The following is a 57,671-nucleotide window of genomic DNA, read 5'->3' on the forward strand; positions in this document are numbered from 1 at the left end:
CTTAGTCATGCTTACATTTTACAATGAAAGCTGTAAATACAACAAGTATTTTGCATAGGCAGTCTTTCAGACTGCGAGCTATCCATCCCCGAACTAGAAGTACGGGGCTTTCCGCTCAATTTGGTAATTTATCTAAAGTTACATTCACTCGGAGCTACCCATCTTATGAAAAAAAACTCAGTAGGAATGTTGGAAACCTCTTCAAATAAAGTTATTTGTACGCTCAGAGCCTGTTCATGGACTTGAACAGAATTGATCTGTTCAAGATGAATACCCCAATAATCTCCCAGGCTCTCTTGTAGATGATATATGTGAAAAGAGGCTGAAACTTGACTTTCAATAACCTTTACAATCAAGAATAAAGCATTTTGCATTGACCTAACTAAGAGAGCACCTTCAATTTCTAAGGACTGCCCCTTTAAAGAAAGAGTTACTAACAGTAATGAAAAAATTAATCGAATCAGTATTCTTTTTAGAAAAGGTACCTGAGCAATTAGTAGTTGCAGAAAACAAAAAAACATTTCAATCTAATCCAAAGAGCTGAGCAAACCCAAGATTCAAGATCGGGGATAATTTTTAACTTATAATGGTCACGTTTTTCATATAGGCAAATATCTTATTAAATCTATAAAGGTTTTTTTAATAACTTAAACTCGGGTGTACATAGCTAACACATATGAGTCGTAGCTCCGTCAAGCGCAATTAACTGCTTTCGAGCCAATGGATTTACGAGTTACAACGCAGTAGCTAAAGTCGAGACATATAGCGGTTAAACCTTGCTGGCACTATCATGTTGCCAGTGGTGTCCAGTTCGTATCAGGCTCAGGTCAGGAGTATACGATCTTGCCAATTCAAATAAAGAAAATCATTCTCTAAAAAAAGTTTCTGGTTTACAAATGAGTTCCCGCATAACTTTCCTTAGCCCCATTATTTACACCGTGCCGGGAACAACACTCTTCTCTCTATCCGTAAGTCAGCCGTCTGGAATATCAAGATAGAACTTCTGGTGAGGAAAGCTTCCTGTCATGTGAGCAGTGGCTCCTTCTTTAAGCCTTTTATAAACTATTTCAGGTATATTTTTAACCGTAATTGCTTTAATTATCTAACCTCTGAAAATGTTACAGAGATTTCATTGCGGCTGCAAAATGCAATCCATTTAAGTAATCTTGCACCTAACAAGCCTTTAATTCGCGTGCGGGGCAGTCGCTGAAGGCGAAGATGTGTGCTGCATTAATCTCTACAATATGGACACATTCCAGCGCCATATTGTGCCCATTCAATCAGGCATGAGGTACAGAAATAATGTATGTCACAGCTGGCAGGCGAAACTGCCCCTGGAATCATGGCTTCACGGCAAATAGCACATTCTCCAAGAAAATAACCTTCAAAAAAGAAATCAGTGATTGCGAAGAACATTATATGTTCACACTGCTTCAAAATTAATTCCATGAGATATCGAAACCACCCTTCAGCCTGAACAGCTAATTTTTCAGCCTGAACAGCTAATTTTTGTATAAGTTCATAGACTAAAGTTTTATTTGAAAATGAATAGCGGCTATTTTTTAGTTGTAAAGTATGAGTTTGAGTGTCACATATAACGTAAGAAAAGATATCAGATTCTCTTTGTTGTACTTTTACTACAACAAACATTTCATTAACTGAAAAGTCAACTCCTTTGACTCTTTTAAAATCACTTATTGATTTCGCAAAACCATAGTTCCCATCTAATAAAAAGACTAACTCATTGATCACTTCTTCTGACAGTATACTTAGTGGGATTGAGGAATAATGATTACAATGACTATTTTCATTACAGCAAAGTTCAACCCAATGATAACGATCGGAATCTAATGTCGGGAATGAAATATCAAAGAACACTTCCTCAAGTTTGCCCATCTTTGTTAACCCTATTAAAAGATGCATTTTATTATCTACTTCAGAAGAGGTAAATTTAATATTGCTAACACCAAGATTATGTAATGGTTTTGATATATTGTATAAAGCACTGTTTTCTAACAGGCCTGAAAGCCTTAAATCAAAAGAAGTCAACCCCACTGTCTTAGATATTTTTATTTCTTTCATATTGCTATTACTTAAGGTACTTGAGGCTGTTCTATCTTCTAAAATGTCATAAATAAAATTTACAGGTATTAATGCTAGCGCAACGATCAAAAGACAAGTGTCTATTTTATCACCAACTCTACGATGCAAATAAAATTCGTAGTAGTTTCTATACCCAAGTGCAAGTATTGATACCAAACGAAAAACGCCTCTTGAGCCTACGTAATAATCTATTGGCATATAGATGTAGTTGCATAGTGACTCCTTAACAACGTCATACCAAATCGATTGACCTCCTATAGTCACTTGACTCTCATCAGGCTCTTGATAATCTGAAAAGCAAAATCCTGATAAACAAAAGATTGTTAAGGATAGGACCATTAGCTTTTTACAGAACTCAAATCTTTTCTTCAATTACAAACCTGCTTTCAAACGGATTGAATCAAAAACGTAGACGCACGCAACAAAAAAATCCAGCAGACTGCCATCGTAAACTGTTGGGTTTGGCACTATGAACCTAAATGTAAGCTTCTGAAAAAGCGTCTATACTGACCTGTTCACCATCAACTACTGACATGGTAAATGACGAATGTATAAATCACTTCGAATTTTAGTGATCTTCTTTTTGTTCACAGGTTTATCCGTAACTTGCTATTCAAGCATTGATAAGTTAGCGAATAATAAATTTCGTATCATCAATAGTGAAGGGAAAGTCAAGGATGTCGAGATAGATGGAGTATCTGGATTTATTGACTATTTTGCCGAGGTCTATCATACCAGTCAGAACTGTTCTGGGTGCACCTCCTATTTGTACAGTATTGCGGGAGATAGTTACTATCTTTACTATGAACGTCACTTGCCGCATGCAGATTTGGTGTCAAAATTTCTCAGCTCATATTCACAGATCAGCAATCCACCATCTCTTGGTGTCGTTCTGTTTGAGCCTGGATTGGCATCCAGCGACTCTATTACCATGGCAGCCATTGGAAATGTAAAAATGGATCAGCCACAACAACCTCGCACAATGGTCAGTAGCAGAGTTATTGCTTTAGAGAGAATTTCTGATCAAGATTTACATTTTGAACTGCACTCTGACGGAAGCTCAACTTTAAGTCAGATATCAGGAGATTATACTATTGTAGATCAAGCCTCCTTCAAAGATTAATCGCAACCTTCAACTAGCACCACATAACCAATCACCGACGCCGTCAACGTCGGCAAGGTTTGAAATGGCATATTGCCTATGATTTATTCCATATCCATCTTACTACGTAGAAAGGTCATAAAATCATTAACTCTTTCTGCCATCTGACGTCTAATCCCTGGTTGCTCATGCTGAGGATATGTTGATATTCCAGACTCCAGAATAATGGCTGTTTTAGAGTTTAATACTCGTTGCAATGCTACTGTTTCTTCATATGAGTATACTGCTTGTAAAACAAGATCCCCTGAATCAATCAATGATTGAACTCTTGCCACTGTAATTTCGAGAACCTCAAGCAGGCTATCAACCCTGACTACCCACTCTGGCTTGTCAACTAATTGTTGAAGTATATTTTCACCTCCCGCAGCAGACCTGAACACAGCAGCAGATGAAGAAGCTTGCAGGTTTACCTGCTCTTCTTCTGTTAAATAAGGAAACATGACTTGCAACAAAGTTTGAGCAAATAACACTGCCACAACATTAAGGCTGTCATTAGCATAGGTCATTTGGTTACCAATGATACCCATGTTGCAAAGTAACAGAGAGAGAGAAAAGCAGATTTCTAACAGTTTTCATTAAGCAAACACTCTGATTTAAAAGCTAACAGTATAGACATAGCTTTGCCTTCTGGTTGTTAAATCAGTACAGATTTTTGCAATGAGACTTACAGAAAAAACTTTAATCTGGTGATGTTTTTCTTGGTAGTGACGGTGTTGAAAAGTTGTATTGGGCTCCTTAAGAAAAAGCTACTATTCCCGTTCACATTCTAAAAAAATTGCGAAGTCTATCGAAAATGAGTTAATCCGATAAGGGTCAGGAAATTTTGGATGGTATTAAAAAAATAAAAGCTTTTAAACCCGCTAAACAATAAGTTTCTACGAGAGTCATTGAGAGAAAATAATAGAGGTATTGAGTCAAATCCCGGAAATTCTTAAAGCTAAAAGGTTTGGTGGTGTGAGTGACTTGTCATCTCACACCTCCACGTTCGACAGCTATATCAGAGCAAGCAGGCCAACAGGGTGATACCGACAACGGCAAGCACAATACCTAAAAAAATCTTCAGTTTGCGACCTTTTTTAGCCGACTTTTTCGCTGAATCCAGAGACTCCACGGCTTCTTCAACATTATCTCTGCTTTGAGTGATATGATCTTCAATCCGGCTCACGTCCTGACCTTGTTCATGAACGATACCTTGCAGGTTATGCATTATTTCATGGACATCAGCAACATCCCGCTCAATTTTCATTATTTGGTCATTTCGCTGACGCAACTGGCTCAACTCATCGAAACGAACGTCTAGCAGCACCTTCTGAAGGTAGTCAGCAGCCTCATGGACGTGGTTTTCATCTTCAGATGAAGTTTCCAGCAAATTGACCGCAACATTCAGCTTTTCAAGCACTTTGCCAGCCTCAGGATGATTCTGAAGCTTTGTTTTGGCATCGTCCAGGAGACCTGTGGTTTTCTGTTTCATCGTCACCAGATCCTGCTTAGTATGCGCCCGAGAGCAATCAATTTTGAGACTCTCAAGTCTGGCTGCCAGATTGTTGTCATTCTGGCTCTCCGGCTGGCCTGGTTTTGAAACCGGTCTGGTAATACCTCGTTCTGAAGGTGGTCTGGCAATCGCTCGTTCTGAAACCTGTTTGGCACTGCCCGAGCTCCTTGAACTTTGGTCGGAGTAGTGGGTGTGAGAGAAGTCGCCAGCAGTCTTCATATAACCACAGACGTTATTGAATGCCCTGACCGTACTGCGCCTGAAGCTGGAGGCAAGGTTTCCAAGCTTTTCCAACTTATCAGTAATAGCATTCTTATCAAAGGGTACTGAGCCTGTTTGCAGAAAATTTATCATACTACTCCCTCCATCAATCCTTGTTGTGTTCTTTGTTGTGTTTTTTGTTGTTTGACAAGAATGCTATCAATGGCTGACAAGATCACTAACAGCACTGTCAGTTAGGCTGACATAAAACACTTGGCTGATCAGGAAGGGCAGAGAGAGGAAAAGAAACTTCTCTGCACAGGTCTCCAACCCGTGCAGAGAACGAGACCATCAGACGTGCTTAACCTCATCGATCTCATATTCAACATTGCCGGAAGGTGTATTCACTACCACCACTTCACCTTCTTCTTTACCAACCAGGGCACGGGCAATCGGTGAGTTCACAGAGATCTTGTTGTATTTGATGTCTGCTTCATCATCACCCACGATCTTGTACTCGACTTCATCGTCCGTATCCAGATTAACCATTAAAACCGTGGTACCAAAGATAACCTTACCGGTTTTTTTGATCGTAGTGATATCGATGACCTGAGCGTTGGATAACTTGGCCTCAATATCGTTGATACGACCTTCAGTAAAGCTCTGCTGTTCACGGGCTGCGTGATATTCAGCGTTCTCTTTCAAGTCTCCCAGTTCCCGGGCTTCAGCAATCGCCTGAGAAATGCGCGGTCTTTCCACGGTTTTCAGTTGAGTCAACTCTTCACGGAGGGCTTTTTCACCCTCCACGGTCATTGGATATCGATTCATCCAGTCCTACCTTCGTGCAAATCCTGAAGTCTTCTGACTGTTTTTTCCGAGCCAAAGGCAATGGCCCGGGCAATGGCTTCCGCACCTGCCATGGTGGTGGTGTAGAGAACCTTATTGGTCAGCGAAGATCGGCGGATTTTATAGGAGTCTGCAATGGCCTGACGACCTTCGGTGGTATTGACAACAAAGGCTATATCACCATTGACGATACTGTCCACCATATTTGGTCGACCTTCCATCACCTTTTTAACCCGGGTCACGGGCAGGCCGGCATCTTCGATCACCTGGGCAGTTCCACTGGTAGCCATCAGCTCAAAGCCGGTATCCATCAGCAGGCGCGCAATACCAGGCACCATTGGTTTGTCCTGATCACGGACACTGATGATGACACGGCCACCTTCTGGCAGTGCCATGTTTTCAGCCAGCTGGGCCTTATAATAGGCTTCCGGGAAAGATGCACCAACACCCATCACCTCACCGGTAGATTTCATTTCCGGGCCAAGAATCGGATCCACACCCGGGAACTTGTTGAATGGGAAGATCGCTTCTTTTACGCAGTAGTAGGGAGGTACAATCTCTCTGGTAAAATCCAGCTCTTTCAGAGTTTTACCCATCATGACACGAGCGGCAATCTTGGCCAGAGAGTGACCAATGCACTTGGACACAAAGGGCACTGTACGGGACGCACGCGGATTAACCTCGATCACATAGAGTTCACCGTCTTGCAGCGCCATCTGAACATTCATCAGACCAACAACACCCAGCTCCATAGCCATGGCTTTCACCTGCTCACGAATCTTGTCCTGGATGCGGGGACTGAGACTGTAGGGAGGCAGAGAACAACCGGAATCACCGGAGTGAATACCTGCCTGCTCAATGTGCTGCATGATGGCACCAATAACCACACGCTCGCCGTCGCATACTGCATCGACATCCACTTCTACGGCACGATTCAGGAACAGGTCCAGCAACACCGGACTATCATTGGAAACTTGAACCGCTTCTTTCATGTACTTTTGCAGTTCATCTTCGCCCGCCACGATTTCCATGGCACGACCACCCAGAACGTAGGAAGGGCGCACAACCAATGGATAGCCAATTTCCTTGGCTTTAGCAACAGCTTCTTCAGCACTGCGCACCGTGGCATTCGCAGGCTGTAACAGGTCCAGCTTTTGGATCATGCCCTGAAAACGCTCTCGGTCTTCGGCACGGTCAATCGCATCCGGACTGGTACCGATAATCGGCACACCTTCAGCTTCCAGAGCACGAGCCAGTTTCAGAGGTGTCTGACCACCGTAGTGAACAATCACACCTTTGGGTTTTTCGACATCAATAATGGCGAGGACGTCTTCCAGAGTGACCGGCTCAAAGTACAGTCGGTCAGAAGTGTCGTAGTCGGTAGAAACCGTTTCGGGGTTGCAGTTAACCATGATGGTTTCGTAACCGTCTTCGCGGGCAGCCATAGCCGCATGAACACAACAATAATCAAATTCGATACCCTGACCGATACGGTTAGGACCACCACCGATAACCATGATCTTTTCGTTATCAGTTGGCACAGCTTCACACTCTTCTTCATAGGTGGAGTACATGTAAGCTGTCGTAGAGGCAAACTCGGCCGCACAGGTATCTACACGCTTGAAGACCGGCTTGATCTTCAGCTGACGACGATGGTTACGCACTTCTGTTTCAGAGATCGCCATCACCTCTGCCAGACGCGCATCACTGAAACCCTTACGCTTGAGGCTGAACAAAGTGGTGGCATCCAGCGCAGACAAGTCTTTGCCGACCAGATTCTGCTCTTCTTTAACAATGTCTTCGATCTGGACGAGGAACCAATGATCGATCATGCAGCTGTTAAAAACTTCCTCACGAGTCATACCGGCCCGAAAAGCGTCTGCCACGTAGTATGGACGATCCGCCTTTGGAACAACCAGCTCTGCCTTGATCTTGTCGATAGCACCTTCAGCAGAAACATCCAGCATGGGATTGAAGCCAGTGGCTCCGGTTTCCAGACCACGAAGGGCTTTCTGCATAGACTCCTGAAAAGTACGACCAATAGCCATGACCTCACCCACAGATTTCATTTGGGTGGTGAGACGATCGTCGGCCTGAGGAAATTTTTCAAAGGCAAAACGAGGAATCTTGGTGACGACGTAATCGATGGTTGGCTCGAAAGAAGCCGGTACCACACCTCCGGTAATTTCGTTGCGCAGTTCATCCAGGGTGTAGCCCACGGCCAACTTGGCTGCCACTTTGGCAATCGGAAAGCCAGTCGCTTTGGAAGCCAGGGCAGAGGAACGGGATACCCGGGGGTTCATCTCAATCACGACCATACGACCAGTGTCCGGGCAAATACCGAACTGAACATTGGAACCGCCGGTTTCAACGCCAATCTCACGCAGAACAGCCACAGAGGCATTACGCATGATCTGATATTCTTTATCAGTCAGCGTCTGGGAAGGTGCGACCGTGATCGAGTCACCGGTGTGAACTCCCATCGGGTCAAAGTTCTCGATAGAGCAGACAATGATGCAGTTGTCGTTGCGGTCGCGCACCACTTCCATCTCGTACTCTTTCCAGCCAATCAGGGATTCATCGATCAGCAGCTCATTGGTGGGAGAAAGATCCAGACCCCGCTTACAGATCTCTTCAAACTCATCCTTGTTGTAGGCAATACCTCCACCGGAACCACCCATGGTGAAAGAAGGACGGATGATACAGGGAAAGCCTACCTGATCCAGCACAGCCTGAGCTTCTTCCATGGTATGCGCAATACCGGATCGGGGTGTTTCCAGACCAATGTTCTTCATTGCTGTGTCGAACATTTCACGGTCTTCAGCCTTATCGATAGCATCCCGGCTGGCACCGATCATCTGGACGTTATATTTTTCCAGAACTCCCTTATGGAACAAATCCAAAGCACAGTTCAGAGCGGTCTGACCACCCATAGTAGGCAGTACTGCATCCGGACGTTCTTTCTCAATGATCTTGGCGACTGTTTCCCAACGAATAGGCTCAATGTAGGTCGCGTCTGCCATGCTGGGGTCGGTCATGATGGTGGCCGGGTTAGAGTTCACCAGTATGACACGATAGCCCTCTTCTTTAAGGGCTTTACAGGCTTGGGCTCCGGAATAATCAAATTCACAGGCCTGACCAATGATGATAGGACCCGCACCCAGGATCAGGATGCTTTCAATATCTGTACGTTTCGGCATCGTTGCTCTCGTAACTTGTCTCAGGCTTGCGGAGCTCTTTGCTCACGAAAGCCTGTTGTCTGTACTGTAAGTCTCTTTTTCAAGCGACCTGATCAGGATTGGGAAGCGGCTGTATGCTCTTCCAGCAGGCTGATAAACCGGTCAAACAGCACCGCCACATCGTGTGGCCCCGGGCTGGCTTCAGGATGCCCCTGGAAACTGAAAGCGGGCCGGTCGGTCAGCTCAATCCCCTGAAGACTGCCATCAAACAAGGATTTGTGAGTGACCCGGATATGCTCAGGCAGTTTCTCTTCAGACACGGCAAAACCGTGATTTTGACTGGTAATCATCACCACACCGGAATCCAGATCCTGCACCGGATGGTTGGCTCCGTGGTGACCAAACTTCATCTTCATGGTGCTTGCACCACTGGCCAGACCCAGCAGCTGATGACCCAAACAGATACCAAAGACCGGGATACGGGTTTCCAGAATATCCTGAATGGCCCTGATGGCATAATCACATGGCTCCGGATCGCCAGGACCGTTGGACAGGAAAACACCGTCCGGATTCATGGCCAGAACCTCTTCGGCAGAAGTCACTGCGGGCACTACCGTCAAACGGCAGCCACGCTGGGCCAGCATTCTGAGAATGTTGCGCTTCACACCAAAGTCATAAGCCACGACATGGAAAGGCTGCTCGTCAACAGACTGGTGATCATCAGACTCCAGAGCCCAGACGCCTTCTTTCCACTCGTAAGGTTCGGAAACCGTGACCTCCTTAGCCAGGTCCATACCTTTTAGGCCAGGGAATGCACGAGCCTTTTCCAGAGCTGCCGCTTCATCAATATGACCGTTCTCATCGGCCACCAGGATACAACCGTTCTGGGCACCCTTTTCTCGCAGGATGCGGGTCAGGCGACGGGTATCAATATCAGCGATGGCTACGATGTGATTAGTACGAAGATACTCATCAAGAGGCATTGTGTTTCGCCAGTTGCTTGCGAGAAGAGGAAGATCACGAATAACAAGGCCGGCTGCGTGAATTTCAGTAGACTCTTCGTCTACGGGAGTAATACCTGTATTACCAATATGTGGATAGGTGAGAGTGACGATTTGACGGGAATAAGAAGGATCGGTGAGTATTTCCTGATAGCCTGTCATGGCTGTATTGAAAACGACCTCACCACTGGTTTCTCCGTCGGATCCAATGGCAATGCCCCGAAAAAGACTTCCGTCTTCCAGAGCCAGTACGGCTGACTTAGTCAATGATTCCTCCCACATTCACCTCATGAAAATCATCTCATTCATGGGCAAAATGATTTTCTATACGCTCAAGGCTGTTCCACCTGCTCCCTTAAAGAGCACGCTCAAAAAAAGCGAGAGGTAAATTGAATCACCGTCTCGCTTTCTTATCCGACTTTTATCAGGGATTTCAGGGGCACGCTAACTGCCTCAATAAATCTAATGCAAATTTTTCGCATTTGAACACAATATTCGTAAAAAGACAAGATTTTCTTCTACCAGGAAACACTTGAATTCAGTGCACTCGTAAACAGGCATTTATGCATTTCGATCAGTCAAAAATCAGAATCATGTAGCAGAAAAACAATGTTAGATGAGTCACCCCCTGGAAAAGGTTACTTTTACCTGATGCGAAGTTCACCATGGAAACCAGCAACGTCAGAACCAACAATAATGCGTCGACATTATTCAAACCCAGAACAATGGTTTTGGATGTCAGAATTCCAATCAGCAACACAGCGGGAATAGTCATACCAATGGTGGCCAAGGCCGATCCCAGACAGATATTGATAGAGCGCTGAAGATTATTGGCTATTGCCGCCCTGATAGCCGCCATGCCTTCCGGAGACAGAACCAGAATCGCCACAATCATACCACCCAGATCCGAAGGCGCCCCCAGTTCATAAATCCCATAATCCACAATCACTGCCAGCTTTTTGGACAGCAATACAATGGGAACCATGTAGCAGAGCAAAAGCAGGGTATGCGACGAGACAGACAACTTCTTTTCACTCTTGCGATTATAACCCTCATTATCGCCCACAAAATAGTGCCGGTGCCTCATAGCCTGCATGCCCAGGAAAGCCAGATAGAGGACGACATTCATGACAACGAGAAAGACGATTTGCTCAAGGGAGAAAGTACCTATGGACGTTGACTCAGTAAAATTAGGCAGAATCAAACCCAACACAGAGAGAGGAATAAGAATCCCGAGAAAAGAGTTAGCGCCCTGTAAATTAAACGTCTGCTCAACATGCCTGACCCCTCCCAGAAGCAGCGACAATCCGACCAGCCCATTGAGTACAATCATCAGGACAGAAAACATCACATCCCGACCGAGTGTCGGATTATGACTCCCCGTCAGCATTACGGCTGAAATCACAATAACTTCGATACTGATCACTGACAGGGTCAGTATCAGAGTGCCGTACGGCTCTCCCAGCTGTTCGGCCAAACCATCGGCATGGCGAACCACACCAAAGGAAGACCAAAGCATGACAACAAACAAAAGCAGAAACAGTCCGGCACTGACCCAGTTAGAAGAACCTGTCGTCAAAAAGTGGTTGCACAACGAATAGAACAGTATTGATGCTGCAATACCTGAACAAAGCCCAGGTTCGGATTTCAACACCAAAGGTAGTTTTATCACTGCTCAAGCTACCCGTAAAAAATATGTTTTGAAGGCTATTGATATGAGGAAAGTAGTCACTTAGCCGCATGTGAACAAATAATAGATGAGCTGAGAAAATCTCCCTAATCTTTCCCGGCTTCTTTGCCTGAAAGTCTTCTAAATTCTCCTGATGGAACTAATCACTCTCCCGAGACTCTAATATCCAGTGGACTATTAAATCCGGCAGTAAAGGAGTACACCAATGAACATTATAAACCATGCCATCAAGCTGATGGCTGCATTACCCGTAACTACGAGTTTGTGCGTCAACGCTGATAGTACAAAACAAGAAAAAGAATGCTCCCTGAACGCTACGCCGACCGATTATGATATTGGGCGCCTCATTAAGACAGGAACCACGACAGAAGCAGTCTTTCTTTTTGCTCAAAAAGCCTCAATGATCAGTCCGTATGAGATTCACCGTTTTACCCAGCTTAACATTACTCCGGAATTCGTTGCATCGTTTCATCCTGGAGCGGCTGGTGAACCAGCTTTCATAAATGAAATTCTACAGGCAGTGTTAAGCCCCCAAACGGCGAATGGGTTCGGAGGTACATTATGATTAATAGTCACTTTCCAGCTCAGTCCGGACTTACCAATGAACTGTTAACACAAGAAAAAACCATTAAAGCAGAAAAAGGCGAACAAAATATTACTGATACCTTTGCCAGTCAGGCAAACCATAATATAAACAGAACCTTTAAGAATGATATTTGTGCAACTTCTGTCATAAACCAAGTACACACACCGGAAAGTACCCTGGAAAAACCTTTTCCTGCCCCCCCAACTAAACTAGAGCATTATTATGTTTCAACTCATGAAGGAATTACATGGCATAACAAAAAAAGAAAAGCTTATGAAAGTTCGTCCACAGAGGCACTTCCAGAAAAGTTAAAAAGCAGTAAAGAGTCTTCTATTATCGAAAGTAGTGCTCTCCTGCAAGCTGGTTGTTTGATACCAAAGGACAAGCAATGGATATCTTTTCTTCAGGATTTTTTCAGGCAGATACCGATTCATGCATCATCTATGAATAGAATTACCTCTTTACAAAGTAAAGCTGGAAAAATTAAAGAAATCGTTTTTCTGGTAGAAGCTATCCACGGTCGGGGTTATGGAAATTTAAACCTGTATATAGAATTCTTAAGGAATTTTGTCAGACTTTCTCCTGGCACTTTACATCTGGTTCGCTTTTCTGGCTATGAACCTACTCTTAGCAACAAATTACCAAATCTTCTTTCTGGTTTACCTGCACGTGACATTGATGAATTTATCATTTATGGGGAACACAAATTATCGTCACCAGAAATAAGACCGGATAAGCTATTTGGTATTCCATACATCGTAGAAGAGACAATACCAACCCATCTTTTATCAAAAAACACACTACAAATTTACACCGTTTGGGACTCGTATAAAACATCAACAAAAGCTCCATTATTTCAAATAACTAACTATAGGTGGTTCCCTGAATCTACAAGGGAAATGCCCCTGAAAAACCTAGAAAATCATCTGCCCATTTATCCATATGAGATCAATAAAGATACGTCAACACCAGAGTTAATGAAAAGGGATATAGCTAACAGCTTAGAAAATCCAGTCACACAAGGTTATGATACTGAAAAACTAGCTCAATTTTTTACCGAATTATTGCAATCGGCCAAAGAAAATAAAATATATCTAGCCCTTTCCTATCATGCTTCGGGGATGTTAAAACATGAGTATTACAATTACACAAATGCCGCTAAAGCGTGTTTTGGCGATAAGCCTATCATTATTATTGCACCACACAGCGAGAAGATCGACCTGTCTGAAAAAGAAAAAAAAGAACTCAGTGATACTGGTAATATAGAGTTTTCAACTAATTACTGCCTGGACTTTACTGCTGAGAAATCACTTAAAGATAAGGTCACCGTATTTGAATTTACTTTTTTACCGAAGCGACTGTTTGAGTTGATTTGTTATTTTTCCAACATCCCCATTTATGCACCGGGAGCCAGCACCGCTAATATTGCACAATGCTTAAATAAACCCTACCTTGGACTGAGCAGATGTGGTCATGAAATACCAACAACAGGCAACCCAAAACTCTTAGGCCGCTGGAAAGTAGCTAATAGTGCATTTCATTTTAATCCATTCCTTATGCAAGAGGTTAAATCAGCTCTGTTAACAATGAGCAAAGAGCAAATAGAGTTATGTGACAGAAAAATCAAACATGATCTTTGGTATACCCCTGAGAATGCCCATTTAGAACTCAATAAAATATGTAGAGTAATCACAGACGAAATCCTGAGATATACTGGGCTAATCTCAACGTTAATTCCGCACTTTTTTAATGGAACGGATACCTCAAAAATCCATGAATATACTCATCTCTCAGCTGATGATCGGCAAAGTTACTTTACCCGGTTATTAGACGAAGGTAGATTACCCGAGTTTTGCCAGTACGTCTGTGATAAATCAAATGAAATAGTGCTTGATTATATGTCTCAAACAACTAAGCCAGGAGATAGTTTTTATGAACTGGCCAGAGCATTACAACAAAAGGCATTGCATCCTGACAACAACATGATGTTGGAAGTATTAGAAAGAAATCTTCCGGATAACTGAAATCCGGCTCAGCCAAAAATACCTTGTTCAGGGGGCTTTGAATAAATCCCCTCCTTCGCACAACTTCCAGCATCTGTACCTGGCCAATGGCTTCGATAAAAACATCCAGCTTTCTGCGGTTCCGGTCAGCTGCACAGAACGAACCCATTCAGAGACAAAACTATATTTCCCTCCCAGGGGAACTAATATCTCTCCCGAAACTCTAATACCAATAGTGCTTTCTAACTTTCGTGATGAGCATGGATATTTGAGCTTTAAAACAAGGCGGCATAAGGAGTCATAGCCTTAGCTATGGTGACGATCGCCAACGCAGGATTAAGGCTCGACTCTTCAGCGCAATAGGGAGTTAGAAAGTTCGATTGGTATGAAAGGACTATTGAACCCGGCACTAAAGGAGTACGCCAATGTGCATTCCAAATTCCATCAAGCTGATATCTGCATTACTCATAACGATGAGTTTTTGTGTCAACGCTGATATTACAGAACAAGAAGAACATTGCCTGAACGACGCACTGGCCGGTTATGATATTGAGCGCCTCACAGAGGTGGGAACCACAGCAGAAGAAGTCTTTCTTTTTTCTCAAAAAGCCCCAATGGTCAGCCCGTATGACATTCACAGATTTACCCAGCGTAACATGACTCCGGAAGTCGTTGCATCGTTTCATCCCAGTGTGGCTGGTGAACCTGCTTTTATAGATAAAATTCTACAGGCAGGGTTAAGTCCCCAAAAGGCGAATAGCTACCTCGAAGCCGGCGTTGATCAGGCCAACATTTTGACCAGTTACTTCAAAAATGGAATTCCTCCTGATCTTGCAAGCGCCTTATACAAAAATGGCTACTATTTCTACGCTGACTCTGACTATTCGAAGGTTTGGCTTCAAGAAACAATGGAAAAGGGGCTAACCATAGAAGATCTGCCCAGATACAAGGGACTCGCCTCAACAACCAATGAATTAAAAGAACTCTACGTTTCAAAAGTGCCTACTGATTTTCTTCATAAAGTCCTGAGTATGGATGTAACCCTGAACCTGCAAGATGCAAAATCTCTTTACTTTCGTGGCATTGACCTGGACACCTACCCATCTCTAATCTCTGACGAACGGACCTGCACTGTATATCCCACAACCCGTCTTGAGTTTGAACACCTTGGTAATCTTGCGGGCTACCAGAGCAAAAAAGAGCCTGTTCCTCTACCAAAAGCTTTATTTTTCCGGCTTAACACAGTATTTTCTGGCAGAGATATTTCGCAAGAATTTATGCGACATTTTTCAACCGACGATCAGGAAGAGATTTTCAAGTACGTTGAAGACATAGCCAAACGTGTAAAAAACCCAACGATTTATAATTTGCTCTACCTGACAGCGGAGATTGTTTCAGAAAAGCTTCACTACGAATCAGTGGATGAAGGAGAACTGGAGCTGACTTTCCCGATAGATTGTTCAGTAGCTGAATATTGGCGAAGGGGCATTGGCGACTGTGATAAATACTCGGCATTGGGGACGGTTGTTTTTGCTCAACTGAAACAAATGTTTCCTGACGTACTGGCAAACGTTTACCTCATCAACGAAATGTTTTCGACATTAAAAAAACATTCCTGGAATACCGTCGTCATTGCAGAAGAAGATCGCCTGATATTCAGCTACATTGACATAACACAGTACGACCCCGGTAATGCCTATTTTCAACACCTTATTATTCGGTTTCTTCTACAACTGCATGATGCCATTCAGAATCTGAATGAGGCATCTGGCTGCCTCCCAAACCCATTCAGAAACAAAAACGAAGCCCTGGGAACGATGTACTCAAAATACTTCAATTTGCGATACTTTCTTACCGAATACGAGAAATATTTCTGTCCACACGATCAAAGCAATCCGGACATAACAACTGCTCCAGACACATGAATAATAGATGAGCTGAAAAAATCTCCCCAATCTTTTCCGGCTTCTTTACCTGTAACGCTCATATATTTCCCTCCCGGAGGAACCAAACACTTTCCCGGGACTCTAAAGTCATATTGACAATTGAACCCGAGTGTAAAGGATTACATCAATGAACATTAGAAATCATGCCATCAAGCCGATTGCTGTATTACTCATAACGATGAGTTTCTGTGTCAACGCTGATGTTACAGAACAAGAAGAACGTTGCATGAACGACACGCTGGCCGGTTATGATATTGAACGCCTCACAGAGGTGGGAACCACAGCAGAAGAAGTCTTTCTTTTTTCTCAGAAAGCCCCAATGGTCAGTCCGTATGAAATTCACCGTTTTACCCAGCGTAACATTACTCCGGAAGTAGTCGCATCGTTTCATCCTAAAGTGGCTAATGACCCAGCTTTTATAGATGAAATTCTAGAGGCACGGTTAAGCCCCCAAACAGCGAATAGCTACCTCGAAGTCGGCATTAATGGGGCCTTCTTTATCATCAAGTACGCCAAAAATAGAATACCCCCTGATCTTGCAGGTTCCTTATACAAAAACCTCTTCTTCGTATTCAGTGACTCTGATCAGGTCTATCTTCAAGATGCATTTAAACAGAGGCTAAAGACAGAAGACCTGTCCAGATACAAAGGACTCACCTACTCGTTCATTGAATTAAAAACTCTCTACATTTCTAAAGTGCCTGTTGACTTTATTCATGAAGCCAAGATGAAAGACATAGATCTATTCGATGCGATTTCTCTCTACTTTCGAGGCATTGACCTGGACACCTACTCGTCTTTAATCTCTGACCAACAGACCTGCACTGTATACCCCACCACTCAGCTTCATTTTGAGCACCTTGGTAACCTTGCGGGCTACCAGAGTAAAAAAGAGCCTATTGCCTTACCTAAGGCTTTGTTTTCCAAGCTTAATTCCATATTTATCCAATACGACATGTACCACTTTTCACTGGACGATCACGCGGAAATTTTCAAGTACGTTGAAAAGGCTGCCAAGGATGTAAAAAAACCAACGATCTATAATTTGCTCCACCTGACAGCAAAGATTGTTTCAGAAAAGCTTCACTACGAACTTGTGGATGACGGAGAGCTGGCACTTACCTTCCCTGAAGGTTGTTCAATTGCTGAATATTGGCGAAGGGGTATGGGTGACTGTGATAAATATATGGCATTGGGGGTGGTTGTTTTTGCTCAACTTAAACAACTGTTTCCTGACGTATTGGCAAATGTTTATCTAACCAAGGAATTGTTTTCGAAATACCCGGGGCATACATGGAATACCGTCGTCATCGCTGAAGAAGACCGCCTGATTTTCACCCACATTGACATAACAGACTCCGACCCCGACAATGCCTATTTTCTACACCTTATTCTTCGGTTTCTTCTACAACTGCATGATGCCATTCAGAATCTGAATGAGGCATCTGGCTGCCTCCCAAACCCATTCAGAAACAAAAACGAAGCCCTGGGAGCGATGTACTCAAAATACTTCAATTTGCGATACTTTCTTACCGAATACGAGAAATATTTCTGTGCGCCGTATTGAAGAAGACTGGACAAAAAAGCCGCGCTAAAGCCACTTTTTTGTCCAGTCTGGCTTTCATCTCAGGGAACTAATCACTCTTCCGAAACTCTAACATTCAGTGAGTCATGAAACCTGATTGAAAAGGAGTGCGCTCGTGAACATTTTAAACCATACCATCAAGCTGTTAACTGCATTAATCATAACGACGAGTTTCTGCGTCAAAGCTGATATCACAGAACAAGAAAAAGAGCCCTACTTGAGCGCCGGGCTGGTCGACTATGATATTAAGTACCTCATAGAAGTGGGAACCACACCAGAAGAAGTCCTACTTTTTGCTCAAGAAGCCCCAATGGTCAGCCCATATGATATTCACCGTTTTACCCAACGCAACATCACTTCGGATATAGTTGCATCGTTTCATCCCAGGGTAGCGGGTGACGAGATTTTTATAGAAAAGATTCTCAAGGCGGGATTAACACCCCAAACGGCCAATCGCTACGTCGAGGCCGATATTGATTCAGCCACCCGTATTATCGCTTACGCTAAATATGGAATACCTTCTGATCTCGCGGGCAGCTTAAATAAAAACGGCATCTCTGTCTTGACTGACTTTGCGCATACTAACCTTCAGGAAGCGTTCGAACACGGGCTAACGACAGAAGATTTGCCCAGATACAAGGGACTCACCGGATCAGCCTATGATTTAAAAAAACTCTATTTTTCAAAAGTGCCTGCTGATTTTCTTCATGAAGCCGTGAGTAAAAACATAAGACTGGAAGATGCGACTTCTCTCTACTTCCGCGGCATTGACCTGGACACCTACCCATCTCTAATCTCTGACCAACAGACTTGTGCTGCCTACCCCACAACCCACCTTGAGTTTGAGTACTTGGGTAATCTTGTAGACTACCACAGTAAAAAAGAGCCTATTCCACTTCCAAAAGCTCTATTTTTCCGGCTTAACACACTATTTACATACGATACCATGGACTATTTTTCAACGAACGATCAGGAGGAGATTTTCAAGTACGTTGAAGACATAGTCAAACAGACAACAAAAAAACCAACGATTTATAGTTTGCTCTACCTGACAGCACTGATTGTCACACAAAAGCTTCACTACGCAAAAGTAGATGAAGGCGAGCTGAAGCTGACTTTCTCAAAAGAACGTCCGATAGTTGAATTTTGGCGGAGAGGGATTGGCGACTGTGATAAATACACGGTATTGGGGATGGTTGTTTTTAATCAACTGAAACAACTGTTTCCTGACGTACTGGCAAATGTTTACCTGACCGATAAGTTGTTTTCAACATGTAAAAACCATGCTTGGAACACCGTCGTCATTGCCGAAGAAGATCGCCTGATTTTCACATACATTGACATAACAAGGTTCGATAGTGATATCGATAGTCCAAAGGTTGGTTTTTGGGAGTTTCTAATAGTGAAGCAAATGCTAAAGAACCCGTTCAGAAACAAAAACGAAGGACTGGGAGCCATGATCACAGAGCTCTTTGACCATCAATACTTTCTTGGCGAATACGAGAAATATTTCTGTACGCCATAGATGAAAAAGGCTACACAAAAAAAGTGGCGCTAATGCCACTTTTTTATTTTCAATCTGGCAAACTGATCAGGACGACATATCGTCAAAGAACTTCTTAACCCCTTCAAAGAAGGACGTTTTCTTGGGAGACTGGCGATGTTCACCTTCTGCGACAAAGGTTTCCTTCAACTCTTGCATCAGCTCTTTCTGGCGTTCGGTCAGATGCACGGGTGTTTCTACCACCACACGACACATCAGGTCACCGCGACTGCCGCCACGAACTGGCGTGACACCTTTATCGCGCAGACGGAACAACTTGCCAGTCTGGGTTTCTTTTGGAATCTTGAGTTTTACCCGGCCGTCGAGGGTCGGAACTTCCAGCTCGCCACCCAGGGCGGCATCAACAAAGGTAATGGGCACTTCACAGTATAGGTGTTTGCCATCACGCTGGAAGATCGGATGGTCTACCACGCTGACCTGAACATAGAGATCTCCGGCTGGACCACCATTGACGCCTGCTTCACCTTCACCCGCCAGACGAATACGATCACCGGTATCGACACCGGCAGGAATCTTAACAGACAGCGTCTTATATTCCTGAACCCGACCTTCACCATGACACTCACGACAAGGGTCTTTAATCATCTTGCCAGTACCGTGACAGTCAGGACAGGTCTGCTGAACAGAGAAAAAGCCCTGTTGCATACGCACCTGACCCACACCACCACAAGTGCTACAAGTCACAGGAGAAGTCCCTTTTTTGGCACCTGTACCATCACAGGACTTACAACCGACCAGAGAAGGAATCTTGATTTTCTTGGTAGTACCCTTAACCGCCTCTTCCAGACTCAGTTCCAGTTGATAGCGCAGATCAGCACCGCGCTGAACGGAGCTTCGGGAATGACCACCACCGCCAAAGATATCACCAAAAACATCACCGAAGACGTCACCAAAGCCGCCAGCGCCACCAAAGCCACCAGTACCACCCATACCGCCCATGTTAGGATCGACACCGGCATGACCGTACTGGTCGTAGGCGGCACGCTTCTGATCGTCAGAGAGGATTTCAAAAGCCTCGTTGACTTCCTTGAAATTCTCTTCCGCTTCTTTGTCATCGGGGTTACGGTCAGGGTGGAACTTCATAGCCATACGGCGATAGGCCTTCTTGATCTCCTTGTCAGAGGCCCCCTTTTCTACGCCCAGTACTTCGTAAAAATCACGTTTTGCCATTAGTAACACCCTGTGGTCAGGTTCCGTCAGATCACCTGACCGAAATAATCCAAATCGCTTTCATACATCGGGAACGATCCCGATTTATTGAATCAGAGACTGTTTGGAAAATCGGCGAAACCTTTCAGACAGTCTCTTAAACACAACAGCGCGGGAGAAAGCTCCCGCGCCGCCAAATCAACTCATACCGCAGCGCGGAATGGGCTTACTTCTTGTCATCTTTCACTTCTTCGAACTCGGCGTCTACGGCGTCATCCGCAGCGGAAGAAGATTCAGCCTCCTGTGCACCTTCAGCGCCGGGTTGCTGAGCTTCTGCATACATCTTCTGAACCAGACCAGCAGAAGCTTCAGAGAGAGCCTTGGATTTCTCTTCGATGAGATCCTTGTCGTCCCCCTTCAGAGCCTCTTCCAGAGCAGTCAAAGCTTCGTTGATCGCACTCTTCTCTTCTTCCGTTGCCTTATCACCGGCTTCTTCCAGAGTCTTGCGCGTCGCATGTACCAGACCATCACCCGTGTTACGGACAGCCGCCAGTTCTTCGAACTTCTTGTCTTCAGCCGCGTTTGCTTCAGCGTCCTGAACCATTTGATCGATTTCATCGTCAGACAGGCCGGAAGACGCTTTGATCACGATAGACTGCTCTTTACCAGTAGCCTTGTCTTTGGCAGAAACGTTGAGGATACCGTTAGCATCCAGGTCAAAGCTGACCTCAATCTGAGGCATGCCACGTGGAGCCGGTGGAATGTCAGACAGGTCAAAACGCCCCAGTGACTTGTTGGCAGATGCCTGTTTGCGCTCACCCTGGCAGACATGAATGGTTACAGCACTCTGGTTGTCATCAGCAGTAGAGAACACCTGCGACTTCTTGGTCGGAATCGTGGTGTTCTTTTCGATCAGTGCCGTCATAACGCCACCCATGGTTTCGATACCCAGAGTCAGCGGAGTGACGTCCAGCAACAGTACGTCTTTAACGTCGCCAGCCAACACCGCACCCTGGATGGAAGCACCCATAGCAACCGCCTCGTCAGGGTTCACGTCTTTACGAGGCTCCTTGCCGAAGAACTCAGCCACCTTTTCCTGAACCATTGGCATACGGGTCTGACCGCCTACCAGAATGACTTCGTCGATATCAGACAGATCCAGATCAGAATCCTTTACCGCCAGTCGGCATGGCTCCAGAGAGCGCTGAACCAGATCTTCTACCAAGGACTCCAGCTTGGAACGGGTTACTTTAACGTTCAGGTGCTTAGGACCAGTTGCATCGGCAGTGATGTAAGGCAGGTTAACATCCGTCTGCTGAGCAGAAGACAGCTCGATCTTGGCTTTTTCAGCGGCTTCTTTCAGACGCTGCATGGCCAGAGGATCACCTTTGAGGTCGATGCCCTGATCTTTTTTGAACTCTTCAGCCAGGTAGTCGATCATACGCATGTCGAAGTCTTCACCACCCAGGAAAGTGTCACCGTTGGTGGCCAGTACTTCGAACTGGTGCTCGCCGTCGACATCAGCAATCTCGATAATAGAGATATCAAAAGTACCACCACCCAGGTCGTATACGGCAATGGTCTGATCACCTTGCTTCTTGTCCATGCCATAGGCCAGGGCAGCAGCAGTGGGCTCGTTAATGATACGTTTAACGTCCAGACCGGCGATACGACCAGCATCTTTGGTCGCCTGACGCTGTGCATCGTTGAAGTAAGCGGGTACGGTAACCACCGCTTCAGTAACAGATTCGCCCAGATAGTCTTCAGCGGTCTTCTTCATTTTCTTCAGGATTTCAGCAGAAATCTGAGGTGGTGCTTTTTTGTCACCTTTAACTTCAACCCATGCGTCGCCGTTGTCAGCTTCAACAATCTTGTAAGGAACCATCTGAATGTCTTTCTGGACCACATCGTCTTTGAAACGGCGACCGATCAGGCGCTTGATGGCAAACAGGGTATTATCAGGGTTGGTAACGGCCTGACGCTTGGCTGGCTGCCCTACCAGAGTCTCACCATCGTCTGTGAAGGCGATGATGGAAGGCGTGGTACGACCGCCTTCAGCATTTTCTAAAACCTTGGCTTTTTCACCATCCAGAATGGATACACAAGAGTTGGTGGTTCCCAGATCAATACCGATTATTTTACCCATTGTTCAATCTCTCCATTGCCCTGCTTGCAGAGCGAAATTCTTTAGTTCAATTCTGTAATTCAATTCTTCAGCTGAGGGCCGCTTGCCAATAAGTGGTGAGCGGCTGTTTTTGGCCTTTGAAATCAATATGGGATCAATTGATTTGATTTCAAGGCTGTTGAAACATTCTTTTTTTGAATATTCCTCAACAAAATCACCTATTTGGAAACGACGACCATGGCTGGACGAATCAGACGGCCATTCAGCTTGTAACCTTTCTGAAAGACATCAATCACGGTGTTGGCTTCAACATCGGGATTCGGAACCATGGACATAGCCTGATGGAAATTCGGGTCAAAAGGCTGTCCGTTCGGATCTTCCTGCTCCACCCCAAAGCGCCCCAGTGCATCCAGAAACTGCTTCAGTGTTAGCTTCATGCCTTCTATAAGAGCTTCGTGGGCTCCTTCTGCCTGTTCAGCGCTTTCTATTCCTTTTTCCAGGCTATCAACCACTGGAATCAGCGCATCAACAAATTTTTCCAAGGCAAACTTATGAGCCTTTTCAACATCCTGCTCAGCGCGACGCTTGATGTTCTGCATCTCAGCAGCAGCGCGCAGAGTCTGATCTTTCGCTTTGGCCAGCTCTTCGTTCAGCGCTTCCAGCTGACTCTCAAGGCCGTCGGTCAGATCACCTTCACTGTCCAGCTCAACACCACCTTCTTCGTTCAGCAAGTTTTCTTCTGCCTGCTGTTCGGTGGCTTCTTCCATTTCCTGCTCATCAGGTTTGCTGTTTTCTACTGTCATTCCAGAATCTCCGACCGGGAGTCAAATCGTTTGATGAAACGTATATTGGGTCACGAAATCTGGATTCAAGACCTGCAAACAGTTTTTTTAACGCAACCGATCATTTCGCAAAACACTGATCTGCAGAACAAAATCACAACATGCTCTGGTCTCAATCTGGTCGTAATCAGAGTATTTTTTTTAGCTCCAACTTTACGAATGTCTCACATCAGGTTACTGTATATATAAACAGTCACGCTACACTAGCGGGTATTCATCATGCTGACCCAATTGTCCATCAGCAACTTTGCCATCGTTGACCAGCTGGATCTGGACATCCAATCCGGAATGACTGTGATTACCGGCGAGACCGGTGCTGGCAAGTCCATCATGCTGGATGCACTGGGTCTGGCCACGGGTGACAGAACCGACAGTCATTGCGTTCGTCAAGGCACGGACAAAGCTGAAATACAGGCTTCTTTTGATATCAGTCATTGCTCTGCGGCCAAAGCGTGGCTCCGGGAAAAAGATCTGACCAGTGATGATGAGTGCATCCTCCGCAGAGTCATTACCAAAGAAGGACGGTCCCGTGCCTATATCAATGGAACACTCTCTCCCCTTGCCGATCTTCGGGGCATTGGTGAGCGGTTAATTGATATTCACGGCCAGCATGAAAGCCAGTCGTTACTGAAAAAAAACAGCCATCGACTGCTACTGGATGATTATGCCGGTCTACAAAAACTAGCCTCCGAAGTGGCTTGCATTGCTCATCAGTTCAACCAGACGCATCATGAGCTGAATACACTGGCCCATAACCGCAAAGAACAGAATGAAAGAGTTCAACTGCTCAGCTATCAACTTCAGGAACTTGAACAATTGTCACTTCAGGAAGGAGAACTGGAACAGCTTGAGCTAGAACTCAGACAGTTATCCCATGCTGAAAGCACTCTTTCGGTTTGTCATGAGATCAACACTATTTGCTCCGACAATGAGACCGGCAACATTCTCCAGCAACTGTCTGTCTGTCTGCAGCGTCTGGGCGATCTGGACATGGATCACCCAGCCATCAGCAACACATTGGAGATGATGTCCTCTGCCCAGATTCAGGTCGAGGAAGCGGTAGGGGAAATCAATCACTTCATTGATCATTTTGATGCTGATCCGGCCAGAATGCAGGATGTGGATGAACGTCTCAGCGCTATATACGACCTTGCGAGAAAGCACAGGGTTCAGCCCGAAGCGTTATTGGAAAAACAAAACACCCTCAGCTCTGAGCTGGAGAGCATCCAGTTCGGCGATGAACGAGTTGAAGCGTTACAACAAAAACTGATCGAATTGAAATCCGAGTTTCAGAACCAAAGCGAAAAACTATCCGGAAAACGTCAATCTGCAGCCAGACAGCTTGAGAAAAAAGTCACCATGCGTATGGCCTTGCTGGGCTTGCCCCACGGACAGTTCGTCATTGCCCTGACACCGGTAGAGAGCAGCACTCTCTCACCCAATGGTGCTGAAGACATCGAATTCCTGGTAACGACCAACCCGGGTCAGCCACCCAGAGCATTAACCAAAGTAGCTTCTGGTGGTGAACTGTCCAGAATCAGTCTGGCCATTCAAGTGATAACCGCTCAAACCTCTCATATCCCCAGTATGATCTTTGACGAAGTGGATGTCGGCATTGGCGGTGGAACTGCGGAAATCGTCGGAGCCATGCTCAGGGAGCTGGGGGAAAGAAGTCAGGTAATTTGTGTCACCCATCAGCCTCAGGTGGCGTCACAGGGGCATCAGCATTTGCACGTTAGCAAGAAGGTCCGCAATGCCAAAACCTCCACCGAGATTGTCGGCCTGAATGGCGATCGTCGTGTTAAAGAGGTCGCTCGAATGCTGGGTGGAGTCGAAATGACCGAGTCCACGCTCAACCACGCAAAAGAGATGCTTAGCCTGACCCATTCAAGGTCCGCAGCCTGAAATCACCTCTGCAGTTCCTTGATGAGTAATCCCATTCCTTTGGCCAGTTCCCTTATGGCTTTGGGTGCATATTCTATTTCAACCCAACGCTCATCCTTATCGGGGTACAAAATCCAGCAACGCTGCTCAATGCTGGAACAGTCTGATTCCAAAGTATGACCAACGCCGTATACTACCAGGGTATTATTGTTTCTGACCAGTCCCTGCTCCAGTTGCTGATAGCGAGTCACCACCAACTCACCTTCCCGGTTGGCCTTTACAGAATATTTTATGGATGATTTTCTGGCCCCATCTTTGATAGCGTTTGCCTTGAGCAGGCTGTTCAAATAGGACTCCAGCACAAGATCGGCCACGGCCGGATCAAAATTCTGCTGCATCTGCTCAACAAATGATTGAGGTGCTTCGGCTGGTTGCAGTTCCATTACCTTCTGCGCCTGAACCGCAAAAGGAAATAAAAGCAAGCTTGTAAGGGTAAGTATTTTCATTATTATTCGACTGTTCCACTGTCACTTAAGATATTAATATCGAATAGTCAGTGGGAGACTTCAAGCATTTCCTTCAGTAGCTGAGAGCCAGTCAGTGCTGCTGGTCTGGCGTCACCCTCATTACTTCTTCGATGGTTGTTAATCCTGTTGCGACTTTCTGAGCTCCGGAAAGACGAAGACTGTACATACCTTCCTTAATAGATTGGCGACGAAGACTCTCTATATCGGCATTCTCTGCCAGCATATCCTTCAAAGGTTGAGACATAGGCATTAACTCATAAACACCCGCTCGCCCCCTGTAGCCGGTATCCCGACATTCCACACAACCCACAGGTTGAAAGATCTGCGCTGGTGCAGGAACTGACCAGGGGCGAGTGAGGGATTTCCAACCGGATTTGTCGAATTTTACTGACTGTTTGCAGGAAGGACACAAAACTCTGACTAGCCTCTGAGCCATAACACCCAGAACCGTAGCTTTGATGAGATAGTGGGGAACACCAATCTCCAGCAGACGGGTTATTGCGGACGGTGCGTCATTAGTGTGCAGAGTGGAAAGCACCAGATGACCGGTCAGTGCCGCCTGAATCGCCATTTCAGCGGTTTCAAGATCCCGAATCTCCCCCACCATAATAATATCCGGGTCCTGACGTAGAAGTGCACGCAGACCGCTGGCAAACGTCAGATCAATGTTATGCTGGACCTGCATCTGGTTGAAGCTGGATTCCACCATTTCAATAGGATCTTCAATGGTACAGACATTCACCTGATCGGTGGCCAAAGTTTTCAGAGTCGAATAGAGCGTGGTGGTTTTACCTGAGCCGGTAGGGCCTGTGACCAAAACAATCCCATTGGGCTGCGCAGTCATATGAGTCCAGCGACGTTCGTCTTCTCTGGAAAAGCCCAGTTCTCGAAATCCTTTGACCAGAACATCCGGATCAAAGATCCGCATCACCAGTTTTTCCCCGAACGCAGTCGGCAAGGTTGAAAGCCGCAGTTCGACTTCATTGCCATCCGGGTTGCGGGTTTTGAGCCGACCATCCTGAGGCTTTCTTTTCTCTGCCACATTCATTCGACCGAGAATCTTCAGACGACTGGTCACGGCAGTAGCCACTTTGGCCGGCATCTGATAGATAAGGTGCAACACCCCATCAATTCGAAAACGCAGATGAGTCTGCTCTCGCCTGGGTTCAACATGGATATCACTGGCCCGCTGCTCAAAGGCGTACTGGAGCAGCCAATCCACAATATTGACAATGTGCTGGTCATTGGCGTCCGGAGCTTTCATATTGCCCAGCTCAAGCATCTGCTCAAAGCTGTTCAGCTGAGTGGACTGAACGCCATTCTGTTCATTAGCGCCCAGAACAGAACGTGCCAGTCGATAAAACTCCGAGGTGTATCTTCGGATATCAGTCGGACTGGCAACAACTCGCCGGATTTCCTTGCGGTTAGTATGCCTGAGATTATCCTCCCAACCGCTGTGCCAGGGTTGCGCTGAAGCGATAACAATCTCATCAGCCGTGACTTCTACCGCCAGAATTTGGTGTCGTAAAGCATAAGCGTGAGACATGACCGGAGTAATGGCCGTGGCATCGATTTTCAATGGGTCAATATGAAAATATTCCTGACCTGACAGATTCGCCAGCCAGAGCATCAACGTATCGAGATCGAGAGAGCCGCCTTTGCGGGCATCTTTCAGCGCCTGTGAGGCAATGTACTCCAGAGGGTGAAGCTTAAGTTGATCAGCATTGCGATGACGAGCCAATATTTCATCAGCTGCAGGTGGCCTGAGCCGACCCGTCTGAACCAGATCAGAGACCACCGTCTGCAGATCCAGAAGGAGTTCTCTGTTCTTGAGTGAAGCCCTGAATTTATTGGCGTTTGACTTCGGCTCCCGGACACTGGGCACTGTTGTTTCCTTCTTACCTTGAAAAATTTTCCATCTATGTATTCTCCACTAAACCGTCCGCTTATGCCTATAGTAAAATTCAGGCTTAAAGCAATCGTTCAATTAAGTATATCGCCAGAATCCCCCCCGACTGATGCCCTGCATAAACAGCATGCTGGATACGGGGTGACCCTCTCCCCTCTATACTCCCTTTTAATCAATACCATTATCTAAAGAAACTTCGTTGTGGACCTATTAATACTGCATAGCTTTTTGTTCATACTTTCACTGATAGCCGTCGTTCTGGTACTCATTGGTCGTTTCAAGTTTTCGCCATTCATCGTTCTGCTTATTTGCGCCTATGCGGCAGGTTTTTTTTCAGGCATACCGATCTCTGAACTGACTCCCCTGGTATCTCATGATATGGGGAAGACATTTGGCGATGTCGCTCTCCTGATCATTTTTGGTGTATTGCTGGGCAATATTCTGGAGCAATCGGGGGGAGCCTTTCTTTTGGCAGAGAAGCTGATTTTTTCTATCGCCAATCGTTTCCCTGCGTTGGCTATGGGGATTGCCGGATACATTATTTCGATTCCTGTTTACTGTGACTCTGGATTCATCCTGCTCAACAGTATCAGGCAGTCTGTTGCCCGGAGAGTAAAGTGTAACCCGATCTCTCTCAGCGTCGCTCTTGGGGGAGGCCTGTTTGCAACCCATTCTCTGGTCCCTCCCACACCCGGCCCTGCAGCGGCAACCCTGATTTTGGGAATATCTCCCAGTCTGGTGATTCCCTGGGCGCTGGGAGTAGCTCTCTTATCCACTTTTGTAGCCATATTGTGGGGCAACTGGGTCACCCGCTGGCTGAATGAGCCAGCTTCTGATTATGAGGGCCAAATGGTTGGTACTCCCCCTCAATCAGACCTTCCCCATCACAAAAACGTCTGGGCAGCTACTATCCCTATCTTTTTACCTTTGCTACTGATGTCCCTGGCTAACTTTCAAGCAGGCAATAAAGAGCAGAGCTGGGCTACTTTCCTTTCACAACCTGCCAATGCGCTGTTTCTGGGTTTGCTGGCCAGCCTGCCATTGATTCGCCAATGCAAGAACGGGTTCACTGAGATTTTCAGTGAGAGTATTCACTCATGCGCAATGATTATTTTGATCATTACAGCCGGTGGCGCACTTGCGGGAATACTGGCTCAGACTGGACACATTGCCAGAATTGCTGAAGGGCTGCCAGAGAGTCTTGGGCTGATTTTGCCATTTCTCATAGCAGCACTGTTCAAAACCGCGCAGGGCTCTTCCACTGTAGCTTTAATCAGTGCCGCGTCGATGCTTGATCCCTTACTGCCTGGCTTGGGCCTGGACTCCGACAATGGTCGACTGTTGGCCTTTTTGTCGGCAGGATGCGGCTCCATGCTGGTTACCCATGCCAATGACAGTTATTTCTGGGTAGTGACCCAGTTTTCCGGAATCAGTCCGGCCACGGGGTTTAAGTCGTTCACCCTGGCCACGCTGCTTCAGGCTCTGTCAGGGCTGGCAACCGTTCTGGTACTGGCCAGCTTCATAAGTATCTGAGCGAAGAGACCTCAGCTTCGCTGAAGCAATTCAAACCCTCTCTCTGCTTTGCTCTTGTCTGTCGGCTTCAAATCAATGGCTTTTGCCAGTTGATCAGCAATCGTTTGAAGCGCATTTTCATCACCTGTCACCAGCTCCAGCTCCAACTCACAGATGACACTGCTTTCATCACCTGAGCAAATATGACCGTAATCCAAAGCAACCTCAACTCTGGCTGTCGGCTCAGACCACTCTACCCGCCAGCAGGTTCGCTCAAAATCGGTTGAGAAGAGCGGTATCAGGTCCTTTGAAGTCAAGGCTCCCAATGCTTCTGGCCAAACCTTTTGTAAACCCGCAATATCCAGTTCCGGGCGTTCTATTGACCACTCCCACTCTCCCCGGCGAGTCAGCCCGTTAATACTCTCGCCTCTGGTTTTCAGCGTCTGAAAAAATTGACCATTTTTCTCTCTGATACGCAAAGCAACCCGTGCCTGATTCAGTGTCAGAGAAGCCGTATCAAAGTAGGTATTGCCCAAATGAAACGTTTCAGGTGCCGAGCTGGTGAACTTTTTCCAGAAAGGTAGTGTCTTAAGGACAGGTATCTGCTCCTGTGGCAGCGACAACTTTAACTCTGTTTCAGTACTCATGGGTTAGCTGACCGACGACTTGAAAAGGTTCATTTTAACTCTAAGCAGAAAAGTTTGTTATGAGAAACGAGCGCGTGAATGGTCGAAATACTTGAGATGCAATAGGCATTACAGTATACAAATTTTAGTCAGCTCCTATAATTTTTGATCAGCTATCCTGTTCCAGTGGACAGGATAGGAAGCGAGTTCTGTAAGTCGTTCGCCATAGACGACGGGCAATATGCCCATCATAAATTCAACCCAAAAGGTCTGCGACTATGCCAACCAGCAACCTACTATCAAGTGTATTTGGCCGCTCTCCTATTGGCCCGATACAAAAACATATAGCCAAAGCGCACGAATGCGCCATACAGCTGGAACCGTTTTTCAAAGCAGCATTTGAAGGCGACTGGCAGGAAGTTGAAAGTATTCAGCAAACCATCGTAGAACTGGAGCACGAGGCTGATGTCATCAAAAAGAATGTTCGCCTCTCCCTGCCCAAAAGCCTGTTTCTGCCAGTGCCCAGAAATGATCTTCTGGAGATCGTGACAGTGCAGGATAAAGTAGCGAACAGGACCAAGGATATTGCAGGCATTGTGCTGGGCAGACAAATGATGATACCCCAGGAAATGAGAGAGGCTTTTCTTGACTACCTGAAGCGCTCCATCGCCACTTCTGCTCAGGCAGTCAGAGCCATGGATGAACTTGATGAGCTGCTTGAGACCGGCTTCAGGGGAAGGGAAGTCAGTCTGGTCGAAGAACTCATTGAAGAGCTGGACCAAATAGAAAGCGATACCGACAAACATCAGATTGAAGTCAGAAAAATTCTATTCAAACTGGAAAAAGACCTCCCACCTGTGGATGTCATTTTCCTCTACAAAATTATTGACTGGGTCGGTGACCTGGCAGATCGAGCATCAAGAGTTGGCAGTTATCTTCAATTGCTGCTTGCCCGTTAACTCTATTGACTGGAATAACATCCATGAGCATTATCGCTGAGTATGGAACGATACTGCTGGTTCTGGCCTGTCTGTTTGGTTTCTTCATGGCATGGGGCGTGGGGGCTAACGATGTCGCCAATGCCATGGGAACCTCGGTCGGTTCCCAGGCTCTGACCATCAGGCAGGCCATTATCATTGCCATCTGCCTCGAGTTTCTGGGCGCCTATCTGGCCGGAGGATCGGTTACTGATACCATCAGAAAAGGGATCATTGATCCCGACATGCCAGCACTACTGGAGAATCCACAGCTGCTGGTTTACGGCATGATGGCAGCCCTGCTGGCTGCGGGAACCTGGCTACTGGTTGCCACCCATTACGGCTGGCCGGTATCGACTACACACTCCATTGTTGGTGCCATCGTCGGCTTTGCGGCTGTCAGCATCTCGGTAGATGCCGTGAACTGGGGAAAAGTCAGCTCAATCGTTGCCAGCTGGGTTGTCTCCCCGATCATGTCTGGCTTTATTTCCTTCATGATTTTCATGAGCGTCCAGAAACTCATACTGGATACAGACAACCCTTTCCGAAATGCCAAACGTTATGTACCAATCTATATGTTTCTGGTTGGTTTTATGATGGCCATGGTGACCCTGACTAAAGGGCTCAAGCATATTGGTCTGCCTCTGGATTATCAGGAAAGCAGCCTGCTCTCGCTATTGATTGGTCTGCTGGTCATGCTGGCCGGAAAAATGGCACTTTCCAAAATCAAGGAAGATGCACAAGCCGACAAAGCTTTCCACTTTTCCAGTGTCGAGAGAGTCTTCGGCGTAATGATGATATTCACCGCCTGCTCCATGGCTTTTGCCCACGGCTCCAACGATGTCGCTAATGCGGTAGGCCCTCTGGCTGCTGTGGCCAGTATTGTTATTAGTGGCGGTGAAATCACCGGTAAAGCGGCCATGCCAAGCTGGGCACTGCTTCTGGGGGCTGGAGGTATTGTGGTGGGTCTGGCCACCTATGGATATAGAGTCATGGCGACCATAGGTACAGCAATCACTGAGCTAACCCCCAGCAGAGGTTTTGCAGCAGAACTGGCAGCAGCAACCACCGTGGTGCTGGCTTCAGGCACTGGACTACCCATTTCCACCACTCATACTCTGGTGGGTGCCGTGTTAGGTGTTGGTCTTGCCAGAGGAATTGGTGCTCTTAACTTGAGAGTGATTGGCACTATTTTTATGTCCTGGTTAATCACGCTGCCCGCCGGGGCCTTCCTTGCTATTGTCTTCTTCCATATCTTGAAATTTATTTTTGGTTAACGAGAGGGCTCTTCTGCGAGCCCTTTGCAGTATTTGAGCCCGAGGCCTAATCTCACGTACCTATCCATAAGAAGGGCTGTTATCATGCTGAAAAGGCTGTTGATTTCAGTATCAGGAGTCTGACAGTCAGATGATCTGGCATATTTGTTTTTTCTGTCCAATTTTCCAACATTTAGAATCAAGGGCCTGATAATGACTGGAATCCAGCAACCTGATCTGAAAGCAGTCCTGTCGCGGTTGATAAAGATTCCCTCTGTCAGTTCCACACAGCCTGAGCTGGATATGAGCAATATGCCAGTGATTCATGAACTGGCTAGCTGGCTCGAAGCCATGGGGTTTTGCTGTGAGATCATGCCCATTCCGGAAACACCGCTGAAAGCCAATCTGATTGCCACCCTGGGTTCAGGTCCCGGTGGGCTGGTGTTAGCCGGGCATACCGATACCGTGCCATACGATGAAAATCTCTGGCAGTTCGATCCTTTCTCACTCAACGAATCCGATAACCGGTTTTATGGTCTGGGGATCTGCGACATGAAGGGATTCTTTGGTCTCGTCATGGAGGCAGTGAAAGACTATCTTAAAGCCCCCCTTAAGGCTCCCTTGATTATTCTGGCAACAGCGGACGAAGAATCCTCAATGAACGGTGCCAGAGCCCTGTCAGCTGCTGGCAAACCCAAGGGCCGTTACGCTGTAGTGGGTGAGCCTACAGGTATGCAACCTGTTTACATGCATAAAGGTATCATGATGGAACGCATCCGGATTCTCGGGCAGTCCGGTCATTCCAGCAACCCGGCACTTGGCAGGAATGCTATGGAAACAGCCCATAAAGTGATTACTGAAATCATGACGTTCCGGGAAGAACTGGCCCATAAATACAATAATCCCGGATTTGCTGTGCCTACGCCTACCATCAATCTTGGTTGCATTCATGGTGGCGACAATCCTAACAGGATCTGTGGCCACTGCGATCTGGATTTCGACGTGCGTCTCTTGCCCGGCATGGACAGCCGGGAGCTGCGAGAGACTCTGAAACAGCGTCTTCTCCCCATCGCCAGAGCCGACAATGTAAAATTTTCTCTGGCGGCTATTCACGACAGTATTGAGCCATTTGAGGGCGCTGTTGACTCTCCCCTGATCAAAGCCTGCGAAAGTTTAACAGGCTATTCAGCAAAATCCGTTGCTTTCACTACGGAAGCGCCCTTCTTCAGCCGGATGGGAATGGATACAGTGGTGCTGGGGCCGGGTGATATTGATCAGGCCCACCAACCTGATGAGTACCTTTCCATGGACAGAATTCATCCAACCATTGAGCTACTGAGATCTCTGATACGACGATTCTGCCTCTGATTAACGCCAGGATGAAGATAAAAACAGTCATGAATTTGAATAAGAGCTACGTAAAATTTTTCCGGCAGAGTTCACCTTACATCCATGCCCACCATGGCAAAACATTTGTCATTACTCTGTGCGGTGAAGCTCTGGCAAGCCCTAATCTGAACAATATCATCAACGATATTGCCTTGCTGAGCAGTCTGGGCATTCGACTGGTTCTTGTCCACGGCGCGCGACCTCAGATAGAGGAACGCCTGAGTGCCAGGAACCTTGAGTCCAAATTTCATAATGAAATACGGGTTACGGATCGTCAGTGTCTTGAATGCGTCATGGATGCTGTGGGTAATCTTCGTGCACGAATTGAATCCAAGCTTTCACTCGGCCTGGTTAACTCTCCTATGCATGGGGCCAGCATTCGGGTTATCAGTGGCAATTTCGTGACTGCAAAACCTCTGGGTGTGATCGATGGACAGAATTTTCTCCACACCGGTGCGATTCGCAAAATAGATAAAGAAGCTATCCAGCAGCAACTAGACAGTGGCTACATAGTGCTTCTCTCCTGCCTCGGTCATTCACCGACAGGCGAGCTGTTCAACATGGCGGTGGAAGAAGTCGCCACCCATACGGCCATCCACCTTGAAGCCGAAAAATTGCTTTTGTACTCACAATTTGATGGCGTCCAGAACCGGCATGGTCAACAGATCAGTCGTCTTTCCCCCCAGGAAGCTGAAAAATTACTCCAGAATCTTGATGGTGAGGACAGGAGACTGCTTTCCTCAGCCATCACTGCCTGTCACGGTGGAGTGGAGCGCGCACAGCTGATCAGCTATGAGCAGGACGGTTCACTGCTACTGGAGCTCTTTACCCGTAACGGCTCTGGCACAATGGTTTCGCGTGACCGTTATGAAGAAATTCGTGCTGCCAGTATTGAGGATGTGGGGGGGATTCTTGAGCTCATCAGGCCTCTGGAACAAAAAGGCATTCTCAGAAGACGTTCCAGAAAAGAGCTGGAACGCGAAATTCGGCTGTTCCGGGTCATTTCTCTGGACGGTATGATTATTGGCTGTGCGGCTATCCATTTGTTTTCGGGAGAAAAAGCTGCAGAGCTGGCCTGTCTGGTGATCCACCCTGACTACCGGGAGAAAAATCGTGGTGACCTTCTCCTGAGTGCTATAGAGGAACAGGCTGCCCAGCAGGGTATGGATACCCTGTTTGTATTGACGACTCAGACCAGCCATTGGTTTGTTGAACGAGGTTTTTCTGAATCCACCCAAAAGTCTCTGCCTGAGGAGAAGCGCAACCAATACAATGAGGAGAGACAATCCAGAATTCTGCTCAAGAAACTCTGAGGCACAAGATAAAGGTTTACGGAAGTTCTATAACAGTTAAATCGAAGTCTGGGGAGGAATAAGGTGGCTCATTTGCTGATCCCAGAACGCGGTTTTGGTCATGACACTTTCATAGTATTTACCAATAGCCCCCACCATCATTTCAGAAATAATTTGGTGATGATATTGGCGTCGGAGAATTAACACAGCCGCCTCCCGATCATCCATATGGTCAAACATGGGCGAGTTGGGGTTGACCTGGGCCAGTTGCTCCTGGAGCCTGACTTCTTTCATAACATCTTTATGGGATTCATGCAGTTTCAGAATACGATCAACAAAATCTTCCAGCTGATCTTTAGCCAGCCTTCTCATGGTGCCCATTTCTTCCCGCCCGGTTCTAGCCTCCTGACCCTGCCAATCCCAGACTACACTTTTGCCTGTCTTCTTTCCGATAATACGTTCAAATCGTTCTTTATTAATAGCCTCGTTATAACGGTTAACAAAAAGATCTGCCAGAAAGAAAAAACCAAAGATAATTAATCCATCCACCGTGGGCCTGGGCAGATAAGGTGAAATTTCCAATTTTGGCACACTTTCGGAAGCATGCCAGACCACTTTAAAGCCGTGTAGCATGGTTGATTTAATGGCTCCCTTCAACCAGACGTTCAAATAACTTCTAACGCCATTCTCAGCCAGTATCAGGGCATTTGCCACCCTGTTGGCATGAGTGTTAAAACGACTCCTTTCTTCTTCAGTGAGCTCCAGATCGGGCATTTCCTCTTTCAACACCCGCTCCAGCTCTTCCACAGCCTCTTTGGAAGAAATAGAGCCATCACTGGTTAAATCATCAGTCATTTTAGGGAAGACTTTTTGCAACCACCCCGTCTGTTTGGTCTTGAAGTGGTAAGACTTACCGATCACTCGAGGATCATTCGCCGCATCACTGAACAAGCGTTCTCTTTTCTCAGGATCCATGTTTTTGAATTTACAGTTCCACAGCTGATCCAGAACCGGCTCCCACTCTTGATCCATTCTTTCAACGTCACTGACTGCGGCTGTGTACAAACGTTTATAGAGTTTGAAAGCATCTTGCAGGTTGCGTCTGCGGTACAGGTATCGGGCTTTGCCCTCTTCCAGACGAATCACGGCTTCAAGATTGCTCTCATCTTTTTCTCTTTCCATCTCCAGTCTCAACTGAGCGTCTTTCTCCAGCGCAGAATAGGCATTGAAGATGCGGGTTAAGGTCTCATGACTGCAAATGTATCTCAGGCTTTTCAGGAACACGCGAAACTTCTTGTCATCCATCTCTGACAGAACACCCAGGTCATTCATTTCCAGCTTGTAATCAGCAGATGCTTCAGCCCTCTGTAATGCCCTAATGGCCTTGGTCATCCGAATCAGCTCAGTACCACCACTCCATGCACCGTACCAGGCAATATAGCTGAATAGAGCCGCCGCAGCGGCAATCCCTCCCGACACCAGACCTATTAGCACGGTACTAACTACTATGGCAGCGGAGTTAAGACTAAAGTACCTCTTGTTCCTGAGAAAATGACGTTTGATCCTGTCACGAGTATCCGTATTCTTGAGCTTGATACCACCACCTTTATCCACAACATTCTGAATATGAGTCCTGTCGACTTCATCCAGGTGATAACGTGTAGCTTTGGGTCTATCAAGTCCGGGAGGGGTTGCGGCAGGATTAGAAGCATCAAAACCACTGACAGGATCTCTTCCTTTTCTGGCCATTACCTGTTTGACCGGTATATGAGTCTCCGGTGCAAACCGCCAGCGCAACGCATTCTTGATTTCAAGGATGCGTTCAAAAGTGATATCCGTATCGTCAAGAAGCCCTGCATCTTGTGCCAGTTTGGCAACCGTGGCTTCGGCTGTGACAGCATCTACATTGAAGTCTTTCGCTGTGCTCTGAATTAAATCCGGTAACAGAGCCCTTTTCAAAAAGCCAACTGGCAGTGCTCGATCTTCTGCAAGGTATTTATAAGTCAGCTCGACGGTGGAAGAGGAAACGGTTTTTCTGACTTCATTGAGAACCTGTTCACTGATTTTTTCTCTGCCTCCTGACAACACCAGTTTCATTTCCTCACCTTTCTTCTCTTCACCTAGCACACACACATCGTGATATGCCATGGCACAGGCGATATGGTAGTCACGAAGGCTGCGCTGGATAGGGGAAGAGAATTCTGCGTGAGCAGCATAACGGAAAGAATCGTAAACCCTGAGAGCCTTTGCTGATGAGGAACCTCCACCAAAAAGACGCTTGATAAAACCGCCAATGCCCGAGAAAACAGAGACCATACGACCGCGCCATCGACCGTAATCAATCTGACCCAGGCTGGAAGCTTCTGACGCTGTGGCGATCTTTTTTCGCTCTGTAGCAGAGAGAGAAGAACCTCTCTGGTTCTGAATCCCTGGTGGCATGCCTCTCAATCCCTGAGAAAAAGATGTTAAACAAAAAAATGTTCGTTTTTTTGGATAAGATTATGAGAAATCAAACTTAAATTTTTGATTCGAATAAAAAAATAAGAAAACAACAATATTTAAACTATAGCTGCCTCAGGCGCTGCTGTGATTTTGTATTGCGCTCAATGCTGCCGAAGACAGTACATACAGGGCAAAGCGAGGAAAACGGAGTTACTCTTCACTAGAGGACAAGGGCCAGTTTGGCTGGCCCAAAAAGGCAAGTGTGGAGAAACCTCAGACAGGCTTGCGATCAAGTACCTGATAGCTGAACTCCAGAGCCTGTTCATCTTCTGAGACCTGATCTTCCCGGGCGATAATATCCCACTCACTATCATCAATTTCTGGAAAAAAAGCGTCGCCATCAAACGACCTGAAGACTTTGGTGAGATAAAGCCTTTCGGCCCTGTCCAGGGCTTGACGATAAATTTGCTCACCACCAATCACCATAATTTCTTCATTACCATTGATCATGGCTACTTCTTCCGCCAAAGAAATGGCGTCTTCAAGACTGTGCACCACCTTAACCCCTTCATGACACCAGTTTTTGTCACGGGTAATAACAATATTGGCTCGACCCGGCAGAGGCTTGCGCAGTGAATCAAACGTCTTTCGTCCCATAATAATGGGCTTGCCCATGGTGACAGCCTTAAAATAACGAAGATCTCCAGGCAAGTACCAGGGCATTTTATTATTGATGCCAATGGCGTGGTTTTGGGCAACAGCGGCAATCATCGCAATTTTCATAATCTTATCGGTTACTCTTTGCCTGGGTTGTAAACGCCGACATTCTCATACCCTTCGTCACGAAGGTGCATGGCGTGCAACTGACTCATCACCCCTTTTTCGCAATACAGCAGGTAGTGCTTATCTTTGTTTAGTTCAGCAAATTTTGTCCTGAGCTGATAGAAGGGAATCGTCAGGACTTCACGGTCAGCAAGGCCGAAGGGCTTGATCTCTTCTTCATCCGGATGACGAATATCAATAACAATGTCGTTTTGTTTCGTGGTCTCAACTACCTCGACTTCTTCACGAGTCAAGTCATCGGCAATGATATCAGAAACGGAAACTTTACGACGATCGGCAACCGCTGCATCCAGAATGGAAAAATCAAAACGGGTCTCTTCCGCTGCAATTTTTTCCGGCCTGGCTCTGGTGGTTGGATTTTTTGAGATCACCGCACAGTACTCAGGAATATTTTTTACCAACTCCTCTGTACCGATCCTGACTGAGATATCAATGATGTCCTGCTTGTCCATGGCAATAAGCGGACGCAACACAAGATGGTCTGTAGCAGAATCAATAACTGCCAGATTGGTGAGTGTCTGGCTGGAAACCTGAGCGACAGCTTCTCCAGTCACTACGGCTTCAACGTACATCTCTTTTGCAACCTGGCTTGCGGCTCTCAACATCATTCGCTTGAGAATAACCCCCATTTGGGAGTTATCTACTTTGGTCAGAATCTCCTCGACGACCCCTTCAAAAGGAACCGTAACAAAGTTGACGCTATGGGAAGAGCCAAAGCGGCTCCAGAGATAATAAGCCACTTCTTTAACTGCCAGTTCATGAGCATGACCACCCAGATTAAAGAAACAGAAATGGGTTCTGATACCTCGCTTCATGGTCAGGAAACTGGAAACCGTCGAGTCAAAACCACCCGAGATCAACGATAACACTGGCTCCATAGAACCCAGTGGGTAACCACCCAACCCATTACCACGGTTCGTGACCAGGAAATAACGATCTCCCTTGATCTCAACTTTTACGACAACGTCCGGATTCTTAAGCTTGACACCAGCCGCTTCAGTTCGAGTATTCAGTCCACCGCCAACATATCGTTCAACATCGATGGACTGAAAGTCATGTTTACCTGTGCGCTGACAGGTGACCCGGAAGGTTTTCCCGGCCAGCAGTTCACGATTGACGTGCAAAGCATTATCCAGAATGTCATCCAAATCTGTCAGCGGATACTCAACCACCTTTTGCCAGTACGCGATGCCAGGAATGTGGCTCAACAGATCGGAGACCTGAGCCACCAGCTGGGGATCATCATGACTGGTTGCCAGCTCGATGAAATCCCAGGTGCCAGCCACCTCGACGTATTCATCGACCCGTTTGAGAACGTTACGAATATTCTTGCGCAGCTGCTTAATAAAACGCTTTCTCACCGGAGGCGTTTTAATCGTGATTTCAGGAAACAGCTTGATGATGAACTTCATAAAATTGTATGCCCGGCCCCCGCCATCAGAAAAGTGTCAGCACAGAAAAGCGCCGCCACAAGCCACGAAGAGAACCGGTCCAGATGCCAGTTAGGAAAATAAGAAACCAATCCACCCGATTATACAGAAGACTCCCAGACACCGGTAACCCCGGCTAACAGTAGACAATCAGCTTAAACACTCCGTAAAGACCACAAGGTTATTAGTAGTCTCTGCAGATTCACGCTACACTGGGCCCCGCTTGGGAATGGTTCTATGGATAAGCAACGGGCAAGCGCACCAAACCGAGACATTAAAGAAACTACGCGCACTTTTTTTGTGCATCTATTGAATTTAATGAGGTTCTTTTCGGTGCGACTACCCACATTCGGCTTATGCTCAGGCATGGCCACGTTATAGAACGCAGAAAAATCAACCGGTTTTCGATACTGGCACAGCAATTGCTGAGACGGTGTCGGAACAGCCGCCAATGCGGCACGATACTAGTAAATGTTGGTAAACCGCCATACCGATTGACAAGGCTCTGGCCTCACGATCGACCTGCGGTGCTCAACGAGAGCTATAAGTCCTTTGGAGGAATAATAAATGTCCAAGACCCTGAACTTGATCAAGGATCACGATGTAAAATGGGTTGACCTTCGTTTTACTGATACCCGTGGTAAAGAGCAGCACGTTTCCCTGCCGGTCAGCGAAGTCGATGCCGAATTCTTCGAGCTGGGTAAAATGTTCGACGGTTCCTCCATTGCCGGCTGGAAAGGCATCAACGAATCCGACATGATCCTGATGCCTGATGACAGCAGCTCCGTCATCGATCCTTTTACTGACGAAACCACCCTGAACATTCGTTGCGATATCATCGAGCCTTCTACCATGCAGGGCTATGAGCGTGATCCACGCTCAGTTGCCAAGCGCGCTGAAGAGTACCTGAAGTCAACCGGTATTGCTGACACTGCTTTCTTTGGTCCGGAACCAGAGTTCTTCGTATTTGACGATGTTAAGTGGAATGTCGACATTTCCGGCGCTTCTTACGAAATCAACTCTGAAGAAGCGGCCTGGTCTTCACACAAGTCTTTCGAAGGTGGCAACACCGGCCACCGGCCAAAAGTTAAAGGCGGTTACTTCCCGGTTCCACCCGTCGACTCCCTGCACGACATCCGTGCTGCCATGTGCACAGCAATGGAAGCTCAGGGTTTGGGTGTTGAAGTACATCACCACGAAGTAGGTACCGCGGGCCAGTGTGAAATCGGTGTTAAATTCAACACCATGGTAGCCAAGGCTGACGAAGTTCAGATCCTGAAATATGCCGTACACAATGTTGCCCACGCATACGGAAAAACTGCGACCTTTATGCCCAAGCCTCTGGTAGGCGATAACGGCAGCGGTATGCACGTTCACATGTCCCTGAGCAAAGACGGTGAAAACCTGTTTGCTGGCGACGGCTATGCCGGTCTGAGCGAAAACGCTCTGTACTACATTGGCGGTGTTATTAAACATGCAAAAGCGATTAATGCCTTTGCCAACGCTTCCACCAACTCATACAAGCGTCTGATCCCGGGCTTTGAAGCACCTGTTATGCTGGCTTACTCCGCCCGCAATCGCTCTGCTTCCATCCGTATTCCTTACGTAAACAGCCCTAAAGCCCGCCGCGTGGAAGTTCGCTTCCCTGACCCAACGGCTAACCCATACCTGGCGTTTGCTGCCCTGCTGATGGCTGGTCTGGATGGAATCAAAAACAAGATCCACCCAGGCGATGCTGCTGACAAGGATCTCTATGACCTGCCTGCAGAAGAAGCGGCTGAGATCCCAACCGTTGCAGAAAGCTTCGAAGAAGCTCTGGCTGCTCTCGATGCCGACCGTGAGTTCCTGACTGCTGGCGGTGTATTCACCGACGACATGATCGACGCTTACATCGAACTGAAGAAAGAAGAGTGCGTACAGGTCAGCCAGACCACTCACCCAGCTGAGTTCGATCTCTACTACAGCGTGTAAGCAAGCAAGGCAGGAACGACACCTGTCATCAACACTTCAACAGCCCAAAAGCCGGAGTGTCTGTCCCCATGGACAGCACTCCGGTTGTTATTTAGACCTTTCTATTTTTCGCACCCCAAATTAGCAAGCCTTTCAGCAAACCCGAAATAAACTTCTTTCATCACCCTTTCTTCACTGAACGGATGCAAACAAGCCTGCTCTAAAGTAACCTAGGAAAATCCGGAATCAGTCGCAGACCATCATGAAAAGAATAATAGTTATCTTATTGCTGGCCCTACCCCTGCCTGGACAGACCTCTGAGATTTATAGAACAGTCGATAAGAATGGCAATGTCACATTCACTGACAGCCCTGGTGCCAATAAAAAGGCCGAACCTGTGCAGCTCACCCCCATTACCAGCATACCTCCGACCCAGACAACGGGTCATTCGACCATCAAGGTGTTGGATGACCATAAAGAAGACATTTATCCAGTCTTCACGATTACCAGGCCTGCCAATGATTCGACCGTCAGAGATAATGGCAACTTCACAGTTGAAGTCAGTCTGGAACCGAGGCTGGCCTCAGGTCATAGTCTGTCCTTGTCAATCGATGGTGTTCAGCAGGGCAAACCACAGAGAAAAACTCAGTTCAAACTAAAAAATGTCGATCGGGGTACTCACCAGTTATCAGTGGCTATTCTTGACCGAAACGGCAAGACCTTAAAAACCGCCAACAGCACTGTGCACGTACAGAGAACAGTTTTCAGACCTCCCGTACCGGTACCAGCGCCAGCCCTTTGAAGACTGTTGTCGCACTATTTTGGTGCACTCAAACAAACTGACTTATAATTCCAGTTCTCCCAATTTTTTTCAGAAGTGCAACCTGATGCAAAAAGGTCACGTACTGAAAGAGATTGGCAACAGTTGGTTCAATTCTTGCGTTATGTTTTATCAGACAACGAAATAACAACCACCACTTATCCGGGTGTCAGTCGGTGATCAATGAATTTGTACTGGAAAATCTAAACACGGCCATTATCGCTCTGGATCAAGAGCTTCGTGTCGCTTTCATGAACCATGCTGCTGAAGCACTCCTGGATATCAGCGAAAAAAGTGGCCTGCAATTGCCACCATCGCAGTCGCTTGACCATGGCTCTATGATGAAAGATCTGCAGCGTGCCCTGGAACAGAACCAGCAGTTTACCCGCAGAGAATCAGAAATCGTCATTCATGGAACCTCGGTACTGGTTGATTACACCATTACCCCCATAGAAAACCAGCACGCCTGCCTGTTAGTGGAGATTCACCCAAGAGACAGGTTGCAGCGCATCACTCGTGAAGAATCCCTGATCGCCAAACAGGAAACCTCTCGTATTCTTGCCCGTGGACTCGCCCATGAAATCAAAAATCCTCTTGGAGGTATAAGGGGCGCAGCCCAGCTGCTGGACAAACAACTGGATGACAAAGAACTCAGCGAGTTCACACAGATCATTATTGAGGAAGCGGACAGGCTCAGAGATCTCGTTGACCAGATGCTCGGCCCCATCAAGCCTCCCAATATGAACAGTTTGAATATTCATGAAGTGCTGGAAAGGGTTATCCAGTTAATACATGCAGAGACCGGCGGCCAGCTGTCTGTTGTCAAAGATTATGATCCCAGTATTCCTGATCTTCCTGCAGACAGAGAGCGGTTGATTCAAGCTATCCTCAACCTGGTGCGAAACGCCATGCAGGCCATAGAGCAACATATGCCTCTGAGTGATGGTCAAATAACCATTCAAAGCCGTATATCCAGACAGTTCACAATTGGCAATCAACGCCGGAAGCTTGTTTGTCATCTGTCCATCATTGACAATGGTCCCGGCATTCCCGAACACCTCAAGGAAAATATTTTTTATCCCATGATCAGCGGCAGAGCGGAAGGAACCGGCCTGGGGCTACCAATGGCTCAGTACATTATCAGCCAGCATCAGGGGTTAATTGAATGTGACAGTAAACCGGGGCAGACCTGCTTTCACGTCTATCTCCCGCTAACGGTGAATGAGCCTACATCCCAACCTTCTTACCTCAGGCAGTCTTGAGCGGATAAACAACAGGAGTAATTAATGAGTACGGATTCTAAAGTCTGGATTATTGATGATGATCGTTCTATCCGCTGGGTGCTGGAAAAAGCACTGGCCGGAGAACAGATCGAAGCCGATGTCTTTGATTCTGCCGATAAGGCTCTGCGGGAGCTGCAATACTCTCAGCCTGAAGCTATTATCAGCGATGTCAGAATGCCTGGTACCAATGGGCTGGAATTTCTCAAGGAAGTTCACGAAACCTACCCGGACCTGCCTGTCATCATTATGACTGCCCATTCTGATCTTGAAAGTGCTGTCTCTTCCTATCAGGGTGGCGCTTTTGAATACCTTCCCAAACCCTTTGATATAGACGACGCCGTTTCGTTGGCCAAACGCGCCATTGAGCACAGTTGTCAGAAAAAGACAGAACAGGTGATCGAGGCGGTTGATAACGGCACTGAGATTATCGGTGAAGCACCCGCCATGCAGGAAGTCTTCCGTGCCATTGGCAGGTTATCGCAATCGAATATTACCGTACTCATCAATGGTGAATCCGGTACAGGTAAAGAACTGGTTGCCCACGCACTGCACAAGCATAGCCCCAGAGCCAGCAATCCTTTTATTGCCCTCAATATGGCAGCCATACCCAGAGATTTGATTGAATCAGAACTCTTTGGTCATGAAAAAGGGGCGTTTACTGGTGCCGGAGCCATGCGCAAGGGACGCTTTGAACAGTCCCAGAATGGCACACTGTTTCTTGATGAAATAGGGGACATGCCCGCAGAAACACAAACCCGATTGCTTCGGGTACTTGCTGATGGTGAGTTCTATCGAGTGGGTGGCCATACCCCGGTTAGAGTCGATGTCCGTATTATTGCAGCCACTCACCAGAATCTCGAAAAGCTGGTTGAGGAAGGCACATTTCGTGAGGACTTATTCCATCGACTCAATGTTATTCGGATTCACCTGCCGAGACTGAGAGAGCGTTCAGAAGATATCCCTGTTCTGGCCAGACATTTTCTGGACAGGGCCGCCAAGGAGCTGAACGTTGAACCCAAAGTACTGACCCAGGAAACGGCGAAATTTATTGCCAGTCTGGAATGGCCCGGCAATGTCAGACAGCTGGAGAACACTTGTCGTTGGTTGACGGTAATGGCTTCAGGCCGGGAAGTACTGATCTCTGACCTTCCACCTGAACTGTTAAGCCAGCCCGACAGTGGCCCAGTGACGCTCCAGCCAGGCAACTGGGAGCAACAGCTTCGTCTCTGGGCAGACAGAGAGCTTGCGGCCGGTCACAGCAGCATTCTGGACAAAGCGATCCCCGCTTTTGAAAAGATCATGATTGAATCAGCTCTGCAACATACGGGAGGTCGAAAAAGAGATGCTTCCGAGCTCTTAGGCTGGGGAAGAAACACCCTGACCCGTAAAATGAAAGAGCTGAAAATGTCTGACAAAGCTTTGACAGAATAACGTTTGTGACAACCAGGGAGAGCCGTTTCTGACGTTATTCTCCCTCTGAGCACATCAACACGCCCGAATATCTTGCTCTGCCACCCGTTAAACTGTCCTGCCAATCAAGTTTCTGAGAATTTCTATACTCGACTTAAGTAACACCAGACAGGAAGTAGGTGTAATATGAAACTCTCAGCAATGGTCTGCAGAGGCTTAGTTGCCTCGTTGTTTATTCTAATCACGTCTTCGACTTATTCTGCACAGCAAGGCAGCATTGGAAAAACCTCCACAGGTTCTTTCGGTATTCGCCTGGTCATAAAGCCTAACTTGCAAGCCTCCATAGCAACCCCGTCCATATCTCAAACGGATGACGCTGATTCAAACGCTCCCAACCTCAATGATGCGACTTCAACCGTTGCCACATTCAATGAAGTGGAGCCTATTTGCATCAGGGGCACAGGGATTAATCAGTATTCTGTTGTCACAGAAGGTTCAGGAGCGGGTGGCTCCTATGCTCTGAGAAATGATCAAAGATCCTATAACTATGAAGTCGACCTGTGGCCTTCTAATCAGGAAGCCCAGGCCCTTAACAGCGGTCAGAACAGCAACCCGATCAATGCACTATCAGGCAACTCAGACTGCGATAGCAGTCGAACGGGTTTTATGGTGAAGCTACCTCAAGACGTCGCTCAGCAGCCCCTCAAAGGTGAACTGAACTTGATTATCAATGCCGAATAAGATGGTTTACCACAGGCAATAGTGCCCGTAAAATGGAACCCCAAGACTATTGCCTGATATTCATAGTGATGATGAAAAAGAGATCACTTGAGTGACTGGACCAGATTACAGAAACACAAGGGCCCAACAGATGCGGTCATGGCTTAAACTTCCTCGCTTACCTCAATTATTAGCTATGGCATCTCTGGCTATGGTATCTCTGGCTATGTCCCTCAATACCTATGGTGCCATGTCTCTGGATAAAATGATCGTTTATTTCGAGCCGGACAAATCCCCTCGTCAGGACATAGTCGTTACCAATCCGGATAAGGAAAATCTGTATCTGCAGACTGAGGTCTACAAAGTCGTTAACCCCGGAACTGATCAGGAAGAAAGGGTTCGTATTACCGACCCCTCCGAGCTGAAATTACTCAGCACGCCACAGAAAACCATTGTCGCCCCCAACAGCCGAAAAACAGTTCGACTGGTCAGCCTTGAAACACCAAAAAAAGTAGAGTCGGTCTACAGGGTGACCTTCAAACCCGTCGTCGGTGACCTGGAAGCCACTCAGAACGCTATTAAACTGCTGATTGCATACCAGGCGCTGGTCTTTGTTCGCCCGGAAAATCCGGAATACAAAGTGACAGCCAAGCGAGAGAGAGACTCAATCACTTTTACCAACAGTGGCAACATTAATGTGGTATTACGAAATGGGCAATTCTGCTCAGGCCAGAAAGGCAAGCGTCAGTGCACTGACATTGATGATATTAAACGGCTCTATGCCGGGCAGAGCTGGACATTGAAAATCCCCAGCAGCAACACTGAAGTCGAATACGGTTTGTTCAACGGCAGCACTGAGGAAAGAAAGACGTTCTGATTTAATGAACTGATACTGTCACCGTTACCGTATCTTTGTAGATGCCGGGTTCGAGCCCGGATACTTCTGATGAAGGTACGGTAATTTCAAAATTCATATTGGAGCCACCGCCACAATACTGCAGAGTAGAACCTTTCCAGGGCTGCCCATCCACTCCCGGCACCAGAGTTTCCATGGAGCCCCCTTGCCCAACTCTTAACTGATAACCCACCCGACCTGATAAAAGAAAAGCACCCGTCAACCCAGTGGCTCTGACAGTGAAGTCAGATCCGCTTTGAGTGTATACACAAAAATCCATATTACCCTGAAGATTCTTGTCACTAAGCGCCATGTCTTTAAGGCCACTGATCTGGATGCGATCAGGAATTTTCAGCTCAAAGATAAGGTCAGTGTTATCGGTATAAGGAATAAAACCACCACTCTCCATGCCTTTGAGCTTTAATACCGCCTGATAATTTCCGGGTTGACGCCCTTCTAACTCGATAGCATTCACCTTGACCGATACTTGCCCTCCAACCTGTCTCCAAGTCCCCGGAGCCAGGAATGTCGAACTCGTATCCGGAATATTGCTACCATCTTTTAGCAACAATGAATTTACCCCCTGCTCAAAGACCACCCGGGACATTTCTATAGCAGGAGCACTCCCTGAAGAGATGAAATCAAAACCAGAAGCTTCAATGGTGTAATCTTCAGATTGTCGAAACCAGCCACAGCGAGGAAAGCGCGACCCAAGACCGGTGCCATTGCACGACTGCAACTGCAAAGGTAGGTCGATGTCAACATCCCCACCGGCCCAGGTAACAAGCGGCGCAGTATACTGAGGCTGACCAAAAACGAAAAAGCCCGAAGCTGTGTTAGCTAATGTCAGTGCAATTAGCGCAAGTACTCCTCTGAGAAACATCATAAGAAAACAACATCTGCTTTATTTTGACCGGACCCCAACTTTAACCATCGAAGTATCGCTGTACAACCGAGTATCATTAATACTCAGGAGCCTTACCGTTCGCCATTGGTCAACTGGCCTTGAAGATCGGGACCACAATCATACTCGGAAAGATCCAGGGTTCCCATTCTTAGTATGTACTGCTTGTCATCCGGTACGACGGGCACAGTGCATTGCCAACCATTCTCGAGTTCAATCCTCAACTCATGAGTATCTGAGCGGGCTTCTATCTGGAACATGCCAATATCGTCCGAACTGGCAGGATAAAGTCCTCCAATAATCCGAGCTCCGTCCAGAGGCTTACCCTTCATCAACAAGCGACCAAAAAGCAGTCTCAGGGGTATAGCCTCATAGTCCAGCGTCACGACGTTGCCGGGATACAGGGTGACACGTCGCTCCCGCTCATCAAAACTGTAGAGCGTATCCCCTGAAGGCGACAGGGTTACGGTATATTGTTCAAAAGGTGCCAGCGGGATCACCGACGGTCTGTCTGCCACGGCATAACCTCTTCTGTGACCGTCAATGGTTACATCAAACACGTCGCCTTCACGACCCTTCAGATTGACCACCAGAGCACTCTCTGCCACTCGCTCTCCACCCATAGCCACAACATTGCCATCGGTCAGAAAGCTGGTACTGAAACTGCCGTTATAGTTAGTAACCCGATTGGCCTCTGTTGAACGATGGTTAACCGTCAATGCTGCTTTGCCAAAACGGTCACCGTATTGCAAGACACCATCAAGTCTTCGTTCGCCACTTCCCGCTTCTGCAGAGACAGTAGAAATCAGCTGACCATCATAAAGGTCACCATCATCCCAGGAGGCTGACAGCCTCATTTTTTCTGTTCTGTCTTCCAGGCCGTTAGTGTCTTGAACCTCAGCCCGGGGGTTAACCCGGAAAGTCCATCGATCCTGACGAAATCGCCACTCCAGACTCAACAATGCTACTGAGTTACCTTCTGACTCACTGAAACTGAAAGTAACATTCGTATCGTAATCCAGCGTTCTGAAAACGGTAGCGGTATAACTCACTCCGTGGGTTTCTGTTCTGCCATCGTTATTATTTCTATTACTGCTGAATCGGTAATTGGCAGCGCCTCTCCAGAGGGGTACTGCAATAGAAAAACTGCTTTGCTCAAAAGCATCACCGATCAATGCCGGGCGATCGGAATTTTCCACTTCACTATCGTCCCTCCAGAGTCGTCGATAACTGCCATTCAAAGAGGCGTTGCCCAGCCAGGTTCTGGCTATGAGAGTCATACCATAGCTGCCATTATCTGCCAGCATCACCGAGGGTGATAACTCATAACGATAGCCCAACTTGAATAGCCCCAGCTCAAGCAATGAAGTATCTAAAGTAGCGGCAGCAGACAAAGTCCCTGCCACCGTCTCAAAAATTCTCCGACTCACACCGGCCCGGGTCAACCACTGTTGAGTACTATCAGGCAGAACCCCATCAAAAACCGATGTCATCACACGCCCGGTCTCAGCAAAAAACAGCCATTCACCTTCAGGCGGTAGTTGAAACTGCTTGGCAAAGAAACGGGTTTCCTCAGACTGAAGGTTACCCTGCTCATCCAGAATCCGGATGTCTATATCGTAGGCACCCGTGGGAAAAGTAGTGGTATTCAGAGCCTGAAGACCCGCTTCAAGAAAATAAGACGCAATCAGTCGTCCATCTCGTCTGACTTCAACCCTGCCCCTGAGCGGCATAAAGATATCGATCGGCATACCGCCACTGAAATCGGTATCTTCTCTGGTGTTATCAGAAGTCCGAAACCGGGCTCCGACAAGGGGCTGATCAGACGTAAAATTGAGGCCAAACCCCCGACTTGAAAGCAGGCCAACATCGTACTCAAAGCCTTCAAAATCCCTCTGACCGTATAGCTGATTGACCGAGAAGTCTTGAGACTTTGAATAGTCCCAGCTCCACAACACACTATTTTCATGATAAGAGAGCAGCGTCAGGCCGTACAAAGTATAGTCACTGCCATTGGCATCTTCAGATATACCGGTTACTGCTGCCGAAAAGTTTTGCATCATGGCAAAGCCTGAGTCAGAAGGCGGCAGGTATTTTCTGACATCGGCAGCTCGGGTTAACAGGAAGCGGGGATTAACAAACACATCGACCCTGAAGCGGGATTCATCAAAAATCACACCGGCAACGGGAGGGTTAAGAACACCACAATCTTTGGTGACACCGGGCGGACAAATAGCCTCAGTATGGGTATTCAACTCGCCGGATAAAGCCGAAGCCAAAAAAACAGGATCGTTCACCGAACCGATAAGGCGAACCACATCATTAACATTGGAAAGGGTAATTTCACCGGGTTGGAAGGTAGCCAGCTGGGAGGTTAAATAGCGGTTGCCATAATAAATATCCACCAGCGATCGCTGAGGCTGACTAAGGGTCTCAAAACCTTTGGGAGCTTTATTCTGGGCAAGAAAAAGCGCCTGATTGGCCATAGTTTTCGAGCAAACAAAAACCATGAGCAACGCAACACATAAAATGTCAACGCATTTCCATTTTGTCATGGCCCGAAACAATCATTTTCGTTACTGCTCTGATACTTAATTACCTGACAGAGGTACTTTACACCGAGGGCCGACTCAGGGCTGTTACTCAGCGCCGCTTTCATATTTTTTGGAAAGCCAGTGACCAGACCAGAGTCAACTTTACCGGCCATTAGGGATTAAATAGCTGTGACTACGACTGTGACAGTGTCTGAATATACGCCTACACTTTTACCTTTATAGTCCGCTTCTTTAATGTCTACAGTAATTTTAGAGTCCAGAGCAGCATCACAAGTGTTACCTCCAATAGGGCCATCTCTTTTAAAATCACCTGCCACAGCACCCGACACCAACTGACCCGCTCCCCAGACCTGATCCGCCGCACCACCTTTCTGAGAATAGGTCAACAAATAAGGGATTTCGTCTGCAGGACCTGCTCCTGATGGTTCCAATGTAAAATTATGGTCGCTTGCCAGACTGACTTCGTATCGTTCAACATTTGAATCAACACAGGAAGGAGTGAAACCAGTGAGATCACCGGTAGTGGCAGAGGTGGTATTGAAAGTTACGTCCATCAGAGCAAAGAGCCTCATTTGAACCTCGTTTCTAAGAAAGATATCAAACTTGCCGGTAGATGAGTCTGCAGTCGGTCCTGTTGGGTTTTCAGCTGCCTGAAGCCCGAAAGAGAAAAGCCCTGCCGATAGCGCCACACTTTTAACTACTTCTTTAATTGCATCTCTTTCTCCTTTACCTAAGCTGTTTTTAATGCGTTTTGTTTCTGCGCCCCAAGTACTTTAAGACACCCTGAGTTCAATGCCTCTTTTCAAACTTTGATTGCAACAGTGTAGCAGACGTATGGAGTCATACCTGAACTCAATCGATACACCTATTAATCAGTCTTTATCGTTTATCTAGATAATTTACATTTGTCGTATTACTCGTGGATTTATGAACTACCCGGAACAAAAAACTACATTGCTTGTTTATATCGTGGACTGGCTCGGGACTCTTACTCACAGCCGTTTCATATTTTTCGTACAGCCAGCATAGAGGCTGGTGCCAACTCCACTGACTATCAAGAATTAAATTGATGAGACGATCACTGTAACCGTGTCTGAATAAACGCCTTCAGGCTTACCGGTGTAATCCGCTTCTTTAATGTCCACAGTGATTTTAGAGTCCAGAGCAGGGTCGCAAGTCTTACTGTCAATGGGACCGTCTATTGCAAAATTGCCCGCTGTAACGCCAGGCCCGAGGTTGCCAGCTCCCCATACCTGGTCTTTTGCACCTTTTTTCTGAGAATAGGTCAATAAATAAGGGATCTTGTCCGATCCCGGGCCCAGGCCTGCAGTCAAATTAAAATCATTTCTGCTGTCCAGACTGACTTCGTAGCGTTCAATGTTCGAGTCAACACAAGAAGGGGTTGAACCTTCGAGATCTCCTTTAGAAGCAGCGGATTTATCGAATGTTATGTCCTCCAGACCAAAGAGCTGTATCTGAACCTTTCTTCTGTAAGTAATTTCAAAGTTGCCAGAAGACAAGTCCGCAGTCGGCTCTGTTGGGTTTACAGCAGCCTGGAGCCATGACGAGGCCAATCCTGAAGATAAAGCAACAGCTACAACTACTTCTTTAACTCCATTGCTTTCCCCTTTATCCAACCAGTTCGTAATCCGCTTTGCTTCTGTATTTCAGATGCCAAACGGGATCCTGAACCTGAAGACTCTCTCCAAGCGTCATTGGAACAGTGTAGCAGACATAAAGAAGCTCACGGCCTCAATAGATTTAACGAATAATATAACTTTGTCGTTTATATTTATTGTTGATTCATTCTGTAATGCGTAATGGAAAAATCTTATGAAGCCAAAGAGTCAGTATTTTTATATTAAAGATTAAACGACTGTATTCCAGAAAGAGCTGAACATTGAAAATTCTCAGTAGCAACACCGAGGTTGAGTACGGATTATTCAATCGCAGCACAGAAGAGAGAAAGACATTCCAGTCTGTCTTTATTGGGCCCTTATGGTAACTGTCATGGTATCGCTATAAACACCCGAGTCAATATTATCAAGATCATTGCCTTTGATCCTGACCCGCAACGTCATGTTGTCCTGACCACCGCAATCCTGCTGAGCACTGGCAGTCCAGCCCCTGTTAGGTCGTTGCCCCTGCCTGCGATAAGTGGCCCAGCTTTCACTGGGGGTTCTGACCCTCATGCGATAATTAACACAATCCGATGCATTCACACACTGACCCTGTTTACTGAGCATAAAGTCATCCCCTGGATTACTGCTGCTATCAAAGTCTATAGAGACTTCACCCGTATTACTGAACACACAGACACCAAAGTCAGCATCAAGATTATTTCCGGACAAGTCATTAGCATCCAGAGCCACATCTTCCAAGCCAGATATTTGTACAAACTCAGGTACCACGATCGGAATGGTTACCAGAATGCTATCCAGATGGCGCGTATTGTACATATCTTCACCGGCTATATAGAAGCTGAAGTCGTATGTACCAGCCTCAAGCTGTAGCAGTCGATTCTGATTGAAGGTAAATGTAAACGAGCCCGTTACCGTCCCATTGGTAGTGGTCTGATAAAATGAGGAAGAGCTATCAGAGTGCGTCCATTCTCCGGGTACTAAACTTCCCTGATTTCCATTCTGACTGTATTGGGCACTGATCAAAAACTCTGACAATTCATCCGCCTGATAGCTGTCAGGAACATTACTTGAAGGGCTCTGGCTGCCGGGATCTGAATCTGAAAGAGCCAGACGATAATCCTGACCTTCACAGCCCGAATCACAATATGCCCTGAAGGACACCGTGAAATTGTAGGTGGGGTTTGCATTTCCTGAGGTCACGTTAAGTGGGTCGGCGACATAACCAGAGAATTCAAAGAAAGCCCATGCCTCTGTCGAAAAGAGTATCAGTGCCGAAAAAAACACTTTGATAAAATACTTCAATGTCAACAACCCCGGGCCTTTGAACAAACGGCCTTCTTGTAATCAATGACCCTGAACACGGCAGGACTCCATTATTGTTATATCCATTACTTCCTGAAAATGCATCCTGCTCAGGAATCGTCCCGTTTGCCGATGGCCAACTGACCTTCCAGCTCGGGAACACAATCAGACTCGGATAGTTCCAGAGTTCCCATTCTTAGTATGTATTGCTCGTCATCCGGTTCAACGGGGACAGTGCATTGCCAACCATTCTCCAGCTCAATCCTCAACTCATTAATATCTGAGCGGGCTTCTATCTGGAACATGCCAATATCATCTGAGCTGGAGGGATAAAGTCCACCGGTAATCCGGGCTCTGCCCAGAGGTTCACCGTTCACCAACAAACGACCAAAGAGCAGTTGCAGGGGTATAGCCTCATAGTCGAGTGTCACGACGTTTCCGGGATACAGAGTGAAACGACGCTCCCGCTCATCAAAACTATACAGGGTATCCCCTGAAGGCGACAAGGTAACGGTATATTGTTCAAAAGGTGTCAGCGGAATCACCGACGGTCTGCCCGCTACAGCATAACCTCTTCTCTGACCATCAATTTTTACATCAAAAACGTCGCCTTCACGTCCATCAAGATTGACCACCAGAGCACTCTCTGCTCTTTGCTCGCCTCCCATGGCCACAACACTGCCATCAGTCAGGAAGCTGGTACTGAAACTGCCGTTATAGTTAGTAATCTGGCCAGCCTCTGTTGAGCTATGGTTAACCGATAATGCTGCCCTGCCAAACCGGTTACCGTACTGCAAAGTGCCGTCGAGCCTGCGTTCGCCACTGCCCGCCTCTGCGGAGACACTGGACGTCAGTTGACCATCATAAAGATCACCATCATCCCAGGAGGCTGACAGCCTCATTTTTTCTGTTCTGTCTCTGACGCCGTTATTGTTTTGAATCTCTGCCCGGGGGTTAACCCGGAAATTCCATCGGTCCTGACGGAATCGCCACTCAAAACTCAGCAGTGCAACGGTGTTACCTTCGGACTCACTCAAACTGAATGTCGCGCTGGTATCGTAATCCAGTGTTCTGAAAACGGTAGCGGTATAACTCACTCCGTGAGTTTCTGTTCTGCCATCGGTATTATTTCTGTTGCTGCTGAACCGGTAATTGGCACTGCCCCTCCAGACAGGTGCAGAAACAGAAAAACTGCCTTGCTCAAAGGCATCACCGATCAGTGCCGGGCGATCTGTGTTTTCTTCTTCACTGTCATCTCTCCAGAGTCGGCGATAACTGCCATTCAAAGAGACGCTACCCAGCCAGGTTCTGCCTGTCAGGGTCATACCATAGCTGCCGTTATCGGCTACCATCACTGACGGTGATAACTCATAACGATACCCCAGGTTAAACAGACCCAGCTCGAGCAATGAAGTATCTAAAGTCGCGGCAGCAGAGAGAGTTCCTGCCATAGTATCGAAAATTCTTCGACTCACACCGGCCCGGGTCAGCCACTGCTCGGTACCTTGAGGCAGAGCGCCATCAAAAACCGATGTCATCACACGCCCTGTCTCAGCAAAAAGCAGCCATTCACCTTCGGGGGGGATTTGATACTGTTTGGAAAAGAAACGAGTTTCCTGAGACTGCAAGTTACCCTGCTCATCCAGAATCCTGATTTCTATGTCGTAGGCGCCGCTGGGAAAGTTAGTGGTATCCAGAGCCTGAAGACCGGCTTCATGGAAATAAGACGCTATCAGTCGCCCATCTTTTCTGATTTCAACCCTGCCCCTGAGGGGCATAAAGATTTCAACCGGCATACCGCCACTGAAGTCGGTGTCGTTTCGGGTGTTATTCGAACTTTGAAAGCGAGCACCCACAAGAGGCTGATCGGACGTAAAGTTCAGGCCAAACCCCTGACTTGAGAGCAAGCCAAGATTGTATTCAAAGCCTTCATACTCCCTCTGACCATAAAGCTGATTGACCGAGAACTGTTGAGACTTTGAATAGTCCCAACTCCACAAGACACTGTTTTCATAATAAGACAACAGTGTCAGACCATTCAAAGTGTAATCACTGCCATTAGTGTCTTGCGATGTACCCGTGGCCGCTGCCGAAAAGTTCTGCATCATGGCAAAGCCTGCATCGGAAGGCGGCAGATATTTTCTGACATCGGCAGCTCTGGTCAACAAGAAGCGGGGATTCACAAACACATCGACCCGGAATCGGGATTCATCAAAAATCACACCGGCAATGGGAGGATTAAGAACACCACAATCTCTGGTGACATTGGGCGGACAGATCGCCTCGGCATGGGTATTCAACTCGCCCGACAAAGCCGTCGTCAAAAAAGCGGGATCATTCACCGAACCAATAAGGCGAACCACTTCATTAACGTTGGAAAGGGTGATTTTACCGGGTTGGAAGGTGGCCAGCTGGGAAGTTAAAAAGCGGTTACCGTAATAGATATCCACCAGCGACTGCTGGGGCTCACTGAGCGTTTCAAAACCTTCAGGGACTTTATTCTGCGCAAGGAAAAGGGACTGACTGGCCATAGCTTTCGAGAAAACAAAAACCATGGGCAATGCAATACATAAAATGTCAATGCATTTCCACCTAGTCATGGCCCGGAGAAATCCTTTTTGTTACTGCTCTGGTTCTTTTACCGTGGGTTTGCTTGGGCTGTCACCCACGGCTATTTTTATATTTATAGGAGGGTCAGCGAAGACATCGAAATCGACTACGCTGACTTGTTTGAGATTAAATTGCAGTTACGGTAAGCGTTACACGATCACTGTATGCACCGGGGTCAGCTACAGTAGAAGTATCAACATTTACTGTAACTGTTACGTTCTCACCAAATGCTGAACAAACAGTATTATTATCTACAACACCGCTTCCCGTTGCGGGAAAGTTTTTAGTAGAAACCTCACCACTACCTAAGTTGCTTTCTCCCCAAGTCGCAGGAGAACTACCACTTATTTCATCAAGCGCAAGTGTATAGGGAAGAGCAGAACCTCCACCAGAAGTCAGACTAAAGTCTCCACTTGCGGAGCTTACTTCAAACCTAGCGAAGTCGGTGTTGCTGTACACACAGAAATTATATGACTCAGTGCTTTCGCCTGAATCAAGATTAATATCTTGAAGACCGAACACTCTGGATTGGGCGTTATTGTATAAATTAATATCAAAGTTGCCTGTAGACCCAGTTGAGTCTGTACCAAGCTCTCCATCTTGCGCAGCCTGAAGCCCAACAGAGGCCAGCCCTGCAGACAGTGCTATAGCCACAGCTACTTTTTTAAATTCCATCACTTTCTCCAATATTCAGAACTAGTCCGTTGTCTATTTTTCTAAGCTTCAGGTGTTTTCCTACACCCTGATCTCGAAGCCATTTTTCACACTTCTTTCGGAACAACAAAGCAGACATGGAGAATGATAAAAAGAATTAAACAACCACTGTCTTTTTATTATTCTTATGACTGACTTTTCCTGAAACCGATACTTCATACTCTGGACACAATCGTCAGCTCAGAGCTGATGACTGCACCTATTTTTCGAACAGGTTAACATAAACAATTGCTCACAAAAACACCTATGAAAGATATATTGATCCATGTCAACATCTCATATTTAAAGATTTTGAAAACAAGTACTTCCCGCGCCAATGTAAGCGGATTCATCAATATAAGTTTATATATTAAACTTTTGAGCAGACTTTTTTAGATAGACATTTGTTTTCAGGTCGTCAATGTGATCGCAACTACCCGACACCCCCCCCTCCCGTTTAATTCATCAAGCAAACGATCCATATCAAAGTCGTTTACAATCGGGCTGTTACGACCGGCTTCTATTTTGTCCCTCAGTGCCTGTAATCTGGCTTCGTATTCCTGTTCTTCTTTTTCAGTTACCGATGTTGTTCTAGCTCCGCACCATTTGTGTTAATAATTAACGCAAAGTACTACATTCTGGCGATTCTGCTTTTATTCTTTTGTTGAGCGGTACGCATAGGAGATGAGCGCAAACACACTATAAAATGAACTTTTTACCGGCGAGGGAATCAGAATAAATATGATTTATTTAAAGGGAGTTGATAATGGACCCACTAACCAGCAACACACAGCAACCACCGGGCCTGAGTACTGTCTCACCTGATAATAAACCCTCTGCTAACATTGAATCGTCAAAGTACCTTCCTGACGCCAGTCACGCAGAAACAGGCAGCCAAACATCACTTGCAAGCCGAAAAACAGAGCTGCCTCCTGAACCCCCTTTGAAGGGTACTCCTTTACTTTTGTACGTAAGTAAGTTTGCTAAAGACAATATGCTTCTTCCTGCTGTATTGAATACACCTGCGACTTCCTCCCTACTCCGGCCGCTGGTTCAGTCACAGCAAACCGGTCAGCTGCCTAAGTTGTCGGCGGCTTTATCTTCGGCCGGCTGGACGCCAGCCATTGCCCGCACTGTGACTCGTTATGTGATGGCTGATACGGTTCGAACAGTATCTGCCCAATTGCTTTATGGCGTGTCTTCTACAATGGAGCTGCCCGAAGACGCCCAGGGTAAAGCTAATTTTGCAGTCAACGGCACCACTGCCACACTAATAACAGTCGCCAGCCAGCCTTTTGCAGCGATGCAAATTAAACAGCAGATGA

The 57,671-nt window shown here is 46.8% G+C and carries 42 protein-coding genes and 1 pseudogene (1 of these 43 running past the window's edge); 19 read left to right on the plus strand and 24 right to left on the minus strand.

Translation table 11 applies throughout. The features are described from left to right. Positions 1-1,230: 1,230 nt before the first annotated feature. Positions 1,231-2,475 (minus strand): RING finger protein, encoded by a 1,245-nt coding sequence (locus KBW69_RS13650; RefSeq protein WP_257253329.1) that lies wholly within the window; start codon positions 2,473-2,475, stop codon positions 1,231-1,233. A gap of 175 nt (positions 2,476-2,650) precedes the next feature. On the opposite strand from KBW69_RS13650, the gene KBW69_RS13655 reads away from it, so the two are divergent. Beyond that, positions 2,651-3,226, plus strand: coding sequence for a hypothetical protein (locus KBW69_RS13655; RefSeq protein ID WP_257253327.1), 576 nt, complete (start codon positions 2,651-2,653; stop codon positions 3,224-3,226). Positions 3,227-3,309: 83 nt separating this feature from the next. Here KBW69_RS13655 and KBW69_RS13660 read toward each other — a convergent pair whose 3' ends face one another. The 6 genes from KBW69_RS13660 to KBW69_RS13685 form a co-directional block, all read right to left on the minus strand. Beyond that, the gene (locus KBW69_RS13660) at positions 3,310-3,792 is read right to left on the minus strand and encodes a hypothetical protein (RefSeq protein WP_257281210.1); all 483 of its coding nucleotides are present in this window, start codon (positions 3,790-3,792) and stop codon (positions 3,310-3,312) included. Positions 3,793-4,262: 470 nt separating this feature from the next. After that, positions 4,263-5,111, minus strand: a complete 849-nt coding sequence (locus KBW69_RS13665) for a hypothetical protein (protein WP_257253325.1) — start codon at positions 5,109-5,111, stop codon at positions 4,263-4,265. A 198-nt stretch (positions 5,112-5,309) separates the two neighbouring features. Then, positions 5,310-5,786 (minus strand): transcription elongation factor GreA, encoded by a 477-nt coding sequence (gene greA, locus KBW69_RS13670; protein ID WP_257253324.1) that lies wholly within the window; start codon positions 5,784-5,786, stop codon positions 5,310-5,312. Continuing rightward, positions 5,783-9,004 (minus strand): carbamoyl-phosphate synthase large subunit, encoded by a 3,222-nt coding sequence (gene carB / locus KBW69_RS13675; protein WP_257253323.1) that lies wholly within the window; start codon positions 9,002-9,004, stop codon positions 5,783-5,785. Before carB ends, greA begins: the two co-directional genes overlap by 4 nt. A gap of 92 nt (positions 9,005-9,096) precedes the next feature. Next, complete coding sequence (gene carA / locus KBW69_RS13680) at positions 9,097-10,251, minus strand: glutamine-hydrolyzing carbamoyl-phosphate synthase small subunit (RefSeq protein WP_257253322.1); 1,155 nt, start codon at positions 10,249-10,251, stop codon at positions 9,097-9,099. Between the two features lie 307 nt (positions 10,252-10,558). After that, a complete protein-coding gene (locus KBW69_RS13685; RefSeq protein ID WP_257253321.1) occupies positions 10,559-11,563 on the minus strand; it encodes a calcium:proton antiporter in 1,005 nt (334 codons plus the stop codon). A gap of 316 nt (positions 11,564-11,879) precedes the next feature. On the opposite strand from KBW69_RS13685, the gene KBW69_RS13690 reads away from it, so the two are divergent. From KBW69_RS13690 to KBW69_RS13710, 5 genes are all read left to right on the plus strand, one after another. Beyond that, entirely contained in the window at positions 11,880-12,239 is a 360-nt protein-coding gene (locus KBW69_RS13690) for a hypothetical protein (protein ID WP_257281211.1), read from the plus strand. Next, on the plus strand, positions 12,236-14,284 hold the full coding sequence (locus KBW69_RS13695; protein WP_257274597.1) for a hypothetical protein: 2,049 nt from the start codon (positions 12,236-12,238) through the stop codon (positions 14,282-14,284). Before KBW69_RS13690 ends, KBW69_RS13695 begins: the two co-directional genes overlap by 4 nt. A gap of 404 nt (positions 14,285-14,688) precedes the next feature. Next, positions 14,689-16,188: a hypothetical protein gene (locus KBW69_RS13700; RefSeq protein ID WP_257281212.1), complete on the plus strand. Its 1,500-nt coding sequence runs from the start codon at positions 14,689-14,691 to the stop codon at positions 16,186-16,188. Between the two features lie 148 nt (positions 16,189-16,336). Further along, entirely contained in the window at positions 16,337-17,776 is a 1,440-nt protein-coding gene (locus KBW69_RS13705) for a hypothetical protein (protein ID WP_257281213.1), read from the plus strand. A 133-nt stretch (positions 17,777-17,909) separates the two neighbouring features. Continuing rightward, on the plus strand, positions 17,910-19,319 hold the full coding sequence (locus KBW69_RS13710; RefSeq protein ID WP_257252984.1) for a hypothetical protein: 1,410 nt from the start codon (positions 17,910-17,912) through the stop codon (positions 19,317-19,319). Positions 19,320-19,385: 66 nt separating this feature from the next. Here KBW69_RS13710 and dnaJ read toward each other — a convergent pair whose 3' ends face one another. The 3 genes from dnaJ to grpE form a co-directional block, all read right to left on the minus strand. After that, positions 19,386-20,528, minus strand: a complete 1,143-nt coding sequence (gene dnaJ / locus KBW69_RS13715) for a molecular chaperone DnaJ (RefSeq protein WP_257281214.1) — start codon at positions 20,526-20,528, stop codon at positions 19,386-19,388. 205 nt (positions 20,529-20,733) lie between these two features. After that, complete coding sequence (gene dnaK / locus KBW69_RS13720) at positions 20,734-22,653, minus strand: molecular chaperone DnaK (protein WP_257252986.1); 1,920 nt, start codon at positions 22,651-22,653, stop codon at positions 20,734-20,736. A 197-nt stretch (positions 22,654-22,850) separates the two neighbouring features. After that, positions 22,851-23,435, minus strand: a complete 585-nt coding sequence (gene grpE / locus KBW69_RS13725; RefSeq protein WP_257252987.1) for a nucleotide exchange factor GrpE — start codon at positions 23,433-23,435, stop codon at positions 22,851-22,853. Between the two features lie 258 nt (positions 23,436-23,693). Between grpE and recN the strand changes: the two genes are divergently transcribed. Beyond that, a complete protein-coding gene (recN, locus tag KBW69_RS13730) occupies positions 23,694-25,379 on the plus strand; it encodes a DNA repair protein RecN (protein WP_257252989.1) in 1,686 nt (561 codons plus the stop codon). A gap of 2 nt (positions 25,380-25,381) precedes the next feature. On the opposite strand, the gene KBW69_RS13735 is transcribed toward recN, so the two are convergent. Beyond that, positions 25,382-25,864: a hypothetical protein gene (locus KBW69_RS13735; protein ID WP_257252991.1), complete on the minus strand. Its 483-nt coding sequence runs from the start codon at positions 25,862-25,864 to the stop codon at positions 25,382-25,384. 91 nt (positions 25,865-25,955) lie between these two features. Then, positions 25,956-27,683: a GspE/PulE family protein gene (locus KBW69_RS13740; protein ID WP_257252992.1), complete on the minus strand. Its 1,728-nt coding sequence runs from the start codon at positions 27,681-27,683 to the stop codon at positions 25,956-25,958. A gap of 339 nt (positions 27,684-28,022) precedes the next feature. Here KBW69_RS13740 and KBW69_RS13745 point away from each other — a divergent pair, with 339 nt between their 5' ends. Further along, on the plus strand, positions 28,023-29,327 hold the full coding sequence (locus KBW69_RS13745; protein WP_257275013.1) for a GntP family permease: 1,305 nt from the start codon (positions 28,023-28,025) through the stop codon (positions 29,325-29,327). A gap of 11 nt (positions 29,328-29,338) precedes the next feature. Here the strand turns inward: KBW69_RS13745 and KBW69_RS13750 are convergent, their stop codons facing one another. Continuing rightward, entirely contained in the window at positions 29,339-29,953 is a 615-nt protein-coding gene (locus KBW69_RS13750; protein WP_257281215.1) for an inorganic triphosphatase, read from the minus strand. A 257-nt stretch (positions 29,954-30,210) separates the two neighbouring features. On the opposite strand from KBW69_RS13750, the gene KBW69_RS13755 reads away from it, so the two are divergent. From KBW69_RS13755 to argA, 4 genes are all read left to right on the plus strand, one after another. Continuing rightward, complete coding sequence (locus tag KBW69_RS13755) at positions 30,211-30,891, plus strand: TIGR00153 family protein (RefSeq protein ID WP_257275011.1); 681 nt, start codon at positions 30,211-30,213, stop codon at positions 30,889-30,891. Positions 30,892-30,914: 23 nt separating this feature from the next. Then, positions 30,915-32,186 carry an inorganic phosphate transporter gene (locus KBW69_RS13760; protein WP_257275010.1) on the plus strand — a complete coding sequence of 424 codons (1,272 nt, stop codon included), beginning with the start codon at positions 30,915-30,917 and terminating at the stop codon, positions 32,184-32,186. Positions 32,187-32,378: 192 nt separating this feature from the next. Continuing rightward, positions 32,379-33,533: an acetylornithine deacetylase gene (gene argE / locus KBW69_RS13765; protein ID WP_257255274.1), complete on the plus strand. Its 1,155-nt coding sequence runs from the start codon at positions 32,379-32,381 to the stop codon at positions 33,531-33,533. 29 nt (positions 33,534-33,562) lie between these two features. After that, positions 33,563-34,867: an amino-acid N-acetyltransferase gene (argA, locus tag KBW69_RS13770; RefSeq protein WP_257275009.1), complete on the plus strand. Its 1,305-nt coding sequence runs from the start codon at positions 33,563-33,565 to the stop codon at positions 34,865-34,867. A 36-nt stretch (positions 34,868-34,903) separates the two neighbouring features. Here the strand turns inward: argA and KBW69_RS13775 are convergent, their stop codons facing one another. The 3 genes from KBW69_RS13775 to thiI form a co-directional block, all read right to left on the minus strand. Further along, on the minus strand, positions 34,904-37,285 hold the full coding sequence (locus KBW69_RS13775) for a hypothetical protein (RefSeq protein WP_257275008.1): 2,382 nt from the start codon (positions 37,283-37,285) through the stop codon (positions 34,904-34,906). Between the two features lie 276 nt (positions 37,286-37,561). Then, positions 37,562-38,071 carry a dihydrofolate reductase gene (locus KBW69_RS13780; RefSeq protein WP_257275007.1) on the minus strand — a complete coding sequence of 170 codons (510 nt, stop codon included), beginning with the start codon at positions 38,069-38,071 and terminating at the stop codon, positions 37,562-37,564. Positions 38,072-38,082: 11 nt separating this feature from the next. After that, a complete protein-coding gene (gene thiI / locus KBW69_RS13785; RefSeq protein WP_257281216.1) occupies positions 38,083-39,543 on the minus strand; it encodes a tRNA uracil 4-sulfurtransferase ThiI in 1,461 nt (486 codons plus the stop codon). A 585-nt stretch (positions 39,544-40,128) separates the two neighbouring features. Between thiI and glnA the strand changes: the two genes are divergently transcribed. From glnA to KBW69_RS13815, 6 genes are all read left to right on the plus strand, one after another. Further along, positions 40,129-41,532, plus strand: coding sequence for a glutamate--ammonia ligase (glnA, locus tag KBW69_RS13790; protein ID WP_257275005.1), 1,404 nt, complete (start codon positions 40,129-40,131; stop codon positions 41,530-41,532). 241 nt (positions 41,533-41,773) lie between these two features. Next, entirely contained in the window at positions 41,774-42,313 is a 540-nt protein-coding gene (locus tag KBW69_RS13795) for a DUF4124 domain-containing protein (protein ID WP_257275004.1), read from the plus strand. A 194-nt stretch (positions 42,314-42,507) separates the two neighbouring features. Continuing rightward, the gene (gene glnL / locus KBW69_RS13800; RefSeq protein ID WP_373690698.1) at positions 42,508-43,593 is read left to right on the plus strand and encodes a nitrogen regulation protein NR(II); all 1,086 of its coding nucleotides are present in this window, start codon (positions 42,508-42,510) and stop codon (positions 43,591-43,593) included. Between the two features lie 24 nt (positions 43,594-43,617). Next, positions 43,618-45,045, plus strand: a complete 1,428-nt coding sequence (gene glnG, locus KBW69_RS13805; protein WP_257281217.1) for a nitrogen regulation protein NR(I) — start codon at positions 43,618-43,620, stop codon at positions 45,043-45,045. A 165-nt stretch (positions 45,046-45,210) separates the two neighbouring features. Further along, the gene (locus KBW69_RS13810; protein WP_257275001.1) at positions 45,211-45,765 is read left to right on the plus strand and encodes a hypothetical protein; all 555 of its coding nucleotides are present in this window, start codon (positions 45,211-45,213) and stop codon (positions 45,763-45,765) included. A gap of 91 nt (positions 45,766-45,856) precedes the next feature. Continuing rightward, a complete protein-coding gene (locus KBW69_RS13815; protein ID WP_257274999.1) occupies positions 45,857-46,621 on the plus strand; it encodes a fimbria/pilus periplasmic chaperone in 765 nt (254 codons plus the stop codon). A 1-nt stretch (position 46,622) separates the two neighbouring features. Here KBW69_RS13815 and KBW69_RS13820 read toward each other — a convergent pair whose 3' ends face one another. The 8 genes and pseudogenes from KBW69_RS13820 to KBW69_RS23820 form a co-directional block, all read right to left on the minus strand. Next, positions 46,623-47,525 carry a hypothetical protein gene (locus KBW69_RS13820; protein ID WP_257274998.1) on the minus strand — a complete coding sequence of 301 codons (903 nt, stop codon included), beginning with the start codon at positions 47,523-47,525 and terminating at the stop codon, positions 46,623-46,625. A 92-nt stretch (positions 47,526-47,617) separates the two neighbouring features. Continuing rightward, complete coding sequence (locus tag KBW69_RS13825; RefSeq protein ID WP_257281218.1) at positions 47,618-50,053, minus strand: TcfC E-set like domain-containing protein; 2,436 nt, start codon at positions 50,051-50,053, stop codon at positions 47,618-47,620. A 203-nt stretch (positions 50,054-50,256) separates the two neighbouring features. Further along, positions 50,257-50,652 (minus strand): hypothetical protein, encoded by a 396-nt coding sequence (locus KBW69_RS13830; protein ID WP_257281219.1) that lies wholly within the window; start codon positions 50,650-50,652, stop codon positions 50,257-50,259. Positions 50,653-51,159: 507 nt separating this feature from the next. Then, entirely contained in the window at positions 51,160-51,735 is a 576-nt protein-coding gene (locus KBW69_RS13835; protein ID WP_257281220.1) for a hypothetical protein, read from the minus strand. A gap of 348 nt (positions 51,736-52,083) precedes the next feature. Beyond that, positions 52,084-53,052, minus strand: coding sequence for a hypothetical protein (locus KBW69_RS13840; protein ID WP_257281221.1), 969 nt, complete (start codon positions 53,050-53,052; stop codon positions 52,084-52,086). A gap of 101 nt (positions 53,053-53,153) precedes the next feature. Next, positions 53,154-55,643: a TcfC E-set like domain-containing protein gene (locus KBW69_RS13845; RefSeq protein ID WP_257281222.1), complete on the minus strand. Its 2,490-nt coding sequence runs from the start codon at positions 55,641-55,643 to the stop codon at positions 53,154-53,156. A 136-nt stretch (positions 55,644-55,779) separates the two neighbouring features. Beyond that, the gene (locus KBW69_RS13850; protein ID WP_257281223.1) at positions 55,780-56,328 is read right to left on the minus strand and encodes a hypothetical protein; all 549 of its coding nucleotides are present in this window, start codon (positions 56,326-56,328) and stop codon (positions 55,780-55,782) included. Between the two features lie 428 nt (positions 56,329-56,756). After that, positions 56,757-56,894: pseudogene (locus KBW69_RS23820) on the minus strand (hypothetical protein); the annotation flags it as partial. A gap of 218 nt (positions 56,895-57,112) precedes the next feature. Between KBW69_RS23820 and KBW69_RS13855 the strand changes: the two are divergent. Further along, positions 57,113-57,671, plus strand: partial view of a hypothetical protein gene (locus KBW69_RS13855; protein WP_257281224.1) — the 5' portion only. Its footprint extends 479 nt past the window's final position; only the first 559 of its 1,038 coding nucleotides appear in the window; its start codon is at positions 57,113-57,115; its stop codon lies beyond the right edge, outside the window.

This window comes from Endozoicomonas sp. ISHI1 (assembly GCF_024606225.1).
Classification (GTDB): domain Bacteria; phylum Pseudomonadota; class Gammaproteobacteria; order Pseudomonadales; family Endozoicomonadaceae; genus Endozoicomonas_A.

Excerpts from the sequence above, each read along its gene's own strand:
- carB (WP_257253323.1), bottom strand. The coding sequence starts at position 9,004 with ATGCCGAAACGTACAGATATTGAAAGCATCCTGATCCTGGGTGCGGGT.
- KBW69_RS13845 (WP_257281222.1), bottom strand. The coding sequence starts at position 55,643 with ATGACTAGGTGGAAATGCATTGACATTTTATGTATTGCATTGCCCATG.
- KBW69_RS13690 (WP_257281211.1), top strand. The coding sequence starts at position 11,880 with ATGAACATTATAAACCATGCCATCAAGCTGATGGCTGCATTACCCGTA.
- dnaK (WP_257252986.1), bottom strand. The coding sequence starts at position 22,653 with ATGGGTAAAATAATCGGTATTGATCTGGGAACCACCAACTCTTGTGTA.
- KBW69_RS13700 (WP_257281212.1), top strand. The coding sequence starts at position 14,689 with ATGTGCATTCCAAATTCCATCAAGCTGATATCTGCATTACTCATAACG.
- KBW69_RS13665 (WP_257253325.1), bottom strand. The coding sequence starts at position 5,111 with ATGATAAATTTTCTGCAAACAGGCTCAGTACCCTTTGATAAGAATGCT.
- KBW69_RS13830 (WP_257281219.1), bottom strand. The coding sequence starts at position 50,652 with ATGGACGTAACTTTCAATACCACCTCTGCCACTACCGGTGATCTCACT.
- KBW69_RS13775 (WP_257275008.1), bottom strand. The coding sequence starts at position 37,285 with ATGCCACCAGGGATTCAGAACCAGAGAGGTTCTTCTCTCTCTGCTACA.
- thiI (WP_257281216.1), bottom strand. The coding sequence starts at position 39,543 with ATGAAGTTCATCATCAAGCTGTTTCCTGAAATCACGATTAAAACGCCT.
- KBW69_RS13735 (WP_257252991.1), bottom strand. The coding sequence starts at position 25,864 with ATGAAAATACTTACCCTTACAAGCTTGCTTTTATTTCCTTTTGCGGTT.
- argE (WP_257255274.1), top strand. The coding sequence starts at position 32,379 with ATGACTGGAATCCAGCAACCTGATCTGAAAGCAGTCCTGTCGCGGTTG.
- KBW69_RS13810 (WP_257275001.1), top strand. The coding sequence starts at position 45,211 with ATGAAACTCTCAGCAATGGTCTGCAGAGGCTTAGTTGCCTCGTTGTTT.
- grpE (WP_257252987.1), bottom strand. The coding sequence starts at position 23,435 with ATGACAGTAGAAAACAGCAAACCTGATGAGCAGGAAATGGAAGAAGCC.
- KBW69_RS13705 (WP_257281213.1), top strand. The coding sequence starts at position 16,337 with ATGAACATTAGAAATCATGCCATCAAGCCGATTGCTGTATTACTCATA.
- greA (WP_257253324.1), bottom strand. The coding sequence starts at position 5,786 with ATGAATCGATATCCAATGACCGTGGAGGGTGAAAAAGCCCTCCGTGAA.
- recN (WP_257252989.1), top strand. The coding sequence starts at position 23,694 with ATGCTGACCCAATTGTCCATCAGCAACTTTGCCATCGTTGACCAGCTG.
- glnG (WP_257281217.1), top strand. The coding sequence starts at position 43,618 with ATGAGTACGGATTCTAAAGTCTGGATTATTGATGATGATCGTTCTATC.
- dnaJ (WP_257281214.1), bottom strand. The coding sequence starts at position 20,528 with ATGGCAAAACGTGATTTTTACGAAGTACTGGGCGTAGAAAAGGGGGCC.
- KBW69_RS13750 (WP_257281215.1), bottom strand. The coding sequence starts at position 29,953 with ATGAGTACTGAAACAGAGTTAAAGTTGTCGCTGCCACAGGAGCAGATA.
- KBW69_RS13850 (WP_257281223.1), bottom strand. The coding sequence starts at position 56,328 with ATGGAATTTAAAAAAGTAGCTGTGGCTATAGCACTGTCTGCAGGGCTG.
- KBW69_RS13795 (WP_257275004.1), top strand. The coding sequence starts at position 41,774 with ATGAAAAGAATAATAGTTATCTTATTGCTGGCCCTACCCCTGCCTGGA.
- KBW69_RS13655 (WP_257253327.1), top strand. The coding sequence starts at position 2,651 with ATGTATAAATCACTTCGAATTTTAGTGATCTTCTTTTTGTTCACAGGT.
- KBW69_RS13760 (WP_257275010.1), top strand. The coding sequence starts at position 30,915 with ATGAGCATTATCGCTGAGTATGGAACGATACTGCTGGTTCTGGCCTGT.
- KBW69_RS13755 (WP_257275011.1), top strand. The coding sequence starts at position 30,211 with ATGCCAACCAGCAACCTACTATCAAGTGTATTTGGCCGCTCTCCTATT.
- argA (WP_257275009.1), top strand. The coding sequence starts at position 33,563 with ATGAATTTGAATAAGAGCTACGTAAAATTTTTCCGGCAGAGTTCACCT.
- glnA (WP_257275005.1), top strand. The coding sequence starts at position 40,129 with ATGTCCAAGACCCTGAACTTGATCAAGGATCACGATGTAAAATGGGTT.
- KBW69_RS13695 (WP_257274597.1), top strand. The coding sequence starts at position 12,236 with ATGATTAATAGTCACTTTCCAGCTCAGTCCGGACTTACCAATGAACTG.
- KBW69_RS13820 (WP_257274998.1), bottom strand. The coding sequence starts at position 47,525 with ATGATGTTTCTCAGAGGAGTACTTGCGCTAATTGCACTGACATTAGCT.
- KBW69_RS13825 (WP_257281218.1), bottom strand. The coding sequence starts at position 50,053 with ATGGTTTTTGTTTGCTCGAAAACTATGGCCAATCAGGCGCTTTTTCTT.
- KBW69_RS13660 (WP_257281210.1), bottom strand. The coding sequence starts at position 3,792 with ATGGGTATCATTGGTAACCAAATGACCTATGCTAATGACAGCCTTAAT.
- KBW69_RS13780 (WP_257275007.1), bottom strand. The coding sequence starts at position 38,071 with ATGAAAATTGCGATGATTGCCGCTGTTGCCCAAAACCACGCCATTGGC.